This window comes from Klenkia sp. AC732 (genome assembly GCF_979256525.1).
Genome location: NZ_CEEDOS010000039.1, coordinates 1 through 42,643, shown reverse-complemented (window position 1 = coordinate 42,643; position 42,643 = coordinate 1). Strand labels below are relative to the sequence as shown.

Annotated in this window: 44 protein-coding genes, 1 tRNA gene and 1 pseudogene; 15 read left to right on the top strand and 31 right to left on the bottom strand. The window is 74.6% G+C overall.

All coding sequences use genetic code 11. The annotated features are described in order from the left end of the window. The 4 genes and pseudogenes from AC0IVP_RS17245 to AC0IVP_RS17230 all read right to left on the bottom strand — a co-directional run. A pseudogene (locus AC0IVP_RS17245) lies at positions 1–310 on the bottom strand (hypothetical protein); the annotation flags it as partial. A 21-nt stretch (positions 311–331) separates the two neighbouring features. After that, complete coding sequence (locus tag AC0IVP_RS17240) at positions 332–682, bottom strand: DUF3263 domain-containing protein (protein WP_056293405.1); 351 nt, start codon at positions 680–682, stop codon at positions 332–334. A gap of 251 nt (positions 683–933) precedes the next feature. Next, positions 934–1,848, bottom strand: coding sequence for an EamA family transporter RarD (gene rarD / locus AC0IVP_RS17235; protein ID WP_471758118.1), 915 nt, complete (start codon positions 1,846–1,848; stop codon positions 934–936). A 26-nt stretch (positions 1,849–1,874) separates the two neighbouring features. Beyond that, a complete protein-coding gene (locus tag AC0IVP_RS17230) occupies positions 1,875–2,885 on the bottom strand; it encodes an SDR family oxidoreductase (RefSeq protein ID WP_056293418.1) in 1,011 nt (336 codons plus the stop codon). A gap of 160 nt (positions 2,886–3,045) precedes the next feature. Between AC0IVP_RS17230 and AC0IVP_RS17225 the strand changes: the two genes are divergently transcribed. Further along, a complete protein-coding gene (locus tag AC0IVP_RS17225; RefSeq protein WP_471758116.1) occupies positions 3,046–4,683 on the top strand; it encodes a Na+/H+ antiporter in 1,638 nt (545 codons plus the stop codon). A 10-nt stretch (positions 4,684–4,693) separates the two neighbouring features. Here AC0IVP_RS17225 and AC0IVP_RS17220 read toward each other — a convergent pair whose 3' ends face one another. From AC0IVP_RS17220 to AC0IVP_RS17205, 4 genes are all read right to left on the bottom strand, one after another. Beyond that, a complete protein-coding gene (locus AC0IVP_RS17220) occupies positions 4,694–5,407 on the bottom strand; it encodes a hypothetical protein (protein WP_471758114.1) in 714 nt (237 codons plus the stop codon). Positions 5,408–5,456: 49 nt separating this feature from the next. Beyond that, on the bottom strand, positions 5,457–5,915 hold the full coding sequence (locus AC0IVP_RS17215) for a PTS mannitol transporter subunit IIA (protein WP_200938815.1): 459 nt from the start codon (positions 5,913–5,915) through the stop codon (positions 5,457–5,459). Between the two features lie 6 nt (positions 5,916–5,921). Then, a complete protein-coding gene (locus AC0IVP_RS17210; RefSeq protein ID WP_056293428.1) occupies positions 5,922–6,230 on the bottom strand; it encodes a PTS lactose transporter subunit IIB in 309 nt (102 codons plus the stop codon). A gap of 66 nt (positions 6,231–6,296) precedes the next feature. Next, positions 6,297–7,058 (bottom strand): DeoR/GlpR family DNA-binding transcription regulator, encoded by a 762-nt coding sequence (locus AC0IVP_RS17205; protein ID WP_056293431.1) that lies wholly within the window; start codon positions 7,056–7,058, stop codon positions 6,297–6,299. 174 nt (positions 7,059–7,232) lie between these two features. Between AC0IVP_RS17205 and AC0IVP_RS17200 the strand changes: the two genes are divergently transcribed. Both AC0IVP_RS17200 and AC0IVP_RS17195 read left to right on the top strand, forming a co-directional pair. Continuing rightward, positions 7,233–7,628, top strand: coding sequence for a DUF5313 family protein (locus AC0IVP_RS17200; protein WP_056293433.1), 396 nt, complete (start codon positions 7,233–7,235; stop codon positions 7,626–7,628). A gap of 41 nt (positions 7,629–7,669) precedes the next feature. Next, the gene (locus AC0IVP_RS17195) at positions 7,670–8,068 is read left to right on the top strand and encodes a Rieske (2Fe-2S) protein (protein ID WP_471758112.1); all 399 of its coding nucleotides are present in this window, start codon (positions 7,670–7,672) and stop codon (positions 8,066–8,068) included. A gap of 2 nt (positions 8,069–8,070) precedes the next feature. Here the strand turns inward: AC0IVP_RS17195 and AC0IVP_RS17190 are convergent, their stop codons facing one another. Both AC0IVP_RS17190 and AC0IVP_RS17185 read right to left on the bottom strand, forming a co-directional pair. Further along, positions 8,071–8,280 (bottom strand): dodecin, encoded by a 210-nt coding sequence (locus AC0IVP_RS17190; RefSeq protein WP_056293440.1) that lies wholly within the window; start codon positions 8,278–8,280, stop codon positions 8,071–8,073. Between the two features lie 111 nt (positions 8,281–8,391). Further along, a tRNA-Thr gene (locus AC0IVP_RS17185) sits at positions 8,392–8,463 on the bottom strand. Between the two features lie 79 nt (positions 8,464–8,542). Here AC0IVP_RS17185 and AC0IVP_RS17180 point away from each other — a divergent pair. Beyond that, entirely contained in the window at positions 8,543–9,412 is an 870-nt protein-coding gene (locus AC0IVP_RS17180) for an NAD(P)-dependent oxidoreductase (RefSeq protein WP_471758110.1), read from the top strand. A 6-nt stretch (positions 9,413–9,418) separates the two neighbouring features. Here the strand turns inward: AC0IVP_RS17180 and AC0IVP_RS17175 are convergent, their stop codons facing one another. Then, positions 9,419–10,075, bottom strand: coding sequence for a hypothetical protein (locus AC0IVP_RS17175; protein ID WP_471758108.1), 657 nt, complete (start codon positions 10,073–10,075; stop codon positions 9,419–9,421). Between the two features lie 154 nt (positions 10,076–10,229). On the opposite strand from AC0IVP_RS17175, the gene AC0IVP_RS17170 reads away from it, so the two are divergent. The 3 genes from AC0IVP_RS17170 (at position 10,230) to AC0IVP_RS17160 (ending at position 13,949) form a co-directional block, all read left to right on the top strand. Further along, a complete protein-coding gene (locus AC0IVP_RS17170) occupies positions 10,230–11,000 on the top strand; it encodes an ABC transporter permease (RefSeq protein WP_471758106.1) in 771 nt (256 codons plus the stop codon). A 106-nt stretch (positions 11,001–11,106) separates the two neighbouring features. Next, a complete protein-coding gene (locus AC0IVP_RS17165) occupies positions 11,107–12,519 on the top strand; it encodes a S1C family serine protease (protein ID WP_471758104.1) in 1,413 nt (470 codons plus the stop codon). 158 nt (positions 12,520–12,677) lie between these two features. Beyond that, the gene (locus AC0IVP_RS17160; protein ID WP_056293451.1) at positions 12,678–13,949 is read left to right on the top strand and encodes a DUF445 domain-containing protein; all 1,272 of its coding nucleotides are present in this window, start codon (positions 12,678–12,680) and stop codon (positions 13,947–13,949) included. A gap of 12 nt (positions 13,950–13,961) precedes the next feature. Here AC0IVP_RS17160 and AC0IVP_RS17155 read toward each other — a convergent pair whose 3' ends face one another. The 3 genes from AC0IVP_RS17155 to cysS are packed head-to-tail and all read right to left on the bottom strand — an operon-like array spanning position 13,962 to position 16,736. Then, complete coding sequence (locus AC0IVP_RS17155) at positions 13,962–14,312, bottom strand: cupin domain-containing protein (protein ID WP_235564694.1); 351 nt, start codon at positions 14,310–14,312, stop codon at positions 13,962–13,964. Positions 14,313–14,326: 14 nt separating this feature from the next. Then, the gene (rlmB, locus tag AC0IVP_RS17150; protein WP_056293456.1) at positions 14,327–15,289 is read right to left on the bottom strand and encodes a 23S rRNA (guanosine(2251)-2'-O)-methyltransferase RlmB; all 963 of its coding nucleotides are present in this window, start codon (positions 15,287–15,289) and stop codon (positions 14,327–14,329) included. A 43-nt stretch (positions 15,290–15,332) separates the two neighbouring features. After that, positions 15,333–16,736 (bottom strand): cysteine--tRNA ligase, encoded by a 1,404-nt coding sequence (gene cysS, locus AC0IVP_RS17145; RefSeq protein WP_056293460.1) that lies wholly within the window; start codon positions 16,734–16,736, stop codon positions 15,333–15,335. Between the two features lie 69 nt (positions 16,737–16,805). On the opposite strand from cysS, the gene AC0IVP_RS17140 reads away from it, so the two are divergent. Beyond that, positions 16,806–17,396, top strand: a complete 591-nt coding sequence (locus AC0IVP_RS17140) for a 2-C-methyl-D-erythritol 4-phosphate cytidylyltransferase (RefSeq protein WP_471758102.1) — start codon at positions 16,806–16,808, stop codon at positions 17,394–17,396. A 12-nt stretch (positions 17,397–17,408) separates the two neighbouring features. Here the strand turns inward: AC0IVP_RS17140 and AC0IVP_RS17135 are convergent, their stop codons facing one another. From AC0IVP_RS17135 to AC0IVP_RS17115, 5 genes are all read right to left on the bottom strand, one after another. Further along, positions 17,409–18,107: an IspD/TarI family cytidylyltransferase gene (locus tag AC0IVP_RS17135; RefSeq protein ID WP_471758100.1), complete on the bottom strand. Its 699-nt coding sequence runs from the start codon at positions 18,105–18,107 to the stop codon at positions 17,409–17,411. Further along, positions 18,104–20,497, bottom strand: a complete 2,394-nt coding sequence (ppsA, locus tag AC0IVP_RS17130) for a phosphoenolpyruvate synthase (protein WP_471758097.1) — start codon at positions 20,495–20,497, stop codon at positions 18,104–18,106. The genes AC0IVP_RS17135 and ppsA overlap by 4 nt, the downstream gene beginning before the upstream one ends. Next, on the bottom strand, positions 20,494–21,384 hold the full coding sequence (locus AC0IVP_RS17125; protein WP_471758095.1) for a pyruvate, water dikinase regulatory protein: 891 nt from the start codon (positions 21,382–21,384) through the stop codon (positions 20,494–20,496). The genes ppsA and AC0IVP_RS17125 overlap by 4 nt, the downstream gene beginning before the upstream one ends. 139 nt (positions 21,385–21,523) lie before the next feature. Then, on the bottom strand, positions 21,524–22,003 hold the full coding sequence (gene ispF, locus AC0IVP_RS17120; protein WP_471758093.1) for a 2-C-methyl-D-erythritol 2,4-cyclodiphosphate synthase: 480 nt from the start codon (positions 22,001–22,003) through the stop codon (positions 21,524–21,526). Between the two features lie 111 nt (positions 22,004–22,114). After that, positions 22,115–22,597, bottom strand: coding sequence for a CarD family transcriptional regulator (locus AC0IVP_RS17115; RefSeq protein WP_029337651.1), 483 nt, complete (start codon positions 22,595–22,597; stop codon positions 22,115–22,117). Between the two features lie 129 nt (positions 22,598–22,726). Between AC0IVP_RS17115 and AC0IVP_RS17110 the strand changes: the two genes are divergently transcribed. Beyond that, entirely contained in the window at positions 22,727–23,587 is an 861-nt protein-coding gene (locus tag AC0IVP_RS17110; RefSeq protein WP_471758091.1) for a UbiA family prenyltransferase, read from the top strand. Here the strand turns inward: AC0IVP_RS17110 and AC0IVP_RS17105 are convergent. Continuing rightward, positions 23,584–25,155: a cryptochrome/photolyase family protein gene (locus tag AC0IVP_RS17105; protein ID WP_471758089.1), complete on the bottom strand. Its 1,572-nt coding sequence runs from the start codon at positions 25,153–25,155 to the stop codon at positions 23,584–23,586. The genes AC0IVP_RS17110 and AC0IVP_RS17105 overlap by 4 nt on opposite strands. Before the next feature lie 100 nt (positions 25,156–25,255). Here AC0IVP_RS17105 and AC0IVP_RS17100 point away from each other — a divergent pair, with 100 nt between their 5' ends. The 3 genes from AC0IVP_RS17100 to disA all read left to right on the top strand — a co-directional run bounded on the left by AC0IVP_RS17100 (position 25,256) and on the right by disA (position 28,417). Beyond that, positions 25,256–25,801 (top strand): copper chaperone PCu(A)C, encoded by a 546-nt coding sequence (locus AC0IVP_RS17100; RefSeq protein WP_056293520.1) that lies wholly within the window; start codon positions 25,256–25,258, stop codon positions 25,799–25,801. 46 nt (positions 25,802–25,847) lie between these two features. After that, positions 25,848–27,212: a DNA repair protein RadA gene (gene radA, locus AC0IVP_RS17095; protein WP_471758086.1), complete on the top strand. Its 1,365-nt coding sequence runs from the start codon at positions 25,848–25,850 to the stop codon at positions 27,210–27,212. 119 nt (positions 27,213–27,331) lie between these two features. Beyond that, a complete protein-coding gene (disA, locus tag AC0IVP_RS17090; protein WP_056293523.1) occupies positions 27,332–28,417 on the top strand; it encodes a DNA integrity scanning diadenylate cyclase DisA in 1,086 nt (361 codons plus the stop codon). A gap of 22 nt (positions 28,418–28,439) precedes the next feature. On the opposite strand, the gene AC0IVP_RS17085 is transcribed toward disA, so the two are convergent. Beyond that, positions 28,440–29,147 carry a MucR family transcriptional regulator gene (locus tag AC0IVP_RS17085; RefSeq protein ID WP_471758084.1) on the bottom strand — a complete coding sequence of 236 codons (708 nt, stop codon included), beginning with the start codon at positions 29,145–29,147 and terminating at the stop codon, positions 28,440–28,442. Positions 29,148–29,276: 129 nt separating this feature from the next. On the opposite strand from AC0IVP_RS17085, the gene AC0IVP_RS17080 reads away from it, so the two are divergent. Next, positions 29,277–29,582, top strand: coding sequence for a putative quinol monooxygenase (locus AC0IVP_RS17080; protein ID WP_471758082.1), 306 nt, complete (start codon positions 29,277–29,279; stop codon positions 29,580–29,582). Between the two features lie 73 nt (positions 29,583–29,655). Next, the gene (locus AC0IVP_RS17075) at positions 29,656–30,552 is read left to right on the top strand and encodes an HhH-GPD family protein (protein WP_471758080.1); all 897 of its coding nucleotides are present in this window, start codon (positions 29,656–29,658) and stop codon (positions 30,550–30,552) included. A gap of 82 nt (positions 30,553–30,634) precedes the next feature. Here the strand turns inward: AC0IVP_RS17075 and AC0IVP_RS17070 are convergent, their stop codons facing one another. The 9 genes from AC0IVP_RS17070 to AC0IVP_RS17030 form a co-directional block, all read right to left on the bottom strand. Then, a complete protein-coding gene (locus tag AC0IVP_RS17070; protein WP_056293535.1) occupies positions 30,635–33,175 on the bottom strand; it encodes an ATP-dependent Clp protease ATP-binding subunit in 2,541 nt (846 codons plus the stop codon). Between the two features lie 350 nt (positions 33,176–33,525). Further along, positions 33,526–33,885, bottom strand: coding sequence for a histone-like nucleoid-structuring protein Lsr2 (locus AC0IVP_RS17065; RefSeq protein WP_056294825.1), 360 nt, complete (start codon positions 33,883–33,885; stop codon positions 33,526–33,528). Positions 33,886–34,035: 150 nt separating this feature from the next. Further along, on the bottom strand, positions 34,036–35,535 hold the full coding sequence (gene lysS, locus AC0IVP_RS17060) for a lysine--tRNA ligase (RefSeq protein WP_235564702.1): 1,500 nt from the start codon (positions 35,533–35,535) through the stop codon (positions 34,036–34,038). Positions 35,536–35,574: 39 nt separating this feature from the next. Then, positions 35,575–36,366 (bottom strand): type III pantothenate kinase, encoded by a 792-nt coding sequence (locus tag AC0IVP_RS17055; protein ID WP_471758078.1) that lies wholly within the window; start codon positions 36,364–36,366, stop codon positions 35,575–35,577. Next, positions 36,366–37,289, bottom strand: a complete 924-nt coding sequence (gene nadC / locus AC0IVP_RS17050) for a carboxylating nicotinate-nucleotide diphosphorylase (RefSeq protein WP_056293544.1) — start codon at positions 37,287–37,289, stop codon at positions 36,366–36,368. The genes AC0IVP_RS17055 and nadC overlap by 1 nt, the downstream gene beginning before the upstream one ends. Continuing rightward, positions 37,286–38,980, bottom strand: coding sequence for an L-aspartate oxidase (locus AC0IVP_RS17045; protein ID WP_235564703.1), 1,695 nt, complete (start codon positions 38,978–38,980; stop codon positions 37,286–37,288). Before AC0IVP_RS17045 ends, nadC begins: the two co-directional genes overlap by 4 nt. Then, positions 38,977–39,411 (bottom strand): aspartate 1-decarboxylase, encoded by a 435-nt coding sequence (gene panD / locus AC0IVP_RS17040; protein WP_471758076.1) that lies wholly within the window; start codon positions 39,409–39,411, stop codon positions 38,977–38,979. Before panD ends, AC0IVP_RS17045 begins: the two co-directional genes overlap by 4 nt. Further along, the gene (gene panC / locus AC0IVP_RS17035; RefSeq protein ID WP_471758074.1) at positions 39,411–40,268 is read right to left on the bottom strand and encodes a pantoate--beta-alanine ligase; all 858 of its coding nucleotides are present in this window, start codon (positions 40,266–40,268) and stop codon (positions 39,411–39,413) included. The genes panD and panC overlap by 1 nt, the downstream gene beginning before the upstream one ends. Further along, on the bottom strand, positions 40,265–41,206 hold the full coding sequence (locus AC0IVP_RS17030) for a Rossmann-like and DUF2520 domain-containing protein (RefSeq protein WP_471758072.1): 942 nt from the start codon (positions 41,204–41,206) through the stop codon (positions 40,265–40,267). Before AC0IVP_RS17030 ends, panC begins: the two co-directional genes overlap by 4 nt. 294 nt (positions 41,207–41,500) lie before the next feature. Between AC0IVP_RS17030 and AC0IVP_RS17025 the strand changes: the two genes are divergently transcribed. Then, on the top strand, positions 41,501–42,262 hold the full coding sequence (locus tag AC0IVP_RS17025; RefSeq protein WP_056293556.1) for an SDR family oxidoreductase: 762 nt from the start codon (positions 41,501–41,503) through the stop codon (positions 42,260–42,262). A 6-nt stretch (positions 42,263–42,268) separates the two neighbouring features. On the opposite strand, the gene AC0IVP_RS17020 is transcribed toward AC0IVP_RS17025, so the two are convergent. Beyond that, positions 42,269–42,643: hypothetical protein (locus tag AC0IVP_RS17020; RefSeq protein ID WP_471758070.1), on the bottom strand; the 375-nt coding region annotated here is incomplete at its 5' end.

Genomic DNA, 42,643 nt, shown 5'->3' with positions numbered 1-42,643 from the left:
GTCCCGGCGGCGGTGTCTGGCCGGCGGGTGCGGGGACGGCGGGTGCGGGGACGGCGGGTGCGGCGTCGGCGCTGCGGGAGGGCGGCGGGGGCGGGGTGGGCCGCACAGCACGCACCGGACGCCCGGACAGCGGGTCCTCCCCCGGGGGGAGCAGCCCCTCGCGGCGCCGCTCGGCGCGGGTGCGACGGCCCAGGGTGGTCAGCTGGTCGTCGTCGGGGCGGGGGGCGGACGGGTCGTCGTCGCCGACCGGACGACCGGGGTCACCGTCCGCCGGGCTCAGCTCACCGTCCGGTGTCCCATGCCTCCCCACGGTGACCGACCCTAGTCGCCCCTAGAGGTCGATGCCCAGGGTGCGGGCCGAGCGCTGCCGCTGGCGGGTGGCCCGCATCCGGCGCAGCCGGCGCACCAGCAGCGGGTCGGCGGCCAGCGCCTCGGGCCGGTCGATGACGGTGTTGAGCACCTGGTAGTACCGGGTCGCCGAGAGGCCGAACTGCTCCTTGATGGCGGCCTCCTTCGCCCCGGCGTACCGCCACCACTGCCGCTCGAACGCCAGCACGTCGCGCTCCCGCCGCGGCAGCCCGGAGGACTCGCCGACGAGGCCGTCGCCGTCCACGTCACCGGTCGCGTCCGAGGCGTGGAGCGAGGTGTGGAGCGGGGTGGCGGGGGCGGCGTCGCTGCTCATCGGTGGGGGGTCCTCCAGGTCTGGCGGGGAAGCTCGGCGGGCGGTCGCAGGGCGTGCGGGACCGGGGTCGCCGAGGGGGTGAGACCCGACGCTAACCCCCTCGGCGGAGGCCCGCAGGGACCCGGTGAGTGCGCGTCCGCACCACCCGCACCCTCCGGTCCACGGCCCCCAGTGGCGTCACCGAGAGCCATCGGACGACTCCGTCCCCGACCCGCTGACGACGGTGCCACGAACCTCTGACAACTCCGGCCTCAGAGGCCGGCGGGCACCGGTTCGGGCGCCGTCCGCCGCTGCGCGCGGGCCGCCCGCAGGCTGTCGACGGTGAAGACCGCCAGGGCCAGCCAGACCACGGCGAAGCCCACCAGCCGGGCCGGCGGCATGGGCTCGCCGTAGACGAACACGCCGATGGCCAGCTGCATCAGCGGGGTCAGGTACTGCAGCAGGCCCACCGTGGACAGCGGGACCCGCCGGGTGGACGCGGCGAAGAGCAGCAGCGGGATCGCGGTGGCGACCCCCGAGCTCAGCAGCAGCAGGACGTGCCCGCCCCCGGCGTCGCCGACGGTGCCGGTCCCCCGGGCCTGCAGCACCCCGATGACCACCAGCGCCGGGACCACGAGCACCAGCGTCTCCAGCAGCAGGCCCGGCGCGGCCTCCACCCGGACCAGCTTCTTCATCAGCCCGTAGGTGGCGAAGGTGCCGGCCAGCAACAGCGCGATCCAGGGCGGCCGGCCGTGGTCGACGGTGAGGACCACGACCGCCAGCGCCGCGATCCCCACGGCGAGCCACTGGAGCTTGCGCAGCCGCTCCCGGAAGACCACCACGCCCAGCAGGACGCTCACCAGCGGGTTGACGAAGTACCCGAGGGAGGTCTCCACCACGTGGCCGGAGTTGACCGCGATCACGAAGGTCAGCCAGTTGCCGGTGATCAGCACCGCGGCGACGGCGAGGACCAGCATCGTGCGCCGGTCGACCACCGCCCGACGCACCAGGGTCCACTTGCGCAGCACCGTCAGCAGGACGGCCACGAACACCAGCGACCAGACGATCCGGTGCGCCACGATCTCCACGCCCTGCGCGGGTTCCAGCAGCGGGAAGTACAGCGGGAAGAGGCCCCACAGCCCGTAGGCGGCCAGGCCCATCAGGACCCCGGCGCGTTGCTCGCTCACGGCCGCACCCTAGGCGCCCGGTGTCGTCAGCCGCGGCGCCGCCGCAGCAACGCCGCCACTCCCCCGGCCAGGCCCGCACCGGCCACCGCGGCGACCGTGCCGTGGTACCTGCTGGCCCAGATCTGGGCGTCCCAGGTCCACTGCTGGTCGGTGAACCGGCCCTCGGCGCCGAAGTCCCGGCCGCCCTCGCCGTCGGCGGGCTCGTACAGGTTCGCCGGGTCCGCGGGCGAGGCGTCGACGTCGGTGAGCTGACCCTCGATGCCGCCACGGGCCAGGTACCAGTCCATGAACTGGGGCCACACCTCGGCGCCCAGCACCGTGTAGACCGTCGGGGTGCCGATCCACCAGGCGCGCCGGCGCGGGTGCTCCGCGGCGTGCACCATCACCCGGCCCATCAGCTCCGGGGAGTAGATCGGGGCCACCGGCTGCGGCCGCTTCGGCATCTTGTTCAGCACCCAGCTGAACTGCGGGGTGTTGACCCCGGGCAGGTCCACCCGGGTCACGTGCACGTTGCTGCCCTCCGCCCTCAGCTCGGTCAGCAGCGACTCGGTGAACCCCTTCACCGCGTGCTTGGCCCCGCAGTAGGCGCTCTGCAGCGGGATGCCGCGGCGACCCAGCGCCGACCCGGTCTGCACCACGACGCCCCGGTCCCGGGGGCGCATCCGGCGCAGCGCGGCCATCGTGCCGTGCACGAACCCCAGGTAGCTGACCTCGGTCACCCGGGCGTACTCGGCGGGGGTGAGCTCGGCGAACGGGGCGAAGACCGCGGTGAAGGCCACGTTGACCCAGACGTCGATCTCGCCCAGCTCGGCCTCCACCCGGGACGCGGCGGCCTCGACCGCGTCGGCGTCGGCGACGTCGACCGGCACGACGAGCGGCGTGCCACCCGCGGCGCGGACCTCCTCGGCCGCGGCGGCCAGCCCGACCTCGCCGCGGGCCAGCAGCGCCACCCGGTCACCACGCCGGGCGAACGCGACCGCGGTGGCCCGCCCGATGCCGCCGCTGGCGCCCGTGACGACGACCACCTGACCACTCACGCGTGGACCTGCTCGTGCTCGGACATGCTGGACTCCTGACGGCGGTGGCCCCCACGGGCTGCGGGACTCCTCCCGGGGATGCACCGTCGAGGGGGACCCCCAAACCAGCGGCGCCCCGGCGACGGCCCCGGCGCCACGACCGCACGAGGAGAGGGGCCCCGTGGAGGGCGCACAGCTGCTGGCACTGGCCGTGGGTGCGATCGCGGTGGCCGCGGCCGCCCGCCGACTGGGCTGGCAGGCACCGCTGCTGCTGGTGCTGGTCGGCTTCGTGGCCAGCTACGTGCCCGGCGTCCCGGAGTTCGCCATCGACGGCGACCTGCTGCTGGCCGTGGTGCTGCCACCACTGCTGTACTCGGCGGCACTCGAGGTCTCCTACGCCGACTTCCGGGCCCTGCTGCGCCCGATCGTGCAGCTGGGCGTGGTGCTCGTCGTCGTCACCGCGGTGGTGGTGGCGCTCGTCGCGCACTGGGTGGTGCCCGGGCTGCCGCTGCCCGCGGCGCTGGTGCTGGGCGCGGTCGTCGCCCCGCCGGACGCCGTCTCCGCCGCCGCGATCGGCCGCCAGCTGGGCCTGCCCCGTCCGGTGATGACGGTGCTCTCGGGCGAGAGCCTGATCAACGACGCCGCGTCGCTCACCTTCTACAAGGTGGCGCTGGCCGCGGTGTTCGGCGTCGGCGGCGGGGTGCTCGGGCTGGACTGGGGCGTGGCGGCGGAGACCTTCGGGCTGGCGGTCGGGGTCGGCGTCGCCCTCGGCCTGCTCATCGGCGTCGTCGTGCACGCCCTGCGGCTGCGCCTGGACGACCCGGTGGTGACGTCGGTGCTGGGTCTGGTGGTCCCCTTCGCCGCCTACCTGCTCGCCGAGGAGCTGGAGGGGTCCGGTGTGCTGGCGGTGGTCGCCGCGGGGCTCTACCTGGGGCACAAGTCCCCCGAGGCCGGGTACGCCAGCCGGCTGCAGGAACGCCCGCTGTGGAGCTCGCTGGACCTGCTGCTGCAGGCCGTGGTGTTCGCGCTGATCGGGCTGCAGCTGCGCTACGTCGTGGAGTCGGTGGAGGCCTCGCAGCGGTCCAACAGCGCCCTGGTGGGGGCCGCGCTGGCGGTGCTGGGGACGGCGATCGTCGTCCGGCCGCTGTTCGTCTTCGCCGTCGAGGCGCTGCGCCGGCTCCCCCGGCCGTGGGCCCGGCGGTCCTCCCGGTCGCACCGGCCCGGCTGGCGGCACCAGGCGGTCATCTCCTGGACCGGCATGCGGGGGGTGGTGACGCTGGCCGCGGCCGCCGCGGTGCCGGCGGACTTCCCCGACCGCGACGTGCTGCAGCTGCTGGCCTTCACCGCCGCGATCGGCACCCTGTTGTTGCAGGGCCTGACCCTGCCGTGGCTGATCCGCCGCCTGGACGTGCAGGACCCCGACCAGGCCCGCCGGGACGCCGAGGCCGAGGTGCACCTGGCCGAGCGGGCGACCGCGGCGGCGATGGAGCGGATCGCCGAGGTCGAGCAGGAGCTCGCCGAGCGGGTCGGCCCCGAGCGTGCCCACGCCGTGGCCGAGCGCATCCGCGGCCCGCTGCTGGCCCGGGCTCGGTCGATGTCGGCCTCGGTCCGCGCCGAGGAGCGGGAGGACGCCGACCGCAGCCGCACGCGCGCGCAGGTGTTCCACCGGGTGCGCCAGGAGATCATCGAGGTGCAGCGCCGGGTGCTGATGGAGGAGCGCGACAAGGGCCACCTGGACGACGAGGTGATGCGGGCGGTGCTGCAGGAGCTGGACTACGAGGAGGCCGCGACCGCGAACTCCTGGGTCGGCCGGCTCTGACCCCCGGGTGTCAGAGACCCAGCAGCAGGCCGACCACGAGCCCGGCCACCAGCAGACCCACGATCGTCAGCGCCTTGGGCGTGGCGCCGCTCTTCCCGTTGGCCGGTGCGCCCGGCAGCGTCGGCATGCCCCAGACCCCCGCCGCACCGACCGGTACCACGTAGCGGCGCTGCTGCTGGCCGTCCCAGACCGCGCGCCCGACCGCGTCGAAGGCCGGCTGCCCGGCCTTGACGAGGTGCTCGGCGTCGAAGGACACCCCTCCGGCGTCGTCGCGCAGCTGCACGGTCACCGACCGGGCGGCCACCGCGGACGTGACCGCGGTGAGCCGGGCGAGGTCCACGCCCTGCCTGCCCAGCAGCCCGGTGCCGACGAGGACCCGCCCGTCGCAGCGCAGGGCGAACACGGTGTCCTGCCACACCGCCGTCATCGCCAGCAGCGCCGCGATCGCGGGCAGGAACCACAGCACCGCCTCGAGCTTGCCGGCCTCGTGCAGCGCGGTCTCGTACCCGCCGAAGACCGCCAGCCCGACCAGGGCGACGCCGAGGGCCACCAGGCCGATCGCGCGCACCCCGGCCGACACCCGCGGCGGGGGTCCCAGCGGGGCGGGCTGGGGGAACGACTGCCCGTACGGCGGCTGGCCGTAGGAGGGCTGACCGTAGGAGGGCTGGCCGTAGGAGGGCTGGCCGTACGGGGGCTGGCCGTACGGAGGCTGGGGCGGCTGCACGCCGGCATCCTGGCACCCCCGGGACCCGACGGCGGTCACCCCGCGACGGTCAGTCCTGGTCCTCCTCCGACGCGGTGAGCAGCTCCAGCACCTGGTCGACCGTGGTCGCACCGCGCAACGCGGCCGCCCGGTCGGGGTCCATCAGCACGTGGGCCAGCGCGGCGAGGACCGGCAGGTGGCCCTCGCCGGTGGCTGCGATCCCGATGACGATCTCGGCCCGGCCGTTGCCCCAGTCCACCCCGGCCGGGTAGCGGACCACGGTCAGCACGTCGGCCGCGACCCCGCCCTTGGCCGCGTTGGTGCCGTGCGGGATCGCGACGCCCTCGCCCATGTAGGTGGAGACCGACTCCTCGCGCTCGAGCATCGAGTCCACGTAGGCCTGGTCGACGGCCCCGGCGGCCAGCATCATCGCCCCGGCCTGACCGACGGCGTCGGCCTTGTCGACGGCGCGCCCGTCCAGCACGATCCGGCTGGGGTGCAGCAGCCCGGTGACCAGGTCCTCGGTCACCGCCGGTCAGCCCTCGATGGTGGTGCCGGCGATGATCGCGGTGACGACGCCCTCGACGGCCGGGTCACCGACGAACAGGTCGAAGGGGACGACGGGGCGCTGCCCGGCGAAGCCGCGGGCTCGGTCGGCGAGCTTGGAGTGGGTCAGCACCAGGTCGGCGTCCCCGGGGATCGAGTCGACCGGGCTGTGCACGACGACGACGTCGCTGCCCCGCAGCCGCTTCTTGAGCTGGTTGGCCAGCAGCACGCTGCTGCCCATGCCCGCGTCACACGCGATGACCAGCTTGCGGACGTCGTTGCCTTCGATGCTCGCCATGGGACGGCGCTCCTCTGGTCTGGGGTGGTGCGGCGTTGCCGTCAGCCTCTCACCGTGCGCGACGGGTCACACCCGGGTCACGCGCGGCCCGACCGCGGCGAGCTCGGCGGCGGTGCGCTCGTCGAGCCCGGTGTCGGTGATGAGCAGGTCGACCGACTCGAGGTCGCCGAAGTGCGCGAAGTGGTCGTGGCCCACCTTGCTGTGGTCTGCCAGCAGCACGACCCGCCGGGCGGCGGCGATCATGGCCGTCTTGATCGCGGCCTCGGCCGGATCGGGGGTGGTCAGCCCGCGCTCGACGGAGACGCCGTTGGTGGCCAGCAGGGCGACGTCGACGTAGACCCCGGCCAGCGCGGACAGCGCCCAGGCGTCGACGGAGGCCAGCGTGCGCGACCGCACCCGGCCACCGAGCAGCAGCACGTTCAGGTTGGGGAACGCGGCCAGCTTGCAGGCCAGCGGCAGCGCGTTGGTCACGATGGTGAGCTCGCGGTCGGTCGGCATCAGGTCGGCCAGCCGGGCGGTCGTGGTGCCTGCGTCGATCAGCACCGCGCCGTCCTCGGGCAGCTCGGCGATCGCGGCCTTGGCGATCCGCTCCTTCTCCGCGGTGAGCACCACGTCGCGGGCGGCGACGGCGGGCTCGAAGCCCAGTCGTTCGACCGGGATGGCGCCGCCGTGGACCCGGCGGACGACGCCGACCCGCTCCAGGGCGGTGAGGTCCTTGCGGATCGTCTCCGGGGCGACGTCGAGCTCGGCCGCCAGTTCGGTGACCTCGACCCGGCCGGCGGACCGGGCGGCCCGCAGGATGTGCTCCTGGCGTTCCTCCGCGTACACGTGACCTCCTCGCCCGACCGACCGATGCAGCGTGTGTCTACGGCCACAAGTGGGCTCAGTCAAGCCGCACCGGGCGGATGCGGAACTCCGAGGGCCGTTCGGGGTCCCCGGCACGCCCGGATGGGCCCGCGTCCGGTCTCCCAGCGGGCGCACAGAACGCCTACCGTTGGTCCCGTGCCCACGCGTCCCGGCCCCGTCCGGTGGGTCTGGTACGCCCTGGGCGGTGGACTGCCCGCGGAGCACCGCGACTGGGTGCTCGCCGACACCACCCGGCGCACCTGGGCGGTGCGACACCTGGTCCGCGCGCTCGTGCAGCTGTCCCCGGTCCTGCTGGTGGTCCTGCTCGCCGTCCCGGTGCCCTTCGGGTTCCGGGCAGCCGCGGCCGGCGGTGGGGTCTTCCTGGGCCTGCTGTTCTCCGCGGCCTACATGGTGGAGACCACCGAGCACCGGGCGGTGAAGGCCGGCTGGCCGCCGGGCACCGCGGCCCGGGTCCGCGCCCGGCGGGCGGAGCGCGACTCGGTGGAGAAGCACGCCCGGTACCGCCGGGACGGCGCCGGCAGCTACGACTGACCGCCAGACTGGGGCCCCGCCCGCTCCCCCGGAGGTCCTCCGTGCACCCGCCCTGCCTGTCCCGACGAGCCCTGCTGGGCGCCGGCGGCCTGACCCTGGCCCTCACCGCGTGCGGCGGCGTCCCCTCCGTCGAGGGGGCCGGCCCCGGGGACCCGATCACCGCCCTGGCCGACGTGCCCGAGGAGGGCGCCCTCGACATCGAGGTCGACGGCCGCCGGGTGCTGGTGGTGCGCACCGGGGAGGACGCCGTCGTGGCCTGGGACGCCGAGTGCCCGCACCAGGGCTGCCGGGTGCGGGCACTCGTGGGCGGCGGTCTGGGCTGCCCCTGTCACGGCTCGGAGTTCGCGCCGGACACCGGCGACGTGCTGGCCGGGCCGGCGACCACCGGCCTCACGCCGCTGGCGGTGTCCGTCCGGGGCGCCGACGTGGTGCTGGGCTGAGCTCAGTCCTCGACGCGGAAGCCGATCTTCATCGTCACCTGGAAGTACTGGACGTCACCGTCGACGACCTGACCGCGGATCTCCTGGGTCTGGAACCACTCGATGTTGCGGACGGTCTCCGAGGCCTTCCGGACGGCGGTCCTGATCGCGTCGTCGACGCTGGTGGTGCTGCTGCCGACGATCTCGCTCAGCCGGTACACGTGGTCGCTCAACGGTTCTCCCACCGCAGGGCCACCGGTCGGACCCGGTGGCGGGACCCCGACCCTGGCACGGGACCGCGGCGTCCGCGCGGTGACGACGGGCCCGCGGACCGGCCCGGACGGAGCCCCGTGTCCGGATTGAACGGACGACCTTCCGCTTACAAGGCGGGTGCTCTACCACTGAGCTAACGGGGCGGGTGCGCCGCCGAGGTTACCGGCAGCCCCCGGCCCACCCGCGCTGGCCGACCCGTCGGCGGCGCCGCAGGATCGGGGCATGACGACCTCCCCCACCCCCACCGTGGCCGTGCTGGGCACCGGCACCATGGGCGCCGGCATGGCCCGCTCGCTGCTGCGCGCAGGGCTCCCGGTCCGGGCCTGGAACCGGGACGCAGCCAAGGCCCGCGTCCTCGCCGGGGACGGCGCGCAGGCCTTCGACGACGCCGCCGAGGCCGTCCGCGGGGCCGACGTCGTCCTCACCATGCTCTTCGACGCGGACTCCGCGATCGAGGTGGTGCGGCAGGCCGCCCCGGCGCCCGGGACGGTCTGGTTGCAGACCACCACGGTCGGCATCGAGGGCGCCGACCGCACCGTCGAGGTGGCCCGCGAGCTGGGCCTGGTGCTGGTCGACTGCCCCGTCCTGGGGACCAGGCAGCCGGCGGACACCGGCACGCTGGTGATGCTGGCCAGCGGACCCCGCGCCGACGTCGAGGAGCTGCTCGCCCCGGTGCTGGACGCGGTCGGCAGCCGGACGCTGTGGCTGGGCGAGGCCGGGCGGGGCAGCCGGCTCAAGCTGGTCGCCAACGCCTGGGTGCTCTCGGTGACCGCCGGCATCGCCCAGTCCGTGGCGATGGCCCAGGGGCTAGGGCTGGACCCGGCCGACTGGCTGGCGGCCATCGAGGGCGGCGCGGTCGACACGCCCTACGCCCACCTCAAGGGCCCGCAGATGGCCGCCGGGGAGTTCCCGGTGAGCTTCGCGCTGACCGGGGCCGTGAAGGACGCGCGGCTGATCGTCGCCGCCCTCGGCGAGGCCGGCGTGCAGGACCGACTGACCGCCGCTGTCCTGGACACCCTCACCGCCGCCGCGGACCGCTTCGAGGACCCCTCCGCCGTGGACCTGGGCGGGATCGTGCGCGGACTGGCCTGACCCCGCTCAGGCGGGACCCGGGGCGGCGTCACCCTGGATGTGCTCGGCCGGGTCGCTGTCGGTGCGGGCACCGGCGGTCAGCCAGCGGGCGAAGCCCTCCGGGTCGCGCCGCTCCAGCTCGTCCAGGGTGTCCTGCCGCCGTCGGACCACGTGCTGACGGGTGGTCGGCTCCAGCGCCGCGGACAGTGCACTCGCGGTGCGCTGCCACTCCCGGCCCAGCGCCTCCGTGGACAGCTCGGCGACCGGCGGCAGGCTGGGCGCCTCGTCGTCGTCACCCGGGCCCAGCGGCAGCGACGGCGAGGTCCCCGGCGCCGACCGACGGGTCCGCAGCGCGAGGACGACGAGGGCCACGCCCGCACCGGTCAGGCCCCCGACCGCGGCCAGCCAGCCGCCGCCGATCGCGGCCAGCCCGGCCAGGCCCAGGAGCACACCCACGGTCCACACGGCCGAGCGCCAGGCGGCCTCGACGGCGCGGCGACGGGCGTCGGGCACCCGGGACTCCCCGGCGATGCTGGCGCCGACGACCGCGGCGACCGCCGCGGCCAGCCCCACCGTGACCAGCTGGTGACCGGCCAGGGTGAGCCCACCCACGACCGCGACCGCCGCCGCCGGGGTCAGCAGCACCACCCGCAGCGCCCGTGCCGGGAGGTCAGCGACGGGCACGGGACCTCCGGGGCGGTCGGGGCGCGGGGCAGGGTCCGAGGACCCTGCAGGGACAGCCCGTGTTCGCAGCGGACCCCCGCGCCGGATGGGCTCCAGGGTGCGGTCTGTGGCCCTCGTCCGCCCGCCGGGGCGGCACCGGGCAGGATCGCCGTCCGTGGGGTCGTCGGTGGTGGAGCTGGGGCCGGGCCTGGCCGTCGTCCTCGTCGTGCTCGTGGGGCTGACCGCGGCGGCGGGACGGGTGTCCGGGCTGGGTCAGGAACGGCCGCTGGTCCAGGCCGCGCTGCGGGCCACCGTCCAGCTCGCCGTCGTGTCGGTGCTCGTCGTGGCCGTGGTGCGGTCGCTGTGGTCCTCGGCGGCGTTCGCCCTGGTCATGCTGGTCGTCGCCTCGGCCACCTCCGCCGGCCGGGTCACCGGTCGCGGCGTCCGTTCGCCGGGACTGCTCCGGCGCACGGCCCTGCTGGGCCTGCCGATCGCGGCCGGCGTGCTGCCCGTGCTGACCCTGGTCCTCGCCAGCGGCGCCGTGCCGCTGCGCGGTGAGGCCCTCGTGCCGATCGCCGGGATCGTCATCGGCGGCACCATGACCGCCACCTCGCTGGCCGGCCGGCGGCTGCTCGACGAGCTGGAGCAACGCGCCGGTGAGGTGGAGGCAGCCCTGGCCCTGGGGCTGCTGCGCCGCGACGCCGTGCTGGAGGTGGCCCGCCCGGTCGCCTCCACCGCACTGGTGCCCGCGCTGGACCAGACCCGGACGGTCGGGCTGGTGACCCTGCCCGGCGCCTTCGTCGGCGTCCTGCTCGGGGGCGGCAGCGCCGTGCAGGCCGGCGCCGCCCAGCTGCTGGTCCTCGTGGGCCTGCTGGCCGCGGAGGTCGTCGCCGTCTGGGTGGTCACCGAGCTGGTCGCCGCCGGCCGGGTGCGCGCGGGCGGCTGACCGCGTCCAGACACCTCACAGCCCACGTGCAGCTCCGGCCCACGGCAGCGGCGCACCGTGGACTCCAGCGGGGGCACCGGCCCCCGGCCAGACTCGGAGGAACCACGTGAGCGAGCAGAACCGCCCGGCGGACGAGACCGGGCAGAACGGCGACCGGTACCCGACGCAGGGCCTGCCGCAGCAGTTCCCGGCCCAGCAGCCCTCGACGCAGGAGTTCCCGGCGCAGCAGTTCCCGGCGCAACACTTCTCGGCGCCCGGACCGCAGCAGGTGCCGCCGCACCAGGGCTGGACCGGTCAGCAGTCCACCCCCCACCCCGGCCAGGCGTGGGGGCAGCACCCGCAGCCGGCCCACGCCGGCGTGAGCGCCCCGGCCGGCGGCCAGCTGCCGCCGGTCTTCCAGCCGCCGCAGCCCGCCAGGCGGGCCGGCCGGTGGAAGCTCGGCGTCGCCGGGCTGGTCGCGGGGGCGCTGATCGGCGGCGGCGCCGGGGCGGGCGTGGTGAGCCTGGTCGACCAGGGCGCCGGCTCCTCCCCCACGGCCACCTCCGCGCAGAACGTCGTCATCACCGACCCGCAGACGGCGACCTCGGCCACCGCCGCCGCCGCGAAGGCCGCCCCCAGCGTCGTCACGGTCTACGTCACCGACTCCTCGGGGGCCGGGTCCGGCTCGGGCGTCGTCCTCACCGAGGACGGCTACGTGCTGACCAACAACCACGTCGTCACCCTGGACAGCTCCACCGGGGACGCCACCGTGCAGGTGCGCACCGCCGACGGCACGCTCTACGACGCCAGCGTCGTGGGCACCGACCCCTCCTCCGACCTCGCGGTGGTGAAGCTGACCGACGCCTCCGGGCTCACCCCGGCCGCCTTCGCCGACTCCGACGACGTCCAGGTCGGTGACCTCGCGGTGGCCATCGGTGCCCCGCTGGGGCTCTCCAACACCGTCACCGACGGGATCATCAGCGCCACGGACCGGGCCGTCGCCACCGGCTCGGACACCGACGTGACCGTCATCGACGCCATCCAGACCGACGCCGCCATCAACCCGGGCAACTCCGGGGGCGCGCTGGTCGACGCCGCCGGTGAGGTCGTCGGCATCAACTCCGCGATCGCCTCGGTGGCCGCCGCGGACGTGCCCGGCCAGGAGTCCGCGCAGAGCGGGAACATCGGCGTCGGGTTCGCCATCCCGTCCAACACCGCCCAGCGGGTCGCCCAGGAGATCATCCGCACCGGGTCGGCCAGCCACGCGCTGTTGGGCGTCAGCGCCCAGACCGCGGCCCAGAACGCCGAGGTCGGCGAGGGCGCCCAGGTCGCGCAGGTCGCCGACGGCGGCCCCGCCGCCCAGGCCGGCATCCGGGTCGGCGACGTCGTCACCGCCGTCGGCGACCGCGCCATCACCACCTCCACCGAGCTCACCGCCGCGGTGCGCAGCGCCTCACCGGGGGACCAGGTCACCCTGACCGTCCGCCGCGGGGACAGCACCAGCACCGTCGACGTCACGCTGGGCACCGCCTCCAGCTGAGGCCCCGCCCGCCCCGGCATGGGATCCCTCGCATACGACGCGCGCTCCCTGCCGTATGCGAGGGATCCCATGCCGGGGACGTCGACGACGGACGAGGACCCCCGCACCCCACCCGGGTGCGGGGGTCCTCGCGTGTCCGGCCTCCTACGCTGGGCCCGGTGACGACGGCCCCCCTCCCGCTGACCGGCGCCCTCGACGACCCGGCCCGGGCCCGGGACCTGGCGAAGATGAAGCGGCTGGCGACCGGGCTCTTCGTCGTCGCCGCGCTGGTCTTCCTGGCGTGCGTGCTCGTCGGCGGCGACCGCACCTGGGTCGGCTACGTCCGGGCGACCGCCGAGGCCTCGATGGTCGGCGCGCTGGCCGACTGGTTCGCCGTCACCGCGCTCTTCCGGCACCCGCTGCGGCTGCCGATCCCGCACACCGCGATCATCCCGCGCAAGAAGGACCAGATCGGGGAGAGCCTCGGCGCCTTCGTGCAGGAGAACTTCCTGACCCGCGCCGTCGTCGACGAGCGCGTCGCCGCCGTGGACGTGCCCGGGAAGCTGGGCGACTTCCTGGCCTCCCCGGGCCGGGCCGAGCGGCTGGCCGGGGACGCCGGCGTGGCGCTCGGGGCCCTGGGCGAGCTGCTCCGCGACGAGGACGTCCAGCCCGCGGTCGCGGCTCTCGTGGACCGCCGACTGCGGGACACCCCGGCCGCCCCCGCCCTGGCCCGGGCCATCGAGCTGGTGGTGGAGGGCGACCGGCACCAGGAGGTGCTCAGCGCCGGGCTCAAGGCGCTGGCCGCCTTCCTGGAGGAGAACCAGGCCGTCTTCCGCGCCCAGCTCGGTGACGCCTCGCCGTCCTGGGTGCCGATCTGGGTCGACGACCGCCTGTTCGACCGGGTCTTCTCGCTGCTGCAGGGCTTCTTCGCCGAGGTCGGCGAGGACCCCCGGCACCAGCTGCGGGTCTCCTACGACCAGCGCCTCCGCGCCTACGTGCACGACCTGCGCACCGACCCCGCCACCGCCGCCCGGGTCGAGTCGCTCAAGGACGAGCTGCTGGACCACCCCGCCGTCCGCACCTGGTCGGGGTCGCTGTGGACCAACGCGAAGAACGCCGTCGTCACCGCGGCCGCCGACCCGGACTCCGAGCTGCGCGCCCGGGTCGCCGGGCTGATCCGGCAGGCCGCGACGCTGCTGCAGACCGACCCCACCGTCCGCGACCAGGTCCAGCGGCAGACCCGCCGGGCCGCCGGCTACGTGGTGGACCGGTTCTCCGGCGACCTGGCCGAGCTGGTCAGCAGCACCGTGGCCCGCTGGGACACCGAGGAGACCAGCCGCCGCATCGAGCTGCAGGTCGGCCGCGACCTGCAGTGGATCCGGGTCAACGGCACCGTCGTCGGCGGGCTCGCGGGGCTGGTCATCTACACGGTCGCGCAGCTGCTGGGCTGAGGCGCACCGGACTCAGCCCAGCGCGAAACCCGACCACTCGAAGCCCGGGGACACCACGCAGCTGACGAGCACCTCGTCCTCGTCCAGCGGGCGAGCACACTGCCGGACCCCGGCCGGGACCAGACCCTGGACGGCGTCGGGCCCCAGCACCAGGACGTCGTCACCCACCTGCAGCTCCAGCCGGCCGGGGCCGTGCCACAGCCACAGCTCGTCGGCGTCGACGGTGTGCCAGGCCGAGGACTCCCCCGGCGTCAGCAGGAAGAGGATCGCGGTGGCCCCGGGCCGCCCGCCCTCGGCGGCCGGCCCGGTCCAGGTGCGCCGGTACCAGCCGCCCTCGGGGTGCGGCTCCAGCCGGAGCCGCACCGCCGTCCCCGGCGTCAGCGGCGTGCGGAGGCCGCGGCGAACAGGGCGATGCCGGCCGCGACGCTGACGTTCAACGACTCGGTGTCCTTGGTGATCGGGATCGACAGGACGACGTCGCAGCGCTCCCGGACCAGCCGGGAGAGACCGGCGCCCTCGGCGCCGACGACCAGCGCGACCGGGTCGGCCAGGCCGTCGTAGTCGTGCAGGCTCATGTCGCCGTCGGCGGCCAGGCCGACGGTCTGCAGGCCGGCCTCCTGGTACCCCTGGACGGCGCGCGCCAGGTTGACCGCGCGGGCCACCCGGATGCGGGCCGCGGCACCGGCGCTGGTGCGCCAGGCGGAGGCGGTCATGCCGACCGCACGCCGCTGCGGGACGACGACGCCGTGCGCGCCGAACGCCGCCGCGGAGCGGACGACGGCACCCAGGTTGCGCGGGTCGGTGACCCCGTCCAGGGCGACGATCAGCGGGGCGACCTGGCTGTCCCGGGCGATGTCGAGCAGGTCCTCGGGGTGCGCGTACTCGTAGGGCGGGACCATCAGGCCGATGCCCTGGTGCAGGGCGCCGTCGCTCATCCGGTCGAACTCGGCGCGGCCCACCTCCAGCAGCGGGAGGCCGCGGGCGGCCGAGAGCTGCACGGCCTCGGCGATGCGCTCGTCGGTGCCGCCGCGGCTGGTGTCGCCGGTGACGACGTAGAGCGCCGTCGCCGGGATCCGGGCGCGCAGGGCCTCCACGACCGGGTTGCGGCCCAGCAGCAGCTCGGGGGTCTCCTCGTTGCGCCGCTGCACGCGGGCCCGGCCCTCGCGGCGGACCGCGACCTGCCGGGCCTTCTTGTGCGCCGGGTGGTAGGGCCGGTCCTCGGCCTTGGGGGTCGCCCCCCGCCCGGCGAGGGACCGCCGGTTCTTGCCGCCGGTCCCGCCGGTCGCCGTCTTCTTGCCGGCGCCTTCCGAGCGGCCGCGTCGTTGGCTGTTGCCCGCCATCAGCGGGTCACCTCTCTCCGTGCTGCAGTCCGTCCGGCCGCGCTCACCGGGTGAGTTCCCAGCGGGGACCGGACGGGGTGTCCTCGACGCTCACGCCGAGGGTGGTCAACTGGTCGCGGATGGCGTCGGCCGCCGCGTAGTCCTTGCGCGCCCGGGCGGCCGCGCGCTGGTCCAGCGCGAGCCGGACCAGGCCGTCGGTGACCTCGGCGAGCCGCTCGTCACCGCCGGCCTCGGTCCACTGCGGGTCCAGCGGGTCGAGCCCGAGGACCCCCAGCATGGCCCGCACCGAGCCCAGTGCAGCCGCGACCGCGGCGTCGTCGCCGGCGGCCAGGGCCGAGTTGCCCGCCGTGACGGCCTCGTGCACCGCGGCGATGGCCGCCGGGGTGGCGAGGTCGTCGTCGAGCGCGGCCGTGAAGTCGGGGTGCAGCACCGGCTGACCGGCGTCCGCCCCGACCCGCTCGGCCGCGCGGCGGACGAAGGACTCCACCCGACGGTAGGCCTGTCCCGCCTCGGCCAGGGCGGCGTCGGTGAACTCGATGGTGGAGCGGTAGTGCGGGGCGACCAGGTAGTAGCGCAGCTCGACCGGCCGCACGCGGGTGACGACGTCGTCGACGAGGGCGGTGTTGCCCATCGACTTGCTCATCTTCTCCCCGCCCAGGGTGACCCAGCCGTTGTGCAGCCAGTACCGGGTGAACCCGTCGCCGGCGGCCTTGGACTGGGCCTGCTCGTTCTCGTGGTGCGGGAAACGCAGGTCCAGCCCACCGCCGTGCACGTCGAACTCGGCGCCCAGGTACTTCTCGGCCATCGCCGAGCACTCCAGGTGCCAGCCGGGCCGGCCGCGGCCCCAGGGCGTCGCCCAGGACGCCGTCTCCGGGTCGGTGGGCTTGTGCGCCTTCCACAGCGCGAAGTCCCGCGGGTCCTTCTTGAGGTCCTCGCTGTCGGAGTCCGCCGCGGGCAGCAGGTCGTCCAGCGCCTGGCCGGTGAGCTCGCCGTAGGCCGGCCAGGACCGGACGTCGAAGTACACGTCGCCACCGGCGGCGTAGGCGTGCCCGCGCTCGATCAACCGCTCGATGAGGGCGACCATCTCCGGCACGTGGCCGGTGGCCCGCGGCTCGTAGGTGGGCGGCAGGGTGCCCAGCACCTCGTAGGCCCGGGTGCAGGCCAGTTCGTTGCGGTAGGCCCAGTCCCACCACTCGACGCCGGCCGCGGCCGCCTTGGCCAGGATCTTGTCGTCGACGTCGGTGACGTTGCGGACGAAGGTGACGTCGAGGCCGGCGTGGGTGAACCAGCGCCGCAGCACGTCGAAGGCCAGCGCGGCACGCACGTGCCCGATGTGCGGGGGGCCCTGCACGGTGAGGCCGCAGACGTACATGGAGACCCGTCCCGCACGCAGGGGCGTGAAGTCGCGCACGGCACGCGCGGCCGTGTCGTACAGGCGGAGGCTCACCGGGCGCAGTGTACGGACCGCCGGGGTGGGTCCGTCCCGGTCGCGGGCGGGCTGGGTAGCGTCCGCGGGGTGTCCCGGACCCCAGGTGCCCCCACCGGGGACGCCGGGCCGGTGGGCCTGGTGGTCACGGGCGGCCCGTCGGGTGCCGACGACCTGCTGCTCGAGGGCCGTCCGCTGGTGGCCCACGCGCGCGCCGCGGTCGCGGCCGCGGGTCTGTCCGCGACGGCACCGGGACCCGCCTCCCCCTGGCGCGACCGGGTGGCCGGTCCCCTGGTCCTGCACGACGCCGCCTGCCCGCTGCTCCCGGCGGCCGCGCTCGCCGAGGCGGTCGCCCTCCAGGCGGCCGCGGGCCCCGGGGTGGTCGTGGTCGGCGTCCGCCCGGTCACCGACACCCTCAAGCAGGTCCGCGACGGCGTGCTCGTCGGCACCGTGGACCGCGACGCGCTGGCCGCGCTGGCCTCACCGCTCGTGGTGGGTCCCGACCTGCTCGACGACCTCGCCGCGGCACTGCCCCTCACCGGCCAGCTCGCCGACCTGTCGGCCGTGCTGGCCGCGCTGCCGCACGCCCCCCGGGTGCCGCTGGAGGTGTCCTCGTGGGGACGGCGGCTGGGCGACCGGGAGGACGTCGTCCTCATGGAGTCCCTGCACGCGCTGCGCTGAGCCGGGTCGGGGTCACCGCCCGCCGGCGCCGCGGGCGACCAGCTGCTCGGCCAGCGCCAGGTCCTCGGCGTAGGTGATCTTGATGTTGCCCGCCGGCCCGGGGACGTGCCGGACGGCGACCCCCGGGGCGAAGCGCTCCACCGACGCCGCGGTGTCCGAGCCGGTGAAGCGCTCCCGGGCGGCGTCCCGGTAGGCCGCCAGCAGCACGTCGGCGCGGAAGGCCTGCGGGGTCTGCACCCCGACGACCTCGCCGGGGTGGGCGGTCAGCCCGGCCCGGTCCAGCACCGTCGCCTGCCGCCGCCCGGGGACGGCGCCGCCGTGCTCGCGGGCCACCGTCACGACCTGGGCGAACAGCGCGCCCCCGCTGAGGGGGCGGGCCGCGTCGTGCACCACGACGACGTCCACCTCGCCCCGCGCGACCTCGTCGGCCAGCACCGCCAGGGCCCGCTCCTCCGAGGCGTGCCGGGAGTCCCCGCCGACCACCACCCGCACGTCCCGGCCGGGCGCCTCCTCGCGCAGCACCTGCTCGGCGGTGGCGACCTCGTCGGCCCGCACCACCAGGACGACGGGCCCGTAGCCGGGGTCCGCCCGCGTCGCGTCCAGGCTCCAGGTCAGCACCCGGCGCCCGGCGAGGGTCTGGAAGACCTTGTTGGTCGCGTAGCCGGTACGGGTGCCCGACCCGGCGGCCAGGAGCACGAGGGCCGCGGTCACGCGCCTGCCGCGCCGGCCTTCGCCAGGTGCAGCCAGGTGTCCACCACGGTGTCCGGGTTCAGCGACATCGACTCGATCCCCTGCTCGACCAGCCACTCGGCCAGGTCGGGGTGGTCGCTGGGCCCCTGCCCGCAGATCCCGACGTACTTGCCGCGTGCCAGGCAGGCCTTGATGGCCATCTCCAGCACGGCCAGCACGGCCGGGTCGCGCTCGTCGAAGGTCGCGGCGACCAGGCTGGAGTCCCGGTCCAGGCCCAGCACCAGCTGGGTCATGTCGTTGGAGCCGATGGAGAAGCCGTCGACGTGGTCGAGGAAGGCGTCGGCGAGCAGGGCGTTGGAGGGCAGCTCGCACATCATCACCACCGACAGGTCGTTCTCCCCGCGCCGCAGCCCGTGCGAGGCCAGCAGCTCCACCACGCCCTCGATCTCCGCGACCGTCCGGACGAACGGGATCATGATCTTGACGTTCGTCAGGCCCATCTCGTCGCGCACGTACCGCAGCGCCTCGCACTCCATCGCGAAGCAGTCCGCGAAGTCGGCCGACAGGTACCGGGAGGCACCCCGGTAGCCGAGCATCGGGTTCTCCTCGTGCGGCTCGTAGAGCTCCCCCCCGACGAGGTTGGCGTACTCGTTGGACTTGAAGTCGCTCATCCGCACGATGACCGGCTCGGGGGCGAACGCCGCGGCGATCATCGAGACGCCCTCGGCGACCCGCTGGACGAAGAAGTCCCGGGCCGAGGGGTAGGCCGCGATCGTCTCGGTGATCTCCTCGCGCAGGCTGCCGTCCAGGGTGTCCAGGTCCAGCAGCGCCCGCGGGTGGATGCCGATCTGCCGGTTGATGACGAACTCCAGCCGGGCCAGCCCGACGCCGGCGTTGGGCAGCCGGGAGAACGCGAACGCCTGCTCCGGCGTCCCCACGTTCATCATGATCTTGGTCGGGATGTCCGGCATCGCGTCCAGCCGGGTCTCCTCCACCTCGAAGTCCAGCAGGCCCTCGTAGACGTTGCCGACGTCGCCCTCGGCGCAGGAGACGGTGACCTCCTGCCCGTCGCTCAGCGACCGGGTGGCGTCGCCGGTGCCGACGACGGCCGGGATGCCCAGCTCGCGGGCGATGATCGCCGCGTGGCAGGTCCGCCCGCCGCGGTTGGTGACGATCGCCGAGGCGCGCTTCATGATCGGCTCCCAGTCGGGGTCGGTCATGTCCGCGACCAGCACGTCGCCGTGGGTGAAGTCGGCCATCTGGTCGATGTCGGAGAGCACCTTGACCGCGCCGGCGCCGATCTTCTGCCCGATCGCCCGGCCCTCGACGACCACGGTGCCGCTGCCGGTGAGCTTGAAGCGCTCCATCGCGTTGCCCGAGCGGGACACCACGGTCTCCGGGCGGGCCTGCAGCACGTACAGCTCGCCGTCGACGCCGTCCTTGCCCCACTCGATGTCCATCGGCCGGCCGTAGTGCTCCTCGATGGTGAGGGCGTACCGGGCCAGCTGGAGGACCTCGTCGTCGGTGAGCGACAGCCTGCGGCGGTCGGCCGGGTCGACCTCGACGAACTCCGTCGTGCGGCCCACGGTGGCGTCGGAGGTGTAGACCATCTTGGTCGCCTTGTCCCCCACGCCCCGCTTGAGGACGGCGGCCTTGCCGGCCCGCAGCGAGGGCTTGTAGACGTAGAACTCGTCGGGGTTGACCGCGCCCTGCACCACGCCCTCCCCCAGCCCGTAGGCCGAGGTGATGAACACGGCGTCCGGGAACCCGGACTCGGTGTCCATGGTGAACATGACGCCGGAGGAGCCCATGTCCGAGCGCACCATCCGCTGCACGCCGGCCGACAGCGCGACCGCGTCGTGCTCGAAGCCGTGGTGCACCCGGTAGGCGATGGCCCGGTCGTTGTAGAGCGAGGCGTAGACCTCGCGGATCGCGGTGAGGACGGCGTCGATGCCGCGCACGTTGAGGAAGGTCTCCTGCTGACCGGCGAAGGAGGCGTCGGGCAGGTCCTCGGCGGTCGCACTGGACCGGACGGCGAAGGACAACTCGCCGTCGCCCCCGACGAGCTCGTCGTAGGCGGCCCGGATGTCGGCCTCGAGGTCCTCGGGGAACGGCTGGTCGACCATCCAGCCGCGGATGTCGCGGCCGGCGGCGGACAGCGCGCGCACGTCGTCGACGTCCAGGGAGCCCAGCAGCGCGGTGATCCGCTCGGACAGGCCGGTGTCGCCCAGGAAGTGCCGGTAGGCCGAGGCGGTGGTGGCGAAGCCGTCGGGCACCCGGACGCCGGCGTCGGCGAGCTGGGAGATCATCTCGCCCAGCGAGGAGTTCTTGCCGCCGACCTCCTCCAGGTCCCCCATGCCCAGCTCGGCGAACCAGCGGACGTTCTCGGTGCTCGCGCGCACGGTGCTCACGGGGTTCCTCCTGGGGTGGGGGCGGTGACGGCAGCGGGCCGGCGGCCCGGCCGCCGGCGCTTGAGGGTCTGCACGACGAGCGCGGCGATCTCCTCGACCGACGAGCTCGAGGTGTCGATGGTCGGCAGCCGGTGCCGGTCGTACATGGCGGCGGCCTGCCGCAGCTCGCCCCGGCACTGGGCCTCCGAGGCGTACCGCGAGTTCGGTCGGCGCTCCTGCCGCACCCGGGACAGCCGGGTGACCGTGGTGGTCAGCCCGAAGCACTTCTCGGCGTGGTCGCGGACCGGGCGCGGCAGGTCAGTGGTCTCCAGGTCCTCGTCGACGAGGGGGTAGTTGGCCACGAAGAGCCCGTGCTGCAGGGCCAGGTACATCGCGGTCGGGGTCTTCCCGCACCGGGAGGGCGCCAGCAGGATCACGTCGGCCCGCTCGATGACACGGAAGGTCTGGCCGTCGTCGTGCTCGATGGCGAACTCGACGGCGGCCATCCGGTCGTTGTACCGGCGGACGTCGCCCACCCCGTGCAGCCGACGGGCCTCGCGCAGCCCGTTGGCGCCCAGCAGTTCCTCCACCCGGGCCATGTGCGTGCCGAACAGGTCGATCACCGGCGCCCGGGTGGCCAGCAGCGTCGCACGCACCTCGTCGACGACGGCGGTGCAGAACACCAGCGGCTGCGGGTGCCCGTCGGCGACGTCGTCCATGGCCCGGTCCAGCTGGGCGACGACGTCGCGGGCCTGCTCGACGGTGGAGATGAACGGGATCAGCGTGCGGTCGAACACCAGCTCGGGGAACTGGATGAGCAGGGCGTTGCCCATGATCTCGGCGCTGATGCCGGTGGAGTCGGAGAGGAAGAAGACCGGGACCGGGGGCACCTCGGCGGGGGCGTTCACCGGGGGTCACCCGGCACGGCGGGACCCAGCGCGGGGACGACCTGCAACGTCGGCGTGGGCACCGTCACCTCGAGACCTCGGGGACGTGCATCGTGTCGCGTCCGCCGCCGCCGGTCCACCCGGGGGTCCGCCCGGGCGGTCAGTCCCGGGGCACGACCAGGGCGGTCGCGATCGCGGCGATGCCCTCGCCGCGTCCGGTCAGGCCCAGCCCGTCGGTGGTGGTGGCGGTCAACCGGACCACGGCGCCCAGTGCGTCGGTCAGCACCGCGACCGCCTCGTCCCGACGTCCGCTCATCCGCGGGGTGGTGCCGACCAGCTGCACGGCGACGTTGCCGATGTCGAACCCGGCGGCGCGCACCAGCCGGGCGGTCTCGCGCAGCAGGGTCAGCCCGGAGGCCCCGGCGTACTCGGGGCGGGAGGTGCCGAACACCCCGCCCAGGTCGCCCACGCCCGAGGCGGACAGCAGCGCGTCACAGGCCGCGTGGGCGACGACGTCGCCGTCGGAGTGCCCGGCCAGGCCCGCCGCGGCGTCGGGCCAGTGCAGGCCGGCGACCCACAGCGGCCGCCCGGCCTCCAGGGCGTGGACGTCGACACCGATCCCGACCAACGGCAGCTGCACGCCGCCGAGTCTGACAGCCGTCCCGGGAGACCCCGGACACGCGACGAGCCCCCGGCCGGTGGCCGGGGGCTCGTCGTGACCGGTCGCGGTGGACCGGGGTGGTGCGGTGGATCAGCTGGCGAGGACCTCGTCGAGCAGGATCTCGGCCTTGTCCTCGTTGGTGCCCTCGGCGAGCGCGAGCTCGCTGACCAGGATCTGACGGGCCTTGGAGAGCATGCGCTTCTCCCCGGCGGACAGACCGCGGTCCTTGTCGCGGCGCCACAGGTCGCGGACGACCTCGGCCACCTTGTTCACGTCGCCGGAGGCCAGCTTCTCGAGGTTGGCCTTGTAGCGACGCGACCAGTTGGTCGGTTCCTCGGTGTGCGGAGCGCGCAGGACCTCGAAGACCTTGTCCAGGCCCTCCTGTCCCACGACGTCACGGACGCCCACGATCTCGGCGTTGTCCGCCGGGACTCGTACGGTGAGGTCGCCCTGGGCGACCTTGAGCACGAGGTAGGCCTTCTCGACCCCCTTCACGGTGCGCTGCTCGATCGCCTCGATGAGCGCTGCGCCGTGGTGCGGGTAGACGACGGTCTCGCCGACAGTGAAGCCCATGTGTGTGTGACCCCTTTCGCTGACCCCAGAATACCACGGGACGGGTAGGGGCGGACTGGTTGGTCCTGCCAAACGTGCAGGTCAGAGGCTTGTCGCAGGTCAGACCGGGGTTGACAGGGGGTGGTGGGTGTGCAGGCGCAGGGTGAGCAGTCCCGTCCGGGAGCGGTCCGGGTGGCCGTCGCGATGGCGCTGGCGACCCACCTGGGGCCCACCGTGGCGGTCACCACGGTGGCCGCGCTGCTGGCCGTCACGGCCGGCGTGGGACCCGGCCGCACCGTCCTGGTGACCGCCGCCGTCCTCGCCGGGCAGGCCTCGATCGGCTGGAGCAACGACTGGCTGGACGCCGAGCGCGACGCCGCCGTCGCCCGGGCCGACAAGCCCACCGTGCAGGGCCTGGTCACCCCGGTGCGGTTGCGTGCGGCCGCGCTGGCGGCCGTCGTCCTCGCGGCGGTGCTCTCCCTGGCCCTGGGCGCCGCACCGGGACTGCTCCTGCTGGGCGTGGTCGCCGGCGGCTGGGCCTACAACGCCGGGCTCAAGCGCACCGCCGCCTCCCTGGTGCCCTACCTGGTCGCCTTCGGGCTGCTGCCCGCGGGCGTCGTGGCCGCCGCCCCCGGCACCCCGGCCGCACCCTGGTGGCTGGTGGCCGCCGGGGCCGCGCTGGGTGGCGCGGCCCACCTGGCCAACGTGGCCCCCGACCTGGAGGACGACGCCGCCACCGGCGTCCGCGGCCTGCCGCACCGGCTCGGCGCCACCGTCTCGGCCCTGGTCGCCGCGGCCCTGCTCGGCGGCGCCTCTCTGGTGCTGGTGCTCGGCCCCGCCGGCCCGCCCGGCGTCGTCGGCTGGCTGGCGCTGGTCGTCGCCGTCCCGGCGCTGGCCGTGTCCGGTCTCGCCGGGACCGAGCGGTTCCGCCGGCTCGCCTTCCCCGCGGTCATGCTGCTGACCGTGGTCGACGTGGTGCTGCTCCTCGTCGGGGGCGGCAGCCTGCGCTAGAACGGGTCGGTGCCCCGCCGGCGCTCCTGGTCCACGACCTCCTCGCGGCCCTTGAGCCGGTCCAGTCCGGCCAGCGGACGGGCCATCCGCTGGTTGCCCGCCAGCGCCGGCCGCACCCGGTCCAGGAACCCCCAGTAGCCCGCGGTGAACGGGCAGGCGTCCTCCCCCAGCCGCTTCTTGGGGTCGTACCGACAGCCGCCGCAGTAGTCGCTCATCCGGTCGATGTAGGCCCCGCCCGAGGCGTAGGGCTTGGTGGCCATCACCCCGCCGTCGGCGTGCTGGCTCATCCCCACGACGTTGGGCACCATCACCCAGTCGTAGCCGTCCACGAAGAGCCGGTGGAACCAGTCGGTCATCGCCAGCGGGTCGATGCCGCGCTGCAGGGCGTAGTTGCCCAGCACCATCAACCGCGGGATGTGGTGCACCCAGCCGCGCCGCCGCAGGTCGGTGAGGACGCCGGACAGGCACGCGGCGTCGACGTCGGTGGTGTCCAGCTCGGCCAGCCAGTCCGGCACCGGCTGGTGCGCGGACAGCGCGTTGCCGTGCCGGTAGTCCCGGCCCAGGAACCAGTAGAGGTGCCACACGTAGTCCCGCCAGCCCATCACCTGGCGGACGAAGCCCTCGACGGAGTTCAGCGGCAGACCGGCACCCGGCGCCCGGTAGGCGGCCTCGGCGCGGTGCACGACCTCCAGCGGGTCCACCAGGCCCAGGTTCATCGGCGCGGACAGCAGCGAGTGCGCCAGCCACGGCTCCTCCGCCAGCATCGCGTCCTCGTGCGGGCCGAAGACCCAGAGCCGGTGGTCCAGGAAGTCCCGCAGCCGGTGGAGCGTCTCCCGGCGGGTGACCGGGAACAGCCGCGGGCCGTCGTCCCCGACGAAGGAGACGTCGCCGTCGGCCTCCCAGCGGTCCAGGTCGGCGCGGACCTGCTCGTCGATCTCGTCCTCCACCGGGATCCACGGCGCCGGCGCCGGCGACCGGCCGTCGGCGGGCGGGGGCTCGCGGTTGTCGGCGTCGAGGTTCCAGCGGCCGCCGACCGGCTCGGCGCCGTCCATCAGGACGTCGTGACGGCGGCGGGCGTCGCGGTAGAAGTCCTCCATCAGCAGCGACCGGCCCCGGCGGCCGTTGGACCGGCCACCGGCCCAGCGCACGAAGTCGGCCTGGGTGGTGACGAAGCCGCGCGCGGCCAGCACCTGGACGTCGTCGCGGCCCAGCACGAAGTCGCGCCCGCCCCAGGTCGTCGGCGCACAGACCGACAGCGGGCCCTCGACCTGGTCCAGGGCCTGCGCGTAGGTGTCGGTCTGCAGGAAGACCGCCTGGTCGCCGAGCTCGGCGGCCCGGTGCCGCAGCGCCGACAGCACCAGGTGCGCCTTCTGCCGGTGGAACCGCCGACGCCGGAACACCGCCCGGGACTCCACCAGGAGCACCGGCTGGTGCGGGTCGTCCAGGAAGTGGGGTCCCAGCTGGTCGGCGAACAGCCACCGCCGGGTCCCCGGCGCCCGCTCCGGGAAGTCCGCCGTCGCCGGGTCGTCCACGGCGTCGGTCCTGCTGTCCTGCACGTGCTCGGCCACACGCCTCACCTCCCCGCGCGCATCGTGGGCAGACCGATAGTCTTGACGCGACTCGAGCCGCCGACGTCCGGCTGCCGTGAGCCCCTGGAGGTCCCCCGCCGTGAACCGCGTCCTGCGCGCCGTAACGACCGGTGTGCTCGTGCTGTCCCCCGCGGTCCTCTCGGCGTGCAGCGCCGGCCAGGTCGCCCAGACGGCCACCCAGGACCGCGACATCCGCGGTGGGCAGGCCAACGTGGGTGACATCCACCTGCGGACGGCGAGCACCGCCTACCCGCAGTCGGGCCTGTACGAGTCCGGCGGCGACGCCCGGCTGCTCGTCGCGATCGCCAACTCCGGCACCGCCGACGACGTGCTCACCGACATCTCCGGCGAGGGCTTCGAGTCCGTCGAGATCGTCGACCCCACCTCCGAGGAGGAGGCGCCCACCGAGATCACCGTCCCGGCCGGGCAGAACGTCTACGTCGGCGAGGGCGGGCCCACCGTCACCCTGGTCGGGCTGACCGAGGAGCTCACCCCCGGCCAGTCGCTCGAGGTCACGATGACCTTCCAGGACGCCGGTGAGGTCACCCTGCCGGTGCTCATCGGCACCCCGTCGCTGGACCTGCCCCGCGGCGAGGGCTTCGACTTCCACGGCGGCGAGGAGTAACCCTCCCTCCACCGGTTCTGTCGTACCCCGGGGGCACGATGTCCCCGTGCCGCCGACGACCGTGAAGTCCCGCCCCGCCCACCGGTGCACCGAGTGCGGTTTCGCCTCGGCCAAGTGGGTCGGGCGCTGCCCGGAGTGCCAGGCCTGGGGCACGCTGTCCGAGGTCGGCGGGGTCGCCACCTCCGGCTTGCGAGCGGTGTCCGCCGGCCCGGTGACCAGCCGGGCCCGCCCCATCGCACAGGTCGAGCTGGCCGGCGCCCGGGCGGTGCCCACCGGGATCGACGAGTTCGACCGGGTGCTCGGCGGTGGTCTGGTGCCCGGTGCGGTGCTGCTGGTGGCCGGTGAGCCCGGGGTGGGCAAGTCCACCCTGCTGCTCGAGGTCGCCCACCGCGTCGCGGCCGGCAACGGCCCGACGCTGGTGGTCTCCGGCGAGGAGTCCGCCGCCCAGGTGCGGCTGCGGGCCGAACGGATCGGCGCCCTGCACGACGACCTGTACCTCGCGGCGGAGACCGAGCTGTCGGCGGTCCTCTCCCACGTGGAGGACGTCAACCCCACGCTGCTGGTGCTGGACTCGGTGCAGACCGTCCGCTCCCCCGCCGTCGACGGCACCGACGGCGGCGCCACCCAGGTGCGCGCGGTCGCCTCCGCGCTGACCGGCATCGCCAAGGCACGCGGGATGACGGTGATCCTGGTCGGGCACGTCACCAAGGACGGCGCCATCGCCGGGCCGCGGGCCCTGGAGCACCTGGTGGACGTGGTGATCAGCTTCGACGGCGAGCGGCACTCGACGCTCCGGATGGTCCGGGCGACCAAGAACCGGTTCGGCCCGGCCGACGAGATCGGCTGCTTCGAGATCGGCGACGCCGGTGTCGTCGGGGTCCCCGACCCCTCCCACCTGTTCGTCTCCAAGCGGTCCGCCCCGGTGGCCGGCAGCAGCGTCACCGTGACGATGGAGGGCAGCCGACCGCTGCTGGCCGAGGTGCAGTCCCTCGTCGCGCCGTCGGGGGGCGGGTCGCCCCGGCGGGCGGTCAGCGGCCTGGACCCCCAGCGGGTGGCGATGATCAACGCCGTGGTCGAGCGGCGGGGCGGGGTCCGGCTGGCCGACGCCGACGTGTTCGCCGCCTCGGTCGGCGGGGTGAAGATCGCCGAGCCCGCCGCCGACATGGCCCTGGCCCTCGCCATCGCCTCCGCCGCCAAGGACCGCCCGCTGCCCAACGGCATCGTGGCCCTGGGCGAGGTCGGGCTGTCCGGGGAGATCCGCCGGGTCGGTGGCACCGGCCGGCGGCTGGCCGAGGCCGCCCGGCAGGGCTACACCGTGGCCCTGGTCCCGCCGGACGCCGGCCAGGCGCCCCCCGGGATGCGGCTGGTCGAGGTGCCCGACCTGGGCGCGCTCTTCGGCCGGCTCTTCTGAGGAACCGCTCCGACGCCCGGCCGGGGCCCCAGCCCCGCCCCCACCGGGACCGACGCGGCGCCCGTCCCGCAGGCGTCACCTAGACTCAGCCGACGCACCACCGAGAGCAAGGAGCGACCGTGCACCCCGCTGTGGACCCGGATCTCGCGCTGCGCGAGCTCCTGGGCCGGATCGCCCCGGGCACCGCACTGCGGGACGGCCTCGAGCGGATCCTGGCCGGTCGCACCGGGGCCCTGGTCGTGCTCGGCTCGGACCGGGTGGTCGAGTCGCTGTGCACCGGTGGTTTCGCCCTGGACGTGGCGCTGTCGGCCACCCGGCTGCGCGAGCTGGCCAAGATGGACGGCGCGGTGATCGTCTCCTACGACGGCACCCGGATCGTCCGGGCCGGCGTGCACCTGATGCCCGACCCGACCATCCCCACCGAGGAGTCGGGCACCCGGCACCGCACCGCCGAGCGGGTCGCCCTGCAGACCGGGTTCCCGGTCCTGTCGGTCAGCCAGTCGATGCACATCATCTCCGTCTACGTGGCGGGCCGGCGGTACACGCTGGAGCACCCGACGACGATCCTGGCCCGGGCGAACCAGGCCCTCGCCGCCCTGGAGCGCTACAAGCTCCGCCTGGACGAGGTCGCCAGCACGCTGTCCGCGCTGGAGATCGAGGACCTGGTGACGGTGCGCGACGCGATGAGCGTCAGCCAGCGCCTGGAGATGGTCCGCCGCATCGCCGACGAGATCGAGGGCTTCGTCATCGAGCTCGGCACCGACGGTCGGCTGCTGGCCCTGCAGCTGGACGAGATGCTCGCCGGTGTCGAGGAGGACCGCGGCCTGCTGGTCCGCGACTACCTGCCCACCGACGGTCGGCGCACCCCTGAGGGCGAGGAGGTCCTCATCGACCTGCGCGCCCTGACTGCCACCGAGCTGCTTGACCTGTCGGCGGTGGCCCGCTGCTACGGCCTGCCGACGTCCCCGGACGCGCTGGACTCCCCGGTCAGCCCTCGGGGCTACCGGCTGCTGGCCCGGGTGCCGCGGCTGCCCGCCGGCATCATCGACCGGCTGGTCACCCACTTCGGCGGCCTGCAGAAGCTGCTGGCCGCCACCATCGAGGACCTGCTCTCCGTCGAGGGCGTCGGCGAGGCCCGCGCCCGCGGCATCCGCGAGGGGCTCTCCCGCCTCGCCGAGACCTCGATCCTCGACCGCTACAGCTGACCGGGCCCGGCCCGTGGGCCGGTCAGACCAGGGTGAAGGGCGTGGGGGCGCCGACCGCGGTGTCGACCCGACCCTGCACCTGGTAGCTCCCGGCGGCGGGGTTGACCCGTGCGGCCGTGCAACCGGGGTTGCTGGTCAGCCCGCCCCACAGGACCGGGAAGGACACCGCCTGACCCGCCGCCAGGGTGCGGGTGTCGCTGCTGGTCTCCGGGAAGCAGTCGTTGCTGCCCCATAGCCGGGTGCCGGCGCCGTCGACGAGGACGACCTCGCGCAGGCCGGCGTCCAGGGTGCGGGTGCACGACACCGGTGAGGTGTTGGTGACCACGAGGGTGAAGGTCGGCTTGCTGCCCACGGGCGCCTGCGCGGGCTCCGGCACCACCGTCACCGCGACCATGGCATCGCTGCAGGCCTGGCCCTCGGTGAACACCGGGGCGTCAGGGGTGGGTGCGGGGGCGGGTACGGCCTCGGGCGTGGGCTCAGGGGTCTCCGACGGCGTGGTGGGGGTCTCGACCGCGGCCAGCGAGGGCACGACCTGCTCCAGGGAGGGGGCCGCGACGGGCTCGTCCGAGCTGCTCGGCCCGGCCGCGACCGGGGTCGTCCCACCACCGCCGGCGACCGCGGACACCCCGACCCAGCCACCGCCCACGACGACGGCGAGCAGGAGCCCGATGAGCAACGCACGTCGTCGCCAGTAGACGACGGCGGGGAGCTCGCCGACCGGGTGCAGCACGTCGGTGACGTTAACCCGCGGACCGGGCCGGGCCCGAGCGGCTCGCCGGGACCCTGCTGTCTGCACGACGGTGCGGCGGTCGGGATCCACGCACTGGTGGTGTCGCCGGTCACGTGCGACCGTGCGGCCATGATCCTCGTCATCGCCCGGGCCCAGTCCCGCCCCGACACGCGCGACACCCTGGTCGGCCACCTGGTGGCCGCAGCCCGTGCCTCCCGCCAGGAGCAGGGCAACACCGGTTACGCCTTCCACACCGACCTGGAGGACCCCAACTCCTTCGTCTCGGTGGAGACCTGGGACTCCAGGGAGGACCTGGACCGGCACATGGGCACCCCCGAGCTCGCCGAGCTGCTCGGCGCCCTCCCGGCGCTGCTGACCGGCGAGCCGACCATCACGGTGCACGAGGTCGCAGCGACCGCGCCCTACGGCGGCTGAGACTCCCTGCGACCCCCTGGGGCCCCCTGGGGCCGACGCCACCGGACACCGGAGGCTGGGAGACTGGCTGCCCGTGAGCCCCTCCCCCACGACCGACCCCGTCGACGCCCCGGCCGGGGACCTGGTGGTCGACTGGTACGCCACCGCGGCCCGGGACCTGCCGTGGCGGCAGCCGGGCGTGGACGCATGGGCTGTGCTGGTCAGCGAGGTGATGCTGCAGCAGACCCCGGTCGCCCGGGTCGAGCCGGCCTGGCGGGCCTGGCTGGCGCGCTGGCCGACACCCGCCGACCTGGCGGCGGCGTCCCCCGGGGACGTGATCCGGGCCTGGGGGAAGCTGGGTTACCCCCGTCGTGCCCTGCGGCTGCAGGCCGCGGCCGCGGCGATCGCCACCGACCACCACAACGTGGTGCCCGACGACGTGGCGGTGCTGGAGTCGCTGCCCGGCATCGCAACCTACACCGCACGTGCGGTGACCTGCTTCGGCTACGGGCAGCGCCAGCCGGTGGTGGACACCAACGTCCGGCGCGTGGTCGCCCGGCTGGTGCACGGCCGCGCCGAGGCCTTGCCGGCGCGCTCGTCGGACCTGACCGACATCGCCGCACTGGCCCCGGCGGACCACGACCGCGCGGTCCGGTTCTCGGTGGCGGTGATGGAGCTGGGGGCGCTGGTGTGCGTGGCCCGCACGCCGCGCTGTGCGGCGTGCCCGGTGCGCACCGTCTGCGCCTGGCGGCTGGCCGGCTCCCCGGCCCACGAGGGACCCCCGCGCCGGGTGCAGGGCTTCGCCGGCACGGACCGTCAGGTGCGTGGACGGCTGCTGGACGTGCTGCGCGGGGCCGACCACCCGGTGGAGGCGGCCGAGCTCGACGCCGTGTGGACCGACGCCGTGCAGCGCTCCCGGTGCCTGGACTCCCTGCTGGTCGACGGCCTGGTCGTGCAGACCGAGGACGACCGGTTCGCCCTGCCCTCCTGAGGGCGGCCGCACGCGGCGAGGGCCGCCACCCGCTGGTGCGGGTGACGGCCCTCGCCGGTGGTGCGGGTCGATCAGGCTGCGGTCACTCGGCCGCGGCCACCGGCCCCTCGTCGTCGCCGTCGGCGCCCGCGAGGGAGACCGGCGGGGTGTCGGGGAGGTCGATCGGCTTGGCCTCGCCGCGGAAGGTGAACGTCGACTTGGTGGGGTCGGCGTTCTCCTCCACGTCCACCACGATGATCTGGCCGGGGGCCAGCTCGCCGTAGAGGATCTTCTCGCTGAGGGCGTCCTCGATCTCGCGCTGGATGGTGCGACGCAGCGGGCGCGCACCGAGCACGGGGTCGAAGCCGCGGGCACCGAGCAGCTTCTTGGCCGCCGGGGTGACCTCCAGTGCCATGTCCTTGTTGGACAGCTGGCCCTCGACCCGGGTGAGCATGAGATCGACGATGTGCACGATCTCGCTCTCGGTGAGCTGGTGGAACACGACGATGTCGTCGATGCGGTTGAGGAACTCGGGCCGGAAGTGCGTCTTCAGCTCTTCGTTGACCTTGAGCTTCATCCGCTCGTAGTTGCTCTGGTCGTCGTTGCCCACCTGGAAGCCCAGACCCACGGCCTTGGAGATGTCGCGGGTACCCAGGTTCGTGGTGAGGATCAGGATCGTGTTCTTGAAGTCCACGATCCGGCCCTGACCGTCGGTGAGACGACCGTCCTCCAGCACCTGCAGCAGCGTGTTGAAGACATCGGCGTGCGCCTTCTCGATCTCGTCGAAGAGGACCACCGAGAACGGCTTGCGCCGCACCTTCTCGGTCAGCTGGCCACCCTCGTCGTAACCGACGTAGCCGGGAGGGGCACCGACGAGACGAGAGACCGTGAAACGGTCGTGGTACTCGCTCATGTCGATCTGGATGAGCGCGTCGTCGTCGCCGAAGAGGAAGTTCGCCAGCGTCTTGGCCAGCTCCGTCTTACCGACACCCGAGGGGCCGGCGAAGATGAAGGAACCGCCGGGACGGCGCGGGTCCTTGAGGCCCGCACGCGTGCGCCGGATGGCCTGGCTGACGCTCTTGATGGCCTCTTCCTGGCCGATGATCCGCTTGTGGAGCTCGTCCTCCATCTTGAGCAGACGAGTGGTCTCCTCCTCGGTCAGCTTGAAGACCGGGATGCCCGTCCAGTTCGCCAGGACCTCGGCGATCTGCTCGTCGTCGACCTCGGCGACGACGTCCATGTCGCCGGCCTTCCACTGCTTCTCGCGCTCGGCCTTCTCGCCCAGCAGCTGCTTCTCCTTGTCGCGGAGGTTGGCTGCCTTCTCGAAGTCCTGCGCGTCGATCGCGGACTCCTTCTCCCGGCGGATGGCCGAGATCCGGTCGTCGAACTCGCGCAGGTCCGGCGGGGCGGTCATCCGCTTGATGCGCATGCGCGCGCCGGCCTCGTCGATCAGGTCGATCGCCTTGTCGGGCAGGAAGCGGTCGGAGATGTACCGGTCGGCCAGCGTGGCAGCCGCGACGAGCGCGCTGTCAGTGATGCTGATCCGGTGGTGCGCCTCGTAGCGGTCCCGCAGGCCCTTGAGGATCTCGATGGTGTGCGCCAGCGTCGGCTCGCTCACCTGGATGGGCTGGAAGCGGCGCTCGAGGGCGGCGTCCTTCTCCAGGTGCTTGCGGTACTCGTCCAGCGTGGTTGCACCGATGGTCTGCAGCTCACCGCGGGCGAGCATCGGCTTGAGGATGCTGGCCGCGTCGATCGCGCCCTCGGCGGCACCGGCCCCGACGAGGGTGTGGATCTCGTCGATGAACAGGATGATGTCCCCGCGGGTGCGGATCTCCTTGAGGACCTTCTTGAGCCGCTCCTCGAAGTCACCGCGGTAGCGGGAACCGGCGACGAGCGCACCCAGGTCGAGGGTGTAGAGCTGCTTGTCCTTCAGCGTCTCGGGCACCTCGCCCTTGACGATGGCCTGCGCGAGGCCCTCGACGGCGGCGGTCTTGCCGACGCCGGGCTCGCCGATCAGCACCGGGTTGTTCTTGGTGCGACGCGAGAGGACCTGCATGACCCGCTCGATCTCCTTGGCCCGGCCGATGACCGGGTCCAGCTTGCCGTCGCGGGCGGCCTGGGTCAGGTTGCGGCCGAACTGGTCGAGGACCAGCGAGGTCGACGGGGTGCCCTCGGCGGGGCCGCCGGCAGCGGCCGGCTCCTTGCCCTGGTACCCCGAGAGCAGCTGGATCACCTGCTGGCGGACCCGGTTGAGGTCGGCGCCCAGCTTCACCAGGACCTGGGCGGCGACGCCCTCGCCCTCGCGGATGAGGCCCAGCAGGATGTGCTCGGTGCCGATGTAGTTGTGGCCCAGCTGCAGCGCCTCGCGCAGCGACAGCTCGAGGACCTTCTTGGCGCGCGGGGTGAAGGGGATGTGCCCGGAGGGGGCCTGCTGGCCCTGCCCGATGATCTCCTCGACCTGCTGCCGGACGCCCTCGAGCGAGATGCCCAGGGACTCCAGCGCCTTGGCGGCGACGCCCTCACCCTCGTGGATCAGGCCCAGGAGGATGTGCTCGGTGCCGATGTAGTTGTGGTTGAGCATCCTGGCTTCTTCCTGTGCCAGGACGACCACCCGACGGGCTCGGTCGGTGAACCGTTCGAACATCTGCTGCTTCCCCTCTGACCGGCTCGGACGTGCGGTGCTGCTCCCCTCGCGGGGTCGTGCTGACCGACGTCGTCGGCGACTGTCTCCGATGAACGGGCACCGGTCGTTCCACTGTAGTCCCGGATGCGGGGGTGGCCGCGCTCGTGCACAGCCCGTCCTACCCGTTCCTGCCCTGCACAACTGCCGGTGCCGGGGCGGTGTTCCGCCGCCGTCACGCCCAGAGCGAACAGACCCCGCTCAGCACGACGGCCCGGCCCCCACCGGGGACCGGGCACGCCACGTGCCGGGAGGACCCCCTCGCCCGGTCCCGGTCCGCGCGGGGCGCGGGCCGGGGGCGGGGGGGTCCTCCTTCAGTGCGCTGCTTCGTAGGCGTCCACGACGGTGCCGGGGATGCGCCCGCGGTCACTGACCTCGTGGCCGTTCTTGCGGGCCCAGTCGCGGATGGCGCCGGCCTGCTCGCGGTCCATCCGACCCCCGCCGCCGCCACCGGTGGCCTTGGAACGGCCGGCACCGGAGGCGCGGGTGCCACGGCTGCTCACCTTGCGGGCGGCGTCGACGTACTTCGCGAAGACGTCCCGCATCTCGCCGGCGTTCTTCTCGGAGAGGTCGATCTCGTACGTCGTCCCGTCGAGTGAGAACGTCACCGTCTCATCGGCGGGGGTGTCGTCGTCGAGGTCGTCACTGAGGATCACCTGGACCTTGCGAGCCATCTCGTTTCCCATTCCTGTAGCTGGCCCCCGTGCGGCCGTGGAGCTCGTCGCCATTCTCGGCGACGAATTCATTGCACCACGGCGTACGCGTTCCGAGCCAATCCGCCGGCCCATTCCCGAGAAAGGCCGACCCCATGGGGGCAGAATGGGCTAAGAAGTGATCGGGCGCACGAGTGGGAACAGGATCGTCTCCCGGATTCCGAGACCCGTGAGCGTCATCATCAAACGGTCCATCCCCATTCCCACACCACCGGTGGGGGGCATCCCGTACTCCAGGGCCTCGAGGAAGTCCTCGTCGAGCACCATGGCCTCGGGGTCGCCGGCGGCGGCCAGCAGCGCCTGGGCGGTGAAGCGCTCGCGCTGCACCACGGGGTCCACGAGCTCGGAGTACCCGGTGCCGCGCTCGATGCCGCCGATGTAGAGGTCCCACTTCTCCGCGACGCCCTCCACCGAGCGGTGCGCCCGCGTCAGCGGCGAGGTCTCGGTGGGGTAGTCCACGACGAACGTCGGGGCCTGCAGGCTGTCCTGGACGAGGGCCTCGAAGAGCTCCTCGACCAGCTTGCCCGCACCCCAGGCCGGGTCGACGCCGACCTCGTGCCGCTCGGCGATCGCCCGGAGGGTCTCCACCGGCGTCTGCGGGGTGATCTCCTCCCCCACCGCCTCGGAGGTGACGCCGTACAGCGACACCTGCGGCCAGACGCCGGACAGGTCCACCTCGGTGCCGTCGTGGTGCCGCGCGGTGTGGTCGCCGAACAACGCCGCACAGGCGTCCTGCACGAGCTCGCGCGTCGTCGTCGCCATGTCCTGGTAGTCCGCGTGCGCCTCGTAGAACTCCAGCATCGCGAACTCCGGGGAGTGCGAGCTGTCGGCACCCTCGTTGCGGAAGTTCCGGTTGATCTCGAAGACCCGGTCCAGGCCGCCGACGATGCAGCGCTTGAGGAAGAGCTCGGGCGCGATCCGCAGGTACAGGTCCAGGTCGAAGGCGTTCATGTGCGTGCGGAACGGGCGCGCGGCAGCCCCGCCGTGCACGACCTGCAGCATCGGCGTCTCGACCTCGAGGTAGCCGCGGGCGGTCAGCCCGGCGCGCACGGCGGCGTTCACCGCGGCGCGCTGGTGCACCACCCGCTGGGCCTCCTCGCGGACGATGAGGTCGACGTAGCGACGGCGGACCCGCAGCTCCTCGCTCATCGGCTTGTGCGCGACCGGGAGCGGGCGCAGCGCCTTGGAGGCCAGCTGCCAGCTGTCGGCGAAGACCGAGAGCTCGCCGCGGCGGGAGGTGCCCACCTCACCGGTGACCAGCACGTGGTCACCGAGGTCGACGTCGGACTTCCAGGCGGCCAGGGACTCCTCGCCCACCCGGTCGCGGGAGAGCATGACCTGCAGCTCGGTGCCGCCCTCGCGCAGCGTGGCGAAGCACAGCTTGCCGGTGTTGCGGCTGAAGATGACCCGCCCGGTGACGCCGACCTGCGTGCCGGTCATGACGTCGGCGTCCAGGTCCGGGTTGGCCTCGCGGACCGCGGCCAGCGAGGTCGTGCGGGCCACGCTGACCGGGTAGGGGTCGATGCCGGACTCGCGCAACCGGTCCAGCTTCGCGCGGCGGACGCGCAGCTGCTCGGGGAGCTCGTCGTCGGGCGCTTCAGGTGGTTCCACGGTCACCCGGGTGAGCCTACGGACCGAGACGGCGGGGGCTCAGCGCACGCCCCACTGGTGGCGCTCGTGCGCCAGCCGGAGCCCGTGCACGGTGAGGTCGGGCTCGCGCTCGCCGATGGAGCGACAGCTGTCGACCACCAGCGGGTGCAGCCCCCCGGTGGCGACGACGAGCGGCGCGGCGCCGTAGGAGGCGACCAGCTCCCCGGCGATCCGGGTGACGAGCCCGTCGACCAGGCCGGCGAACCCGAGCACCACGCCGGACTGCAGCGCTGCGACGGTGTTCTTGCCGATGGCCTGCGCGGGCACGGTCAGCTCGACCGAGCGCAGCTGGGCGGCCCGCGAGGCCAGCGCGTCCAGGGAGACCTCGACGCCGGGGGCGATGGCGCCGCCGAGGAAGGCACCCGTCGGGCCGACGGCGTCCACGGTGGTGGAGGTGCCGAAGTCCACGACGACGACCGGTCGGCCGGTGCCGTCGGGTCGACGGCCGTAGAACTCGTGCGCGGCCAGCGCGGTGACCACCCGGTCGGCGCCGACCTCGCGGGGGTTGTCCACGTGCAGTGGGACGCCGGTGCGCACCCCGGGCCCGATGAGGGTGACGGGGACGTCGAGCCGGTCGGTGAGCTGGCGCAGGGTGGGCAGCAGCTGGGGCACCGTGGAGCAGGCGGCGACGCCGGTGACGTCGGTGTCGCGCAGCAGCCCGCGCCACAGCAGCTGGACCTCGTCGGCGGTGGCCCGCGGCTGGGTGCGGACCCGCCAGCAGCCGGCCACCGTGTCGCCGTCGAAGACGGCCAGGACGGTGTGGCTGTTGCCGACGTCGACGGTGAGCAGCATCAGTGCGTCCGCAGGTCCAGGGCGAGGTCCAGGATCGGCGAGCTGTGGGTGAGCGCGCCGACGGACAGGTAGTCCACGCCGGTCTCGGCGACCTCGCGGGCCACGGCGAGGGTGAGCCCGCCGGTGGCCTCGGTCTCGGCGCGCCCGGCGACGGCGGCGACGGCCTCGCGCAGGACGTCGGGGGACATGTTGTCCAGCAGCAGGAAGTCCGCGCCGGCCTCGACGGCCTCGACGGCCTGGGCGACGGTGTCGGCCTCGACCTGGACGGTCACCCGCGGTGCCCGCTCCCGGACGGCGGCCACGGCGGCGGCCACGGAGCCCGCGGCGGCGACGTGGTTGTCCTTGACCATGGCGACGTCGTAGAGGCCCATCCGCTTGTTCGAGCCCCCGCCGCAGCGGACCGCGTACTTCTCCAGCGCGCGCAGTCCCGGGGTGGTCTTGCGGGTGTCGAGCACGACGGCCCCGGTGCCGGCCACGGCGTCCACCCAGGCGCGGGTGGCGGTGGCGATGCCCGAGGCCCGGCTGGCGATGTTCAACGCGGACCGCTCGGCGGCCAGCAGGGCGCGCACGTGCCCGGAGACGGTGAGCAGCACGTCGCCGCGGCGCACCCGGTCGCCGTCGGCGGCCCCGGCGACGATCGTCGCGGACGGCGACAACCGGCCGAACACCCGTGCGGCGACCGGCAGCCCGGCGACGACGCCGTCGGCGCGGGCGACCAGGTCGGCGGTCCCGCGCTGGGTGGCCGGCACGGTCGCGGCACTGGTGACGTCGTGGGCGACGGCCTGGTCGGGGGCGTGCGGCAGGGGCGTGCCGCCGGTGAGGTCCTCGGCCAGCGTGCGCTCGACGAGTTCGGTGACCCAGGCCTCGTCCAGGCCGGTGCCGGTGAGGTCGCGCGGGTCGGGTCGGGTCGCGGGGACGGTCACCAGGTCACCTCGGGGGGCGTGCCGACGGGGCGGGGGGTCAGCTGCAGGGCGCCGTCGCGGGTCAGCCGCACGTCCAGGTGCACCGCCCAGGCGTCTTCGGCGTCGGGGTGGTCCTCACGCCAGTGGCAGCCGCGGGTCTCCTCGCGGGCGCCGGCGGCGGCGGTGAGCGCGGTGGCGACGGTGAGCAGGTCGGTGGCCTCCCACCCGGGGACGCCGGGTTCGGCCTCGCCGAGCAGGCCGGCCAGCGCGGCGAGCTCGCCGGCGGCGGCGGTCAGCCCGGCGCCGCTGCGCAGCGCGCCGACCCGGGCGGACATGGTGGCGGTGAGCGGGGTGCGGGCGGCCGGGTCCAGCAGTCCGTCCCGGTGCGCGACCTGCTCGGGCACCGCCTCGGGCACGGGCAGCTCGGCGGCCAGTGCGGCACCGATGCGGCCGGCGAACACCAGGCCCTCCAGCAGTGAGTTCGAGGCCAGCCGGTTCGCCCCGTGCACGCCGGTGCAGGCGACCTCACCGCACGCGTAGAGGCCCGGGACCGTCGTGCGGCCGGTGAGGTCGGTGGCCAGGCCGCCGGAGGCGTAATGCGCGGCCGGGGTGACCGGGACGAGCTCGGTGACCGGGTCGATGCCGGCCTCACGGCAGCGCGCGACGATCGTGGGGAACCGCTCGGCCAGGCCCGCGACGTGCCGGGCGTCGAGGAACACGTGGTCGGTGCCGTCGCGCAGCTGCACCCGGGTGATCGCCTTGGCGACCACGTCGCGCGGGGCCAGCTCGGCCAGCGGGTGCACGCCGACCATGAACCGCTCCCCCGCGGCGTCGCGCAGCAGCGCACCCTCCCCGCGCAGGGCCTCGCTGACCAGCGGCTGCTGGCCGCGGGAGTCCGGGCCCAGGTAGAGCGCGGTGGGGTGGAACTGGACGAACTCCAGGTCGGTGGCCACCGCACCGGCCCGCAGGCCCAGGGCCACGCCGTCCCCGGTGGAGACGCTGGGGTTCGTCGTCGCGGCGTAGACCTGGCCCATCCCACCGGTGGCCAGCACCACCGCGCGGGACCGGACGGCGCCCACGCCGTCCGCGGTGCCCTCGCCCAGCACGTGCAGGGTCACCCCGGCGGCGCGGCCGGCGCCGTCGGTGACCAGGTCCAGCACCATGGCGTGCTCGACGAGGGTGATGCCCGGGTCGGCGGTGACCGCCGCGTGCAGCGCGCGCTGCACCTCGGCCCCGGTCGCGTCCCCGCCGGCGTGCACGATCCGGTCGGCGTGGTGCCCGCCCTCGCGGGTGAGCAGCAGGTGGCCGTCGGCGCCCCGGTCGAAGGCGGCGCCCCAGCTGATCAGCTGGCGCAGCCGGTCCGGGCCCTCGGTGACCAGGGCCTGCACGGCCGCCGGCTCGCACAGCCCGACGCCGGCGGTCTCGGTGTCCGCGGCGTGCGCGGCCGGGGAGTCGGTGTCGGCCAGCACGGCGGCGATCCCACCCTGCGCCCACCGGGTGGAACCGTCGTCCACCTCGACCTTGGTGACGACGGCGACCGACAGCCCGGCGGCGCGGGCGTGCAGCGCGACGCACAGCCCGGCGACGCCGGACCCGACGACGCAGACGTCCGCGGTCAGCTCCCAGCCCGGCTGCGGAGCGGCCAGCCGCAGCGGCAGGCCCGTCGGGATGGCCGGACCGGAGGCGACGGGAGCTGCCGCGGACAGCGTCACCGCTGGAGGGTCTGGGTGACGTCGTCCCCGCGGACGAGGTCGTTGCCGGCGACGCCGGGGGGCGGGGTGGCGGGGTCGCTGCCCAGGTCGACGACCCGGTTGTCGGCGTCGACGTGCACGACGGTGGGCAGGTACGCCTTGGCGTCCGCGGAGTCCATCAGCCCGTAGCTGATCAGGATGACCAGGTCACCGGGGTGCACCAGGTGCGCGGCGGCGCCGTTGATGCCCAGCACGCCGGAACCGCGCCGACCGGGGATCACGTAGGTCTCCAGCCGGGCCCCGTTGGTGACGTCGACGATCGCCACCTGCTCGCCGGCCAGCAGGTCGGCGGCGTCCATCAGGTCCTCGTCGACGGTGACCGAGCCGACGTAGTGCAGGTCGGCCTGGGTCACCGTGGCGCGGTGGATCTTGGACTTGAGCATCGTGCGCATCACCGTGCGGCCTCCAGGGCGAGAGGGGTGTTGTCGATCAGTCGGGTGCTGCCGGCGCGCGCGGCGACCAGCAGTCGGGCCGGGCCGACCGTGGGCGCCGGGCCGAGGTCGGGGTCGGTGAGCTCGAGGTAGTCCAGCACCAGGGAGGGCTCCTCCGCCAGGACGGCGTGCGCGGCGGCCAGCACGGCGTCCGGGCCCTCCCGACCGGCGGCGGCCCCGGCCCGCAGCGCGGCCGAGAGCGCTGCGGCGGTGGCGCGCTGGTCCGGGGTGAGGAACCGGTTGCGGGAGGACAGCGCCATCCCGTCGTCCTCACGGACGGTGGGCGCGCCCACGACCTGGACGCCGAGCGCCAGCTCGCGGGCCATCGCGCGGATGAGCGTCAGCTGCTGGTAGTCCTTCTCGCCGAACACCGCGACGTCCGGGCGCACCAGGCCGAAGAGCGTGGCCACGACGGTGAGCACGCCGGCGAAGTGGCCGGGACGGACGGCGCCCTCCAGGACGTCGCCCAGCGGGCCCGGGTGCACGGTCACCCCCAGCGCGCCGTCGGGGTACACGTCCCCGACGCCGGGGTGGAACACGACGTCGGCGCCCTCCTCGGCCAGGGCGGCGAGGTCGGCGTCCCAGGTGCGGGGGTAGCGGTCGAAGTCCTCGCCGGGCCCGAACTGGGTGGGGTTGACGAAGACCGAGACCACGACGCTGCCGCCCAGCGTGCGGGCGTGCCGGACCAGCGTGCGGTGACCCTCGTGCAGCGCGCCCATGGTCGGCACCAGGACGACCGGACCGGGCAGGTCGGCGACCAGCTTGCGCAGGTCGGCCGCGGTCTCGGCGACGGCGACACCGGTCCCGCGGCCGGTCACCGGGACACCTCGGTGGCGTCCAGCAGCTCGGTGAGCGGGGCGGCCTCGTGCGCCTTGAGCCGCCCGGCGGCCCGGGCCCGCTCGGTGGTGCGGCGGGCCATCGCGACGTAGGCACCGACGGCGTCGGGCGCCCGGTCGGCCAGCGCGGCCAGGTGCCCCGCGACGGTGCCGACGTCGCCGCGGCTGACCGGGCCGGTGAGCCCGGCGTCCCCGCGGCGCAGTCCGTTGTCCAGCGCGGCGCTCAGCAGCGGGCCCAGCACCCGGGCGGGGTCCTCGACGCCGGCGGTGCGCAGCAGGTCGGCGGCCTCGGCGACCAGGGTGACCAGGTGGTTGGCCCCGGTGACCAGGGCCGCGTGGTAGAGCGTGCGGTCGGCCTCGGCGACCCAGAACGGCTCGCCGCCGGCCTCCAGCACCAGGGTCTCGGCGACCGCCCGGTGCTCGGGGCGGCTGGTGACGCCGAACGGGGTGCCCACGAGCCGGTCCAGGTCCTCCGCGCCGCCGGAGAACGTCATGGCCGGGTGCAGCGCCAGGCTCAGCACCCCGGCCTGCTCGGCGGGGGCCAGCACGGCCAGGCCGTGCGCGCCGGAGGTGTGGAAGGCCAGCTGGCCGCGGCGCCAGACACCGGTCTCGGCGAGGCCGGCCACCAGGCCGGGCAGGGTGTCGTCGGGCACGGCCAGGACGACCAGGTCGCTGGCGGCCACCACCTCGTCGGTGGGCAGCAGGGGGACGCCGGGCAGGAGGCGGGCGGCCCGTTCGGCGGAGGCGGCGGACAGGCCCGCGGCGGCGACCACGTCGTGGCCGGCAGCGGCGAGCGCGGCGCCCAGCACGGCGCCGACCCGACCGGCACCGACGACGCCCACGCGGAGTCGGGCGGGGGCCTGCGAGACGGGCGGGAGGCCGGCTGCGGACGCAGCGCGGCGGGGACGGCGAGCAGCCATGGCGTGCACCTCTCGTTCCAGTCCCTCGCGGGTACCGGACTCATCGGCGTGCGGTCCCTCGTCGTCGAGGGTCCGCGGGGTGGTGCTGGGTGCGGTGCTGGACGGTGCTGTGGTGCGGCGACCGGGCACCTGCTGCGACCAGGGTGTGTCACGCAGGTGTCGTGTCGTCGGCGAGTGTGTTACCCGTGGACGGCCTCGGCAACGCCTGCGGGCTGTGTGCTGACTCACCCGGGGAGCTGGCTAGGGTCCAGACGCAGGTCGGCGACGCTGCCGGCCCCCCACCCGAGGAGCACTGTGAGCGCCACTGACTTCACCGGACGCACGGCCCTGGTCACGGGCGGCAGCCGCGGCATCGGACTGGCGATCGCCCGGTCCCTGGTCGAGCGGGGTGCACGCGTCGTGCTGACCGCCCGCAAGGCCGACGCCCTCGCCGAGGCCGTCGAGTCCCTGGGCGGGCCGGAGGTGGCGGTCGCCGTCGCCGGGAACGCCGGAGACCCCGAGCACCGCGCCGAGGCCGTCGCGACCGCCGTCTCGACGTTCGGCAGCCTGGACCACCTGGTCGGCAACGTCGGCATCAACCCGGTCTACGGCCCGCTCATGGACGCCCCGCTGGACGCCTTCCGGAAGATCCTGGACACCAACGTCGTCGGCACCCTGGGGCTGGTGCAGGAGGCCCACCGGGCGTGGCTGGGCGAGCACGGCGGCTCGGTGCTCATCGTGGCCTCGGTGGCCGGGCTGAAGTCCAGCCAGGGCATCGCCGCCTACGGGGTCAGCAAGGCCGCGCTGGTCAACCTGACCACCCAGCTGGCCGTGGAGCTGGGCCCGCAGCGGATCCGGGTGAACGCCGTCGCCCCGGCCGTGGTGAAGACCCGGTTCGCCGAGGCCCTGTTCGACGGCCGCGAGGACGAGGTGTCCCGGCAGTACCCGATCGGCCGGCTCGGCGTCCCCGAGGACATCGGCGAGGCCGGGGCCTACCTGCTCTCCGACGCCGCCGGCTGGGTCACCGGCCAGACCCTGGTGCTGGACGGCGGCGCGCTCTCCCAGGGCCCCATCTGAGGCAGCTCAGCGGCCGTCGAGCACCCGGGCGAGGACGTCGTCGTCGGTGCTGTCGTCGTCCTCGCGGTAGCGACGGCGCCGGCGGGACCCGCCGGCGGTCGAGCCGGACTCGGCGAGGATCTCGGTGAGCCGCTGGTGGCCTGCGGTCTCGTAGACGTCCGGCTCGTGCTCGGGTTCGGCCGGGACCACGACGACCTCCTCCTCGGGGGCCCGCCGGTGGTGCCGGGGCCGGTCCGCGGCCGGCGGCGCCTCCCACAGCGAGGCGGCCGGGGCCGGCGTCGGCTCCGGTGCCGGCTCGCGGACGGCGTCCCAGCTGGTGGTCTCCTCCCAGCGCTCCGGCTCGGCCGGGGCGGGGACGGCGGCGGGTCCGGGGACGGCGGG

What these genes read in the sequence shown, in the direction of transcription:
- AC0IVP_RS17240 (WP_056293405.1), bottom strand. Translation starts at nt 682, where the DNA reads ATGAGCAGCGACGCCGCCCCCGCCACCCCGCTCCACACCTCGCTCCAC.
- AC0IVP_RS17210 (WP_056293428.1), bottom strand. Translation starts at nt 6,230, where the DNA reads ATGGCGAGCATCGAAGGCAACGACGTCCGCAAGCTGGTCATCGCGTGT.
- AC0IVP_RS17180 (WP_471758110.1), top strand. Translation starts at nt 8,543, where the DNA reads ATGACGACCTCCCCCACCCCCACCGTGGCCGTGCTGGGCACCGGCACC.
- rlmB (WP_056293456.1), bottom strand. Translation starts at nt 15,289, where the DNA reads ATGGCGGGCAACAGCCAACGACGCGGCCGCTCGGAAGGCGCCGGCAAG.
- AC0IVP_RS17115 (WP_029337651.1), bottom strand. Translation starts at nt 22,597, where the DNA reads ATGGGCTTCACTGTCGGCGAGACCGTCGTCTACCCGCACCACGGCGCA.
- AC0IVP_RS17080 (WP_471758082.1), top strand. Translation starts at nt 29,277, where the DNA reads ATGATCCTCGTCATCGCCCGGGCCCAGTCCCGCCCCGACACGCGCGAC.
- AC0IVP_RS17070 (WP_056293535.1), bottom strand. Translation starts at nt 33,175, where the DNA reads ATGTTCGAACGGTTCACCGACCGAGCCCGTCGGGTGGTCGTCCTGGCA.
- AC0IVP_RS17065 (WP_056294825.1), bottom strand. Translation starts at nt 33,885, where the DNA reads ATGGCTCGCAAGGTCCAGGTGATCCTCAGTGACGACCTCGACGACGAC.
- AC0IVP_RS17055 (WP_471758078.1), bottom strand. Translation starts at nt 36,366, where the DNA reads ATGCTGCTCACCGTCGACGTCGGCAACAGCCACACCGTCCTGGCCGTC.
- panD (WP_471758076.1), bottom strand. Translation starts at nt 39,411, where the DNA reads ATGCGCACGATGCTCAAGTCCAAGATCCACCGCGCCACGGTGACCCAG.
- AC0IVP_RS17030 (WP_471758072.1), bottom strand. Translation starts at nt 41,206, where the DNA reads ATGGCTGCTCGCCGTCCCCGCCGCGCTGCGTCCGCAGCCGGCCTCCCG.